This is a genomic window from Allorhizobium sp. NPDC080224, from assembly GCF_050281005.1.
GTDB lineage: Bacteria > Pseudomonadota > Alphaproteobacteria > Rhizobiales > Rhizobiaceae > Allorhizobium.
The window spans coordinates 1-55,915 of sequence record NZ_JBNNWJ010000008.1 but is presented as its reverse complement, the minus strand read 5'-3'; the positions used below and the strand labels follow the sequence as shown (position 1 = coordinate 55,915).

At 60.8% G+C, this 55,915-nt stretch carries 55 protein-coding genes and 3 pseudogenes (1 of these 58 cut by a window edge); 28 read left to right on the top strand and 30 right to left on the bottom strand.

The window, feature by feature from the left end; translation table 11 throughout:
* The 7 genes from ACQKP1_RS24325 to pyc all read left to right on the top strand — a co-directional run.
* Positions 1-691: the 3' portion of a dihydrodipicolinate synthase family protein gene (locus tag ACQKP1_RS24325; RefSeq protein WP_147180963.1), read on the top strand. The gene continues 305 nt to the left of window position 1, outside the view; 691 of the gene's 996 nt are visible here — the last part of the coding sequence; its start codon lies off the left edge, out of view; the stop codon is at positions 689-691.
* Positions 688-1,290: a 2-hydroxychromene-2-carboxylate isomerase gene (locus tag ACQKP1_RS24320; protein WP_147180964.1), complete on the top strand. Its 603-nt coding sequence runs from the start codon at positions 688-690 to the stop codon at positions 1,288-1,290. Before ACQKP1_RS24325 ends, ACQKP1_RS24320 begins: the two co-directional genes overlap by 4 nt.
* 27 nt (positions 1,291-1,317) lie before the next feature.
* A complete protein-coding gene (locus ACQKP1_RS24315) occupies positions 1,318-2,223 on the top strand; it encodes a VOC family protein (RefSeq protein WP_147180965.1) in 906 nt (301 codons plus the stop codon).
* A gap of 72 nt (positions 2,224-2,295) precedes the next feature.
* On the top strand, positions 2,296-3,501 hold the full coding sequence (locus tag ACQKP1_RS24310) for an NAD(P)/FAD-dependent oxidoreductase (RefSeq protein WP_147180966.1): 1,206 nt from the start codon (positions 2,296-2,298) through the stop codon (positions 3,499-3,501).
* Between the two features lie 60 nt (positions 3,502-3,561).
* On the top strand, positions 3,562-4,218 hold the full coding sequence (locus ACQKP1_RS24305) for an OmpW/AlkL family protein (RefSeq protein ID WP_210245759.1): 657 nt from the start codon (positions 3,562-3,564) through the stop codon (positions 4,216-4,218).
* A 52-nt stretch (positions 4,219-4,270) separates the two neighbouring features.
* Positions 4,271-4,873: a glutathione S-transferase family protein gene (locus ACQKP1_RS24300; RefSeq protein ID WP_427277327.1), complete on the top strand. Its 603-nt coding sequence runs from the start codon at positions 4,271-4,273 to the stop codon at positions 4,871-4,873.
* Positions 4,874-5,155: 282 nt separating this feature from the next.
* On the top strand, positions 5,156-8,644 hold the full coding sequence (pyc, locus tag ACQKP1_RS24295; RefSeq protein WP_427277326.1) for a pyruvate carboxylase: 3,489 nt from the start codon (positions 5,156-5,158) through the stop codon (positions 8,642-8,644).
* 111 nt (positions 8,645-8,755) lie between these two features.
* On the opposite strand, the pseudogene ACQKP1_RS24290 reads toward pyc, so the two are convergent.
* The 6 genes and pseudogenes from ACQKP1_RS24290 to ACQKP1_RS24265 all read right to left on the bottom strand — a co-directional run.
* A pseudogene (locus ACQKP1_RS24290) lies at positions 8,756-9,228 on the bottom strand (transposase); the annotation flags it as partial.
* Between the two features lie 138 nt (positions 9,229-9,366).
* Positions 9,367-9,507: a transposase gene (locus ACQKP1_RS24285; RefSeq protein WP_427277357.1), complete on the bottom strand. Its 141-nt coding sequence runs from the start codon at positions 9,505-9,507 to the stop codon at positions 9,367-9,369.
* Positions 9,450-10,346, bottom strand: a complete 897-nt coding sequence (locus ACQKP1_RS24280; RefSeq protein WP_427277325.1) for an IS5 family transposase — start codon at positions 10,344-10,346, stop codon at positions 9,450-9,452. Before ACQKP1_RS24280 ends, ACQKP1_RS24285 begins: the two co-directional genes overlap by 58 nt.
* A 394-nt stretch (positions 10,347-10,740) precedes the next feature.
* On the bottom strand, positions 10,741-14,022 hold the full coding sequence (locus ACQKP1_RS24275) for an efflux RND transporter permease subunit (RefSeq protein ID WP_147180968.1): 3,282 nt from the start codon (positions 14,020-14,022) through the stop codon (positions 10,741-10,743).
* Positions 14,019-15,098: an efflux RND transporter periplasmic adaptor subunit gene (locus ACQKP1_RS24270; RefSeq protein WP_147180969.1), complete on the bottom strand. Its 1,080-nt coding sequence runs from the start codon at positions 15,096-15,098 to the stop codon at positions 14,019-14,021. Before ACQKP1_RS24270 ends, ACQKP1_RS24275 begins: the two co-directional genes overlap by 4 nt.
* Position 15,099: 1 nt before the next feature.
* Positions 15,100-15,705, bottom strand: coding sequence for a TetR/AcrR family transcriptional regulator (locus ACQKP1_RS24265; protein WP_170253461.1), 606 nt, complete (start codon positions 15,703-15,705; stop codon positions 15,100-15,102).
* 119 nt (positions 15,706-15,824) lie between these two features.
* On the opposite strand from ACQKP1_RS24265, the gene ACQKP1_RS24260 reads away from it, so the two are divergent.
* From ACQKP1_RS24260 to ACQKP1_RS24240, 5 genes are all read left to right on the top strand, one after another.
* Complete coding sequence (locus ACQKP1_RS24260; protein ID WP_147180971.1) at positions 15,825-16,496, top strand: CerR family C-terminal domain-containing protein; 672 nt, start codon at positions 15,825-15,827, stop codon at positions 16,494-16,496.
* A gap of 74 nt (positions 16,497-16,570) precedes the next feature.
* A complete protein-coding gene (locus tag ACQKP1_RS24255) occupies positions 16,571-17,179 on the top strand; it encodes a hypothetical protein (protein ID WP_147180972.1) in 609 nt (202 codons plus the stop codon).
* Positions 17,180-17,226: 47 nt separating this feature from the next.
* On the top strand, positions 17,227-17,952 hold the full coding sequence (locus ACQKP1_RS24250; RefSeq protein WP_147180973.1) for an MbeD/MobD family mobilization/exclusion protein: 726 nt from the start codon (positions 17,227-17,229) through the stop codon (positions 17,950-17,952).
* Positions 17,953-18,019: 67 nt separating this feature from the next.
* Complete coding sequence (locus ACQKP1_RS24245) at positions 18,020-18,283, top strand: hypothetical protein (protein WP_147180875.1); 264 nt, start codon at positions 18,020-18,022, stop codon at positions 18,281-18,283.
* A 30-nt stretch (positions 18,284-18,313) separates the two neighbouring features.
* A complete protein-coding gene (locus ACQKP1_RS24240; protein WP_174033594.1) occupies positions 18,314-18,763 on the top strand; it encodes a hypothetical protein in 450 nt (149 codons plus the stop codon).
* Between the two features lie 634 nt (positions 18,764-19,397).
* Here the strand turns inward: ACQKP1_RS24240 and ACQKP1_RS24235 are convergent.
* Positions 19,398-19,856, bottom strand: coding sequence for a universal stress protein (locus ACQKP1_RS24235; RefSeq protein ID WP_147180877.1), 459 nt, complete (start codon positions 19,854-19,856; stop codon positions 19,398-19,400).
* 96 nt (positions 19,857-19,952) lie between these two features.
* Here ACQKP1_RS24235 and ACQKP1_RS24230 point away from each other — a divergent pair, with 96 nt between their 5' ends.
* The 5 genes and pseudogenes from ACQKP1_RS24230 to ACQKP1_RS24210 form a co-directional block, all read left to right on the top strand.
* The gene (locus ACQKP1_RS24230) at positions 19,953-20,408 is read left to right on the top strand and encodes a MarR family winged helix-turn-helix transcriptional regulator (RefSeq protein WP_147180878.1); all 456 of its coding nucleotides are present in this window, start codon (positions 19,953-19,955) and stop codon (positions 20,406-20,408) included.
* A complete protein-coding gene (locus ACQKP1_RS24225) occupies positions 20,401-21,561 on the top strand; it encodes an HlyD family secretion protein (protein WP_147180879.1) in 1,161 nt (386 codons plus the stop codon). Before ACQKP1_RS24230 ends, ACQKP1_RS24225 begins: the two co-directional genes overlap by 8 nt.
* Complete coding sequence (locus ACQKP1_RS24220) at positions 21,548-23,098, top strand: DHA2 family efflux MFS transporter permease subunit (RefSeq protein WP_210245758.1); 1,551 nt, start codon at positions 21,548-21,550, stop codon at positions 23,096-23,098. Before ACQKP1_RS24225 ends, ACQKP1_RS24220 begins: the two co-directional genes overlap by 14 nt.
* 141 nt (positions 23,099-23,239) lie before the next feature.
* Positions 23,240-23,644 (top strand): annotated as a pseudogene (locus ACQKP1_RS24215) (recombinase family protein); the annotation flags it as partial.
* Positions 23,645-23,716: 72 nt separating this feature from the next.
* Positions 23,717-24,461, top strand: a pseudogene (locus ACQKP1_RS24210) (IS1595 family transposase); the annotation flags it as partial.
* A gap of 110 nt (positions 24,462-24,571) precedes the next feature.
* Here the strand turns inward: ACQKP1_RS24210 and ACQKP1_RS24205 are convergent.
* Together ACQKP1_RS24205 and ACQKP1_RS24200 are read right to left on the bottom strand one after the other, a co-directional pair.
* Positions 24,572-24,931 (bottom strand): hypothetical protein, encoded by a 360-nt coding sequence (locus ACQKP1_RS24205; protein ID WP_147180881.1) that lies wholly within the window; start codon positions 24,929-24,931, stop codon positions 24,572-24,574.
* 193 nt (positions 24,932-25,124) lie between these two features.
* Positions 25,125-26,468 (bottom strand): IS1380 family transposase, encoded by a 1,344-nt coding sequence (locus ACQKP1_RS24200; RefSeq protein WP_147180882.1) that lies wholly within the window; start codon positions 26,466-26,468, stop codon positions 25,125-25,127.
* A 160-nt stretch (positions 26,469-26,628) separates the two neighbouring features.
* Between ACQKP1_RS24200 and ACQKP1_RS24195 the strand changes: the two genes are divergently transcribed.
* Positions 26,629-27,162, top strand: coding sequence for an NUDIX domain-containing protein (locus ACQKP1_RS24195; protein WP_427277324.1), 534 nt, complete (start codon positions 26,629-26,631; stop codon positions 27,160-27,162).
* A gap of 680 nt (positions 27,163-27,842) precedes the next feature.
* Here ACQKP1_RS24195 and trbI read toward each other — a convergent pair.
* Genes trbI through ACQKP1_RS24135 form a run of 12 tightly spaced genes read right to left on the bottom strand, consistent with a single transcriptional unit; the run spans position 27,843 to position 38,109 of the window.
* Positions 27,843-29,147, bottom strand: coding sequence for an IncP-type conjugal transfer protein TrbI (gene trbI, locus ACQKP1_RS24190; RefSeq protein WP_147180884.1), 1,305 nt, complete (start codon positions 29,145-29,147; stop codon positions 27,843-27,845).
* Between the two features lie 12 nt (positions 29,148-29,159).
* Positions 29,160-29,621: a conjugal transfer protein TrbH gene (gene trbH, locus ACQKP1_RS24185; RefSeq protein ID WP_147180885.1), complete on the bottom strand. Its 462-nt coding sequence runs from the start codon at positions 29,619-29,621 to the stop codon at positions 29,160-29,162.
* On the bottom strand, positions 29,621-30,466 hold the full coding sequence (trbG, locus tag ACQKP1_RS24180) for a P-type conjugative transfer protein TrbG (RefSeq protein WP_147180886.1): 846 nt from the start codon (positions 30,464-30,466) through the stop codon (positions 29,621-29,623). Before trbG ends, trbH begins: the two co-directional genes overlap by 1 nt.
* 16 nt (positions 30,467-30,482) lie before the next feature.
* On the bottom strand, positions 30,483-31,145 hold the full coding sequence (locus ACQKP1_RS24175) for a conjugal transfer protein TrbF (protein ID WP_147180887.1): 663 nt from the start codon (positions 31,143-31,145) through the stop codon (positions 30,483-30,485).
* 18 nt (positions 31,146-31,163) lie between these two features.
* Complete coding sequence (trbL, locus tag ACQKP1_RS24170; RefSeq protein WP_147180888.1) at positions 31,164-32,351, bottom strand: P-type conjugative transfer protein TrbL; 1,188 nt, start codon at positions 32,349-32,351, stop codon at positions 31,164-31,166.
* Positions 32,345-32,563 (bottom strand): entry exclusion protein TrbK, encoded by a 219-nt coding sequence (gene trbK / locus ACQKP1_RS24165; protein ID WP_147180889.1) that lies wholly within the window; start codon positions 32,561-32,563, stop codon positions 32,345-32,347. Before trbK ends, trbL begins: the two co-directional genes overlap by 7 nt.
* Positions 32,560-33,300 (bottom strand): P-type conjugative transfer protein TrbJ, encoded by a 741-nt coding sequence (gene trbJ, locus ACQKP1_RS24160; protein ID WP_235916649.1) that lies wholly within the window; start codon positions 33,298-33,300, stop codon positions 32,560-32,562. Before trbJ ends, trbK begins: the two co-directional genes overlap by 4 nt.
* 40 nt (positions 33,301-33,340) lie before the next feature.
* Positions 33,341-35,803 carry a conjugal transfer protein TrbE gene (locus ACQKP1_RS24155; RefSeq protein WP_147180891.1) on the bottom strand — a complete coding sequence of 821 codons (2,463 nt, stop codon included), beginning with the start codon at positions 35,801-35,803 and terminating at the stop codon, positions 33,341-33,343.
* A 10-nt stretch (positions 35,804-35,813) separates the two neighbouring features.
* Positions 35,814-36,113 carry a conjugal transfer protein TrbD gene (locus tag ACQKP1_RS24150; RefSeq protein ID WP_147180892.1) on the bottom strand — a complete coding sequence of 100 codons (300 nt, stop codon included), beginning with the start codon at positions 36,111-36,113 and terminating at the stop codon, positions 35,814-35,816.
* Complete coding sequence (gene trbC / locus ACQKP1_RS24145; RefSeq protein ID WP_147180893.1) at positions 36,106-36,513, bottom strand: conjugal transfer pilin TrbC; 408 nt, start codon at positions 36,511-36,513, stop codon at positions 36,106-36,108. Before trbC ends, ACQKP1_RS24150 begins: the two co-directional genes overlap by 8 nt.
* Positions 36,503-37,474 carry a P-type conjugative transfer ATPase TrbB gene (gene trbB, locus ACQKP1_RS24140; RefSeq protein WP_147180894.1) on the bottom strand — a complete coding sequence of 324 codons (972 nt, stop codon included), beginning with the start codon at positions 37,472-37,474 and terminating at the stop codon, positions 36,503-36,505. The genes trbC and trbB overlap by 11 nt, the downstream gene beginning before the upstream one ends.
* Positions 37,471-38,109, bottom strand: coding sequence for an acyl-homoserine-lactone synthase (locus tag ACQKP1_RS24135; protein ID WP_147180895.1), 639 nt, complete (start codon positions 38,107-38,109; stop codon positions 37,471-37,473). The genes trbB and ACQKP1_RS24135 overlap by 4 nt, the downstream gene beginning before the upstream one ends.
* 360 nt (positions 38,110-38,469) lie before the next feature.
* Between ACQKP1_RS24135 and repA the strand changes: the two genes are divergently transcribed.
* From repA to repC, 3 genes are all read left to right on the top strand, one after another.
* Positions 38,470-39,681, top strand: a complete 1,212-nt coding sequence (gene repA, locus ACQKP1_RS24130; protein WP_147180896.1) for a plasmid partitioning protein RepA — start codon at positions 38,470-38,472, stop codon at positions 39,679-39,681.
* A complete protein-coding gene (gene repB, locus ACQKP1_RS24125; RefSeq protein WP_147180897.1) occupies positions 39,678-40,679 on the top strand; it encodes a plasmid partitioning protein RepB in 1,002 nt (333 codons plus the stop codon). The genes repA and repB overlap by 4 nt, the downstream gene beginning before the upstream one ends.
* 225 nt (positions 40,680-40,904) lie before the next feature.
* Positions 40,905-42,224, top strand: a complete 1,320-nt coding sequence (gene repC / locus ACQKP1_RS24120) for a plasmid replication protein RepC (RefSeq protein ID WP_147180898.1) — start codon at positions 40,905-40,907, stop codon at positions 42,222-42,224.
* Between the two features lie 11 nt (positions 42,225-42,235).
* Here the strand turns inward: repC and ACQKP1_RS24115 are convergent, their stop codons facing one another.
* From ACQKP1_RS24115 to ACQKP1_RS24105, 3 genes are all read right to left on the bottom strand, one after another.
* Positions 42,236-43,135 carry a recombinase family protein gene (locus tag ACQKP1_RS24115; protein WP_147180899.1) on the bottom strand — a complete coding sequence of 300 codons (900 nt, stop codon included), beginning with the start codon at positions 43,133-43,135 and terminating at the stop codon, positions 42,236-42,238.
* 184 nt (positions 43,136-43,319) lie between these two features.
* On the bottom strand, positions 43,320-43,718 hold the full coding sequence (locus ACQKP1_RS24110) for a type II toxin-antitoxin system VapC family toxin (RefSeq protein ID WP_147180900.1): 399 nt from the start codon (positions 43,716-43,718) through the stop codon (positions 43,320-43,322).
* A complete protein-coding gene (locus ACQKP1_RS24105) occupies positions 43,715-43,966 on the bottom strand; it encodes an AbrB/MazE/SpoVT family DNA-binding domain-containing protein (RefSeq protein ID WP_147180901.1) in 252 nt (83 codons plus the stop codon). Before ACQKP1_RS24105 ends, ACQKP1_RS24110 begins: the two co-directional genes overlap by 4 nt.
* Before the next feature lie 225 nt (positions 43,967-44,191).
* Here ACQKP1_RS24105 and ACQKP1_RS24100 point away from each other — a divergent pair, with 225 nt between their 5' ends.
* The 5 genes from ACQKP1_RS24100 (at position 44,192) to ACQKP1_RS24080 (ending at position 48,353) form a co-directional block, all read left to right on the top strand.
* Positions 44,192-44,530: a hypothetical protein gene (locus ACQKP1_RS24100; protein WP_427277323.1), complete on the top strand. Its 339-nt coding sequence runs from the start codon at positions 44,192-44,194 to the stop codon at positions 44,528-44,530.
* 42 nt (positions 44,531-44,572) lie between these two features.
* Complete coding sequence (locus ACQKP1_RS24095) at positions 44,573-46,063, top strand: CHAD domain-containing protein (RefSeq protein WP_427277322.1); 1,491 nt, start codon at positions 44,573-44,575, stop codon at positions 46,061-46,063.
* A 400-nt stretch (positions 46,064-46,463) separates the two neighbouring features.
* Positions 46,464-47,561, top strand: coding sequence for an IS1595 family transposase (locus tag ACQKP1_RS24090; RefSeq protein WP_427277321.1), 1,098 nt, complete (start codon positions 46,464-46,466; stop codon positions 47,559-47,561).
* Positions 47,562-47,668: 107 nt separating this feature from the next.
* Positions 47,669-48,034: a type II toxin-antitoxin system RelE/ParE family toxin gene (locus tag ACQKP1_RS24085; RefSeq protein WP_427277320.1), complete on the top strand. Its 366-nt coding sequence runs from the start codon at positions 47,669-47,671 to the stop codon at positions 48,032-48,034.
* Positions 48,027-48,353 (top strand): helix-turn-helix domain-containing protein, encoded by a 327-nt coding sequence (locus ACQKP1_RS24080; RefSeq protein WP_085421390.1) that lies wholly within the window; start codon positions 48,027-48,029, stop codon positions 48,351-48,353. The genes ACQKP1_RS24085 and ACQKP1_RS24080 overlap by 8 nt, the downstream gene beginning before the upstream one ends.
* A gap of 27 nt (positions 48,354-48,380) precedes the next feature.
* On the opposite strand, the gene ACQKP1_RS24075 is transcribed toward ACQKP1_RS24080, so the two are convergent.
* A complete protein-coding gene (locus tag ACQKP1_RS24075) occupies positions 48,381-49,514 on the bottom strand; it encodes a site-specific integrase (protein WP_427277319.1) in 1,134 nt (377 codons plus the stop codon).
* Positions 49,515-49,637: 123 nt separating this feature from the next.
* Here ACQKP1_RS24075 and ACQKP1_RS24070 point away from each other — a divergent pair, with 123 nt between their 5' ends.
* Together ACQKP1_RS24070 and scpB are read left to right on the top strand one after the other, a co-directional pair.
* Positions 49,638-50,591 carry a DUF1403 family protein gene (locus ACQKP1_RS24070; protein WP_427277318.1) on the top strand — a complete coding sequence of 318 codons (954 nt, stop codon included), beginning with the start codon at positions 49,638-49,640 and terminating at the stop codon, positions 50,589-50,591.
* A gap of 2 nt (positions 50,592-50,593) precedes the next feature.
* On the top strand, positions 50,594-51,280 hold the full coding sequence (scpB, locus tag ACQKP1_RS24065) for an SMC-Scp complex subunit ScpB (RefSeq protein WP_427277317.1): 687 nt from the start codon (positions 50,594-50,596) through the stop codon (positions 51,278-51,280).
* Between the two features lie 61 nt (positions 51,281-51,341).
* Here the strand turns inward: scpB and ACQKP1_RS24060 are convergent, their stop codons facing one another.
* From ACQKP1_RS24060 to ACQKP1_RS24040, 5 genes are all read right to left on the bottom strand, one after another.
* Entirely contained in the window at positions 51,342-51,920 is a 579-nt protein-coding gene (locus ACQKP1_RS24060; protein ID WP_427277316.1) for a PIN domain-containing protein, read from the bottom strand.
* Positions 51,910-52,356 carry a DNA-binding protein gene (locus ACQKP1_RS24055; RefSeq protein ID WP_427277315.1) on the bottom strand — a complete coding sequence of 149 codons (447 nt, stop codon included), beginning with the start codon at positions 52,354-52,356 and terminating at the stop codon, positions 51,910-51,912. The genes ACQKP1_RS24060 and ACQKP1_RS24055 overlap by 11 nt, the downstream gene beginning before the upstream one ends.
* A gap of 141 nt (positions 52,357-52,497) precedes the next feature.
* Positions 52,498-54,003 (bottom strand): hypothetical protein, encoded by a 1,506-nt coding sequence (locus ACQKP1_RS24050; RefSeq protein WP_427277314.1) that lies wholly within the window; start codon positions 54,001-54,003, stop codon positions 52,498-52,500.
* A 334-nt stretch (positions 54,004-54,337) separates the two neighbouring features.
* The gene (locus tag ACQKP1_RS24045; protein WP_427277313.1) at positions 54,338-54,934 is read right to left on the bottom strand and encodes a mobile mystery protein B; all 597 of its coding nucleotides are present in this window, start codon (positions 54,932-54,934) and stop codon (positions 54,338-54,340) included.
* A complete protein-coding gene (locus tag ACQKP1_RS24040; RefSeq protein WP_427277312.1) occupies positions 54,931-55,392 on the bottom strand; it encodes a mobile mystery protein A in 462 nt (153 codons plus the stop codon). Before ACQKP1_RS24040 ends, ACQKP1_RS24045 begins: the two co-directional genes overlap by 4 nt.
* Positions 55,393-55,915 lie beyond the last annotated feature (523 nt).

Sequence of the window (55,915 nt, the reverse complement as noted above, 5' to 3'; positions counted from 1 at the left end):
CCGCATGACCCGCGCAGCACGCGAGATCGGTGTCGATGGCGTCATGCTGGGCCTGCCCATGTGGGTCCAGCCCGATGTGTCGACCGCGGTGCAGTTCTTCCGCGATGTGGCGGCGGCCTGCCCGGATGTGGCGATCTGCGCCTATGCCAACCCGGAGGCATTCAAGTTCGAGTTTCCCCGTGCTTTCTGGGCGCAGATCTCCGAGATCCCGCAGGTCGTCTCGGCCAAGTACATCAATACGGCCGCGCTTTATGCCGACCTGAACCTGACCAAGCGCAGGATAAGGCTGATGCCGCTTGACGTTGATTACTATGCCGCCGCACGACTCGACCCCGAGGCGTGCACGGCATTCTGGACCAGTGGTGCGGTCTGCGGTCCGGCCCCTGCGATTCAGCTGCGCGACCTAGTGGCCAAGGCCCGGAAAACCGGCGACTGGACTAGCGCGAAGGCGCTGACCGACCGGATCGGCATGACCTATCGCACGCTGTTCCCGAACGGCTCGTTCAAGGACTTCTCAGTTTACAACATCGGCATCGAAAAGGCGCGGATGGATGCGGCCGGCTGGATGACGGCCGGGCCCTGCCGCGCGCCCTATTCCCTGGTCCCCGAAGCCTATCTTGAGGGTGCGCGTGAATCTGGTCGACAATGGGCGAAACTAGCCGCCGAACTTGCGGCCGAGGGAGCGAAATGACCGCTCGCGCGCTGGATTTCTATTTCGACTTCATGAGCCCCTTTGCTTATCTGGCCTTCCAGAAAGTGCCGGGACTCTGCCGGAAATACGGGCTGGAGTTTCGTCCGCACGTGGCGAACCTTCCCCGGCTGAAACTCTTGGCCGGCAACACCGGGCCGGCCAATGTCAGCATTCCGCTGAAGATCCGCTACCTGCGCAAGGACCTTGATCGCTGGGCCACCCTTTATGATGTGCCTCTGGTCTTTCCTAAATCGCTGGCGTCCGAGACCCTGAACAAGGCGTTCCTCTTTGCGGCAGACCACGACGCAGCAGAGGCCTTCATAAAGGCTGCTTGGGCGCGCGTGTGGGGCGAGGGCGCCGACCCGGCCGACGCGGCGCTTCTGGCCGAGCTTGCTCGGCAGTTCGGATGGAGCGCCGAGGCCTTGGCGGCCTGGGTGGCATCCTCGGAAGCGGCAGACCGCTACGAGGCCGGAACGCAGGCCGCGCACGAAGCGGGTGTTTTCGGCATGCCCACGATGATCGTGGGGGATGAAATGTGGTGGGGCAACGATCGCCTTACCTTCATGGAAAAAGCGCTCCAGACGGGGCTTCAAACTTAACCGGATCTGTCCGGAGGGAGGAACAACATGGCTCTTCAAAAACTTTCCCACGCGCGGCTGCGCGTCAAGAACCTCGACGAATCGGTGCGCTTTCACACCGAAGTTCTCGGGCTGGAGGAAATCGCCCGGCAAGACGGCGTCGTGTATCTGACGTGCGGCACCGACGGGACTTTCGACGTTGCCGTTACCGAAGGCGGGACTGGCGTCATCAGCTTTGCCATTGCGGCGGATGACGAAGAAGACCTCAAGCACTACAAGAAGCGCGTGTCCGATGCCGGAGTGCAGGTGCGCGAGATGACCGCACCCGATCCGGGGGTGGAAAAAATCATCGAATTCGACCTGCCGCCGCAGAAGCAAAAGATGCAGATCGCACTGTTGGATTCCAAGGCACGGAAACACTATTACAGCCCCGCCTCGCGTGTTTGCAACCGGCTGGGCGCGCTAGCGCCGGTCGACCTCGATCACATCACTCTGCGCGTCGGGCCTGATGCGACGACGACGATCGAGTTCCTCACCAAGCACGTCGATTTCCATGCCTCCGACATCGTGGAATTCCCCGGCGGTCAAGGGCGGTTGGCTTCCTGGCTCCATGTCGGTGACTTCCATCATGATGTGGCGATGTTTGCCGGCGCGCCGCACGAAACGCTCGACCACCTTGCGTGGATGATCCCGAACATGGAGTTCATGAAGCTCATGCTCGACCAGGTCGCCCGCGGCGGGGTCATGACCGAGGCAGGACCAGGGCGCCATGGCGTCGGCTCGAACCTCTATTCCTATTTCTTCACGCCTGACGGCAACCGTTACGAGTTGTCTGGCGAGATGCCACGCTGCGTGGATCGGAAGGCTCCTCCCTTCATCTGGCGGGCGGACCAGCCGGGCATCTTCAGCTCGTGGGGGGTGCCGTTCCCCGAAAGCTTCAAGGTCGGTTCCTGAACTGGGGAAGAAGGCCGTCGACGCGGAACACATCCGCGTCGACCGACAATTGTGCGAGGGGGGAGGCTCGACATGGAGCAGGTGATAATCATCGGCGGCGGCCAGGCTGCCGCATCAGCAGCCAGGACATTGCGGGAACAAGGATTCAAGGGCGGGATCACGATCCTGTCGGAAGAGCGGTATTACCCGTACGAGAGACCTCCCTTGTCAAAGGCCGTGCTTCAGGGGGTGGCCGACGCGAACAGCACCTGCTTGCTGAGCGATGAGGCTGCGCGTAGCCAGAACATAGATGTCCGGCTCGGTCAGCGCGCCGAGGCCATCGAGCGCGATACGCGGATGGTGAAGCTCTCATCCGGCGAGAGGCTGCCCTATGACCGTCTACTGATCGCCACTGGCAGCCGCGCCCGCACGCTCGATGGAGCGTTCGCAGGCAAGAGCAATGTTTTCTACCTGCGAAGCCTCGATGATGCGGCGTCCTTGCGGGCAGCCATGGGCCCCGGAAAGCGTGTTCTGTCGATTGGCGCTGGTTGGATCGGCCTGGAAGTTGCCGCGACCGCGCGCAAGATGGGGATGCAAGCAACGGTCGTCGAACTCGCCGACCGTCTCTGCGGCCGCAGCTTGCCCAAGGACGTCGGCGCCGTGCTGGCAGAAGTACACAGGGACCACGGCACGGTTGTTCATCTGAATACCTCGATCGAAAGCGTCGGCGGGCGGGACCGGATCGAGACCGTTACCCTCTCGAATGGCGAAACGCTGTCCGTGGACATGGTCGTCGTCGGGGTCGGCGCGATCGCCAATGACGCGCTTGCCCGCGACGCCGGGCTTGAAACCGCTAATGGCGTCGTTGTGGACGAATTCCTGCGCACTTCTGACCCGAGAATTTTCGCTGCTGGCGACGTGGCAGCGCTGCGCCTCGGCGACGGCCGTCCGGTCCGCATGGAATCCTGGGCAAATGCGCAGGATCAGGCCGCTGCGGCTGCGCGAAACATGCTGGGCAAGGATGTGCCTTATGCCGTCAACACGTGGTTCTGGTCCGACCAATACGACCTCAACATCCAGATGATCGGCGATGTCCAGCCAGAGGGCGGCACCGTCCTGCTGCGGAAGGGGGAGGGCAAAGCGTTCACGCGGTTCTCGGTGGCCGACGGACGACTCGTCGGGGCCATATGCTTTGGTGTGCCACGCGACATGGCGATCGTTCGCCGCCTCATGTCGAAAGGCTATATGGTGACCGATGATGCCTTGACGACTGCCCCCGACCTTCGGAAGCTTTTGTAGGGCGAAACGCAGTCCGACGACCACAATTAAAAAAGACTTGGCACAACTGGGAGGAAACAAATGCGCCAAATCGGAATGATCACGGGACTTTGTCTTTCAATTGCGGTCGGCATCCCCGCCCTTGCGCAGGAAGCCGACCATAACGGATGGTACGTTCGCGGAGGCCCGGTTGGAATTTTCTTCAGCCCTGGTGTGGACCTATCGGTATCGGGCGCGCCGGTTCCAGGAGCTGATGTGTCAGTTGACGACAATTATTCAATGAGCTTCGACATCGGCTATCGCTTGAATGAACAGTTTTCCACCACCTTCACATTCGGTATTCCTCCGACCGCCGAGATACGTGGTTCAGGCGCCCTTTCCGGTGCCTATCTTGGGGATTTGACCTATGCTCCGGCCATACTGGCGCTCCAATATCGAATTCCGACCGGAATGCCGAAGTTCGAACCGTATATTGGCGCAGGCATCAACTATACGATCGTTCTGGACGAGAAGGGGCGCGATGTCGCGAATTTCAGCGCCGACAATGCTTGGGGTGTGGTGCTGCAAGCCGGCTTCGAGACCATGATTAACGATCGATTGGGGCTTTACGTCGATGTCAAGAAAATCTGGCTTGAAACCGACGTTGGCGGAACGCTAGGCGCAGGTGGTCCGGCAGCTGACGCAAAGGCAACGCTCAATCCACTGTTGGTCGGTACCGGGTTGATATGGCGCTTCTAGTGTACGTTTTCGGAGCTAAGTATACGACGTCCTCTCTAATTGGAGCGCTTCAATGATAGAACTATACTATATCCCAGCTGCCTGTTCGCTGGCCGCCCATATTGCTAGTCTCGAAGCTGGCCTGCCGATAAACTGCCGGATGGTTGAGATGAACCCTGCCGGTAACACGGTCGATGGTGGGGACTACACCAAAATCAACCCTCTCGGGCTGGTGCCGACCATTGTTGATGGCGACACTATGATTTCTGAAGCCGCCGTGGTTTTGCAATATATCGCAGACAAGGCTGATGGGAAGCTTGGCGATGTATCCAGCTCGGGGCGATGGAAAATGCTCGAGACGCTGAACTTTCTCGCAACCGAGGTTCACAAATCCATGGGGCCGCTGTTCCGTCCTGACCTGCCGGCCGAAGCGCGGCCCTTTTTTGAGAAACTCATCGCCAGTCGTTTGACTGCGGCTGAGAATCGCATAGGTAGCTCCGGCTATCTGGTCGGCAATAGCTTCACGGTTGCAGATGCCTATTTCTTCACGCTGCTTGGCTGGTGCAATTTCCTCAAGATGGACATGTCGCCGTGGCCAAAGCTTGGCGAATATCTGCAGCGGATCCGCAGCCGCCCTGCTGTTCAGCAAGCGCTCAAGGAAGAAGGGCTGGCCTGACTTCCCTTGACCCTGCCTCGGTGTTGCGAGGCAGGGTATGGCCCTACCCCACTAGGTTGCGTATCCGAAGAGCCAGAATGCCGTTAATGGTGCATGGGCGCCGTCCAGACCTCTCCTTCCTGCTAAATATGTTAACTGTAGTTTCGTGTTAGGCGAAGCTCTGTTGATGGCGTGGATACAATATGTACTGGTCGGTGTGCGTATTCCAACGAGACTGCTATCATCAGAAGTAGCTTAATTCGCGACGACTGTTGATTTACTCTTTGAAGTGGGGCGATCGAAATGCCAATATCCAAGATTCTTGTTGCGAACCGATCCGAAATAGCCATCCGCGTCTTTCGCGCGGCCAATGAGCTGGGATTGAAAACGGTTGCGATATGGGCGGAGGAGGACAAGCTCTCCCTGCATCGATTCAAGGCGGACGAGAGTTATCAGGTTGGACGTGGCCCTCACCTGGCCCGTGAACTCGGACCGATCGAAAGCTACCTGTCGATCGACGAGGTGATCCGTGTGGCCAAGCTTTCGGGCGCGGACGCCATTCATCCGGGCTATGGCCTCCTTTCCGAAAGTCCCGAGTTTGTCGATGCCTGCAACGATGCAGGCATTACTTTTATCGGGCCGCGCGGGGAGACCATGCGGCAGCTCGGAAACAAGGTGGCGGCGCGCAATCTTGCGATCTCTGTCGGCGTCCCTGTGGTTCCGGCGACCGCTCCGCTGCCCGATGATATGGCGGAAGTCGCCCGCATGGCCGAGGAGATCGGCTATCCGGTGATGCTCAAGGCATCCTGGGGCGGCGGCGGCCGAGGCATGCGTGCGATCCGTGACCCGAAGGACCTGGCCCGTGAAGTCACCGAGGCGAAGCGCGAAGCGATGGCAGCGTTTGGCAAGGACGAAGTCTATCTCGAAAAGCTGGTCGAGAAGGCTCGCCACGTCGAGAGCCAGATTCTCGGCGACACGCACGGCAACGTGGTCCATCTGTTCGAGCGCGACTGTTCAATCCAGCGCCGCAACCAGAAGGTCGTCGAACGCGCTCCCGCTCCCTATCTCAGCGAGGCGCAGCGACAGGAGCTCGCCTCCTACTCGCTCAAGATCGCCCAGGCCACGAACTATGTGGGCGCTGGCACCGTCGAATACCTGGTGGATGCCGACAGCGGTAAGTTCTACTTCATCGAGGTCAACCCGCGCATCCAGGTCGAGCACACGGTCACCGAAGTCGTGACCGGCATCGACATCGTCAAGGCGCAGATCCACATCCTCGACGGACACGCGATCGGAACGGCGGAATCCGGCGTTCCGGCCCAGTCCGACATCCGGTTGAACGGCCATGCGCTCCAGTGCCGCATCACCACCGAGGACCCGGAACACAACTTCATCCCGGATTACGGCCGGATCACCGCCTATCGCGGGGCGACCGGTTTCGGTATCCGCCTCGACGGCGGTACGGCTTATTCGGGAGCGGTCATCACGCGCTACTACGATCCGCTGCTCGAAAAGGTGACCGCCTGGGCGCCGACGCCGCAGGAGGCGATCCAGCGCATGGACCGTGCGCTGCGCGAGTTCCGCATCCGCGGCGTCGCGACGAACCTCACCTTCCTCGAGGCGATCATCGGGCACCCGAAGTTCCGCGACAACAGCTATACGACGCGGTTCATCGACTCGACGCCCGAGCTTTTCGCCCAGGTGAAGCGCCAGGACCGCGCAACGAAGCTGCTGACCTATCTCGCCGACGTGACCGTCAACGGGCATCCGGAAGCCAAGGGGCGTCCGCGTCCGCCGGCTGATGCGGCGGAGCCGGTGGTGCCTTACATCGATGCGCCGATCCCCGACGGGACCAAGCAGCTTCTCGACAAGCTCGGCCCGGTCAAGTTCGCCGAATGGATGCGCAACGAGACGCGCGTGCTCGTCACCGACACGACGATGCGCGACGGCCACCAGTCGCTGCTCGCGACCCGCATGCGCACCTATGACATCGCGCGCGCCGCAGGCGCCTATGCGCGGGCCCTGCCGAACCTGCTCTCGCTCGAATGCTGGGGCGGCGCGACCTTCGACGTGTCGATGCGCTTCCTGACGGAAGATCCGTGGGAGCGTCTCGCCCTCGTGCGCGAAGGGGCACCGAACCTCCTGCTGCAGATGCTGCTGCGCGGCGCAAACGGCGTCGGCTACAAGAACTATTCCGACAACGTCGTGAAATATTTCGTACGCCATGCAGCAGCCGGCGGCATCGACCTTTTCCGCGTGTTCGACTGCCTGAACTGGGTCGAGAACATGCGCGTCTCGATGGATGCCGTGGCGGAGGAGAACAAGCTCTGCGAGGCAGCCATCTGCTATACGGGTGACATCCTCAATTCCGCCCGGCCGAAATACGATCTCAAATACTACACCGCGCTGGCGGCCGACCTGGAAAAGGCCGGTGCGCATATCATCGCGGTCAAGGACATGGCCGGCCTCCTGAAGCCGGCCGCGGCGCGGATCCTCTTCAAGGCGCTGCGCGAAGCGACCAGCCTGCCGATCCATTTCCACACGCACGACACCTCGGGCATTTCGGCAGCGACCGTCCTGGCCGCCGTCGAGGCCGGCGTCGATGCGGTCGATGCTGCGATGGACAGCCTGTCGGGCAACACCTCGCAGCCGTGCCTGGGCTCGATCGTCGAGGCGCTGCGCGGTTCGGAACGCGATCCCGGCCTCGACCCCTACTGGATCCGTCGCCTGTCGTTCTACTGGGAGGCCGTGCGCAACCAGTATGCCGCCTTCGAAAGCGACCTCAAGGGGCCGGCTTCCGAAGTCTACCTGCACGAAATGCCGGGTGGCCAGTTCACCAATCTCAAGGAGCAGGCCCGTTCGCTCGGCCTCGAGACCCGCTGGCACGAAGTGGCCCAAGCCTATGCCGATGCGAACCAGATGTTCGGCGACATCGTCAAGGTGACCCCGTCCTCCAAGGTGGTCGGCGACATGGCGCTGATGATGGTCAGCCAGGATCTCACGGTCGAAGACGTCGTCGATCCGGCGAAGGACGTGTCCTTCCCGGAATCAGTCGTCTCGATGCTGCGCGGTGATCTCGGCCAGCCGCCGATCGGCTGGCCGGAAGGCCTGCAGAAGAAGGCACTGAAGGGTGAGCCGGCTTATACGGTTCGCCCCGGCTCGCTGCTCGAGGACACCGATCTTGATGCAGAGCGCAAGGCGATCGAGGAAAAGCTCAATCGCGAGATCAACGACTTCGAACTCGCCTCCTATCTCATGTACCCGAAGGTGTTCACCGACTATGCGCTGGCGGCCGATACCTATGGTCCGGTCTCGGTGCTTCCGACGCCCTACTACTTCTATGGCCTGCCGGCCGGCGAAGAGCTGTTCGTCAATCTGGAAAAGGGCAAGACGCTGGTCATCGTCAACCAGGCCATGGGGGCGACGGACGAGAAGGGCATGGTGACCGTGTTCTTCGAACTCAACGGCCAACCGCGCCGCATCAAGGTGCCGGATCGCGCCCATGGAGCCGCCGGCAGCGCCGCACGCCGCAAGGCCGATCCGTCGAATGCAGGCCATGTCGGCGCGCCGATGCCCGGCGTGATCTCGACGGTCGCGGTCGCGAACGGCCAGTCGGTCCGGGCCGGCGACGTGCTGCTGTCGATCGAGGCGATGAAGATGGAAACGGCGCTCCATGCCGACCGGGAAGGCGTGATCGCGGAAGTGTTGGTCAAGACCGGCGACCAGATCGACGCCAAGGATCTCCTGGTCGAGTACGTGTCTGTTCCAAAGAGTGGAATCTTGGCATTGTAGCTGGGTGAGTGAGTGGGCGGCTAGCCTAGTGTGGCAACTCCTCTCTTGAGATATGGAGGAAACTAGCACTACTTTGGCACGTTTGGCTTGGGAGGTTCTGTGATGAGCATCTCACAGTGGGGGCATCGTAGCGGCGGTGGCCGTGCCAAGATGTCGAGTATCGCTTTCCTGAGGGCCGGCATGCTCGGTTGTGGCGGCGGACCTGTGAGTCTTTTTTTTCCGTCCCGCGGCCTTGAGGCGGCGGGATTGGAGAAAGGCATAGGCGATCATCGTCATCAAGGCATGTCGATGTAACCCCGTCCAGGACCTGCCTTCGAAGTGGTCGAGCCCAAGCTCCTCCTTGAGTTGCTGGTGTGCCTGCTCGCAGACCCATCTCGCTTTGATCGTGGCGGCGAGCGTTTTGAGGGTGGTATCGGTCGGCAGGTTCGACACATAGTATTTTTGCTCTCCGGTCGACCGCCGCTCGCCGACGAGCCAGACTTCGTCGCCAGACATGAATTGCACACGATTGTCGAGCATCCGGTGCTTATGGCCACCGCAACCCGGACACGGCGGGCTGCGAAGATACATGTCAGCCGGCCTTTATGAGACCTGTGCGCGGGCTGTTTTTCTCGTTGAATTGGTTGAATTTTCCGATCCATCAGGACGTTTGTTCGGTGCTCGATAGGTGATTTTCAGGCCGCCTGCCATTCTCACCTGTTAGTCGCATGTGCTTGAGCACTTCAGTGGGCGACCGCCACGATGTTGAGGCATCGCTTCATGTTGTAGGTGATGGCCGTCATTCGGATTTGCAAGGCAGCTTTTGCTATGCCTCTCCAGCGCATCCGGCGCAATCCATAGGATCGTTTCCACGTTCCGAATATCTTTTCGATCCGCCCACGGATGCGGTGGATCGGCTGGTTATAGGCTTCGAGGCGCGTATCTCGGCTTCATCACGGACCCACATTCCGGTGGCAACGATGCGCGGGGTTCCACCTTTGGCTCGCACCGCCTGGCCGAAGTGATCGCCGCGATAGGCGCTATCGGCATAGACGTCACCGGGATTGTCGGGAAGCGCATCAGGGCCGGCGCGTCCATCATTGATATTGGCCGGTGTCACTGCGATTTCTTCCACGCGCGCCGTATCAGCATCGGCGCCAACATGCGCCTTGTAACCGTGAACCGCCGTTCTTCCGCGATGTTTGACCCAATGACCGTCGGCGTCGTCTTCACTGGCTGAGGCAATAATGGTCGCATCGACCAACGTCCCGGTCTTCACCTTGATCGCCTTGGCTTTCAGTTGTGCTGTGATCTCATCAAATAGGACTTTGTCTAGGCCTTGGGCGACCAGCGCCTTTCGAAACCGCACAAAGGTCGTACGTTCCGGCGTCGGCTCCGATCTGGAGAACCCGCAGAACCGCCGAAATGAACTTCTGTCATCAAGCGCTTCGGACAGCTTCACATCTGAAAGGTCGTACCAGACCGCGAGCAGCATCGCCTTGAACAGGGCGAGTGGCGGCCAAGCGGGTTCGCCCTTGGCAGCACTTGAAATCATCGCAAGACGCCGATCTGCCAGCGCCCAATCGATCACCTTCGAAAGCGCATCCAATGTCGAAGCGTTCTTGCGATCCGGCGCGAACTCAAACGCTTCCTGACCAATACGACGACGGCTCATCGCAACCTCCATCAATCGACAAAGGCATTGAATCATCAATGATTCCATACGTCTATGATTATCCGCGCACAGGTCTCATTAGTGCCCCGGCGCCAGCTAACCTTTTGCCATTTCTCGCCCGCCAACATCGCCTCGGCAGAAACCGGGGGCCGGTCAACGAGTTTCGCCCTCACAGCGATATCGTCAACAAGCCGCCGATATCGCTCATGAATGCCTCCGGCGCATCCGGTCCGCCGTGAGTGTCACCCCCGGGAAATTCCCCAGTCGGGTGATCCGGAAACGGGTCCCACGTCGACGTTCTTCAACTTAGCCAAAATCCCAGCTTCGAGCCGACAGGCCTTCTCCGGCATGCATATGAAACGATCGGCAGCAGGCTTTGTTCACGATTATGGCTTCTGGACAGCTATCGGCATACAGCTTTCACAACGGGCCTGTCTCTCTCTTATCCGGCGCGTTGAATGCGTCGCTTGGCATCGAGTTCGTAAAGGATCGGCACGACGAATACGGTGAACGCCGTGGAGACGACAGTGCCGAAGATCAGCGAGATCGCAAGACCGCCAAAGACCGGATCGGTGATCATGATCGCCGAGCCGAGGATGATGGCGAACGTGGTGAGCAGGATCGGCCGCAGGCGGACGGCCCCTGCCTGACGCACGGCGACGTCGAGCGGCATGCCGTGTTTGCGGTTGTCCTGGATGAAGTCGATGATCAGCAACGAATTGCGGATCACGACACCGGAAAGCGCGATGATGCCGACCATCGAGGTGGCGGAGAAGTCCGCGCCAACAATCCAGTGCCCCGGAAAGATGCCAATCACGCCGAGCGGCACTGAGGACATGGCGATCACCGGGATCATGAAGGAGCGATAGTAGGCGACCAGCAGGAGGTAGACGAGCAGCAGCGCGCCGCCAAGCGCGATACCCATGTCGCGATAAATATCGAGGGTCATGCGCATCTCGCCGCCCCAGAGCAACTGGTAGCCGCCGATCGTATCGGGGGCATCTTCGTGGAACCCGAGATTGCCGGTCCTGAGCGGCTTGCCATCGGGAGCAATAATGGCATCCAGACGCCTCTGCAGGTCGAGGACCGCATAAAGAGGTACGGAGTCCGACAATTCACCGCCGACAAAACTCACCCTTTCGTTGTCGCGGTGCTGGATCGGCCTGTCTGCGTTCGCCGGTACGACTCTGACCAATTCCGCCAGAGGGACAGGCTTGCCGTCGGTATTGTCGACGAAGACGCGGTCAAGGCGCTCCGGGTCCACCGCGTAGCGGCGCGGCACGTAGACCCTGACGGGGACGGGATTCCTCTCGTCAGCGAGGTGCGCGCGGCTCAGTTCGTTTCCGCCATAGATGATGGCGAGGGCCTGGGAGATCTGTGCGGTCGAGACCTTCGAAAGGGCTGCCTTCTCCTTGTCCGGCACGATCCGGTGTTCGGGGATATCTTCCGGTTCCGTATCGGAAAGATCGACCATGTCGTAGGTCACCTCGAAGGCCTTGCGGACTTTCGCGGACAGTTGCCGCAAGCCGTCCGGTTCTGGACCGTAGAGTTCGGCCAGTACTGTGGCGCGCAGCGGCGGGCCAGGCGGATCCTCGACAAGCGCCGCTTCCGCGCCGGGATAGCGCTTGCGGATTTCATCGACCTTGGGACGCAGCTCGCGAACGATGTCGATGGAGCTTTCCTTGCGGTCGTGCTTGTCAGTCAGGTTGACGCGGATCTCGGCGACCGGATTGCCTTCGCGTTCGGTGGTTCCCTTGAACAGGCCGTTGAAGTCGGCGACCCCCGCCTGCCCTATCCAGCTCTGGTAGTTGACGACGTTCCTGTCCTGAGAGAGCAGCGCACCGATCTCGCGCACGAACTTGTCGGTCTCCTCGACAGGCGTCGTCTCGGGCATCGCGACGACGATGTTGAAGGTGTTCTTGTTGTCCTTGGGCAGGAAGCCGATATTGACGCCCGCCCACGAAACCGGGCCGCCCACGCCCGACGGGCGCACGAACTGCCAGGCGCCCTGCATCACCGATCCCGTCATCAGGAGGGCGATCAGCACGGCAAAGCCGATGCGGGCGGCACGATGCTCCTGCAGCGGCGCGATCAGGCGGAGATAGAGCTTTTCCAGCCGGCCGGGCTCGCTGTGCGAGACTTCCTGCTCATGCTCGTCGGCCTCCTGCACGGCATGGCGGCTCAGCCAGCAATTGGCCGCCCAGGGCGTGACGATATAGGCGACAATGATGGATGCCAGCATGGCGATCGGCACATTGTAGGCGATTGGGTAGAAATAGTCGCCCGCCATGCCGGAGACGAGGAAAAGCGCGCTGAACACCAGCATGACGGCGAAGGTCGCAAGGTTGGTGGCGTTGCCGATCTCGTTGGTGGCGAGGACCGTCATCTTTTCCTTGGCCATCCGCGACCGCTTCGACCCGTAGTGGCGGTGAATGTTCTCGATGACGACAATCGCGGCGTCCACGAGCAGGCCCAGCGACAGAATAAGCGCGAACAGCGTCACGCGGTTGATGGTGACGCCGCCGAGCAGATCGGCCGCCAGCGTGATCGAAAAGATCAGCGGCACGGTGACCGTGACGATCAGCGCCTCACGCCAGCCGAGGAAGAAGACCAGCACGATCGCCACGGTCACCAGCGCGATGGCGAGATGCTCGATCAAAAGGTTCACGGCATCGTTGGCCTTCTCCCCGTCGTCGCGGGTGACGACGACCTGAACGTCCTTCGGCACGAAGGAGGCCTGCATCTCCTCGACGCGGTCGATGACCGCATTCGCGACGACGACGGCATTGGCCCCCTTCTTCTTCGCAATGGCGACGGTCACCGCCGGCATGTCGGACGAATCCGGGCTGGCGAAACGCGGGTCGCCCGGCCCGAAGGAAAAACGGCTGAACTGCGTAATCTCCGTCTCCGGGCCGTCCGTGACGGTCGCCACGTCGCGGACATAGACCGGCCGGCCCTCGTGTACAGCGAGGATCTGGTTGCGGACATCCTCGGCCGAAGTGAAGGATGCAGAGAGCTTGATGGCCTCGACCTTGCCGTCGCGGACGGTCGGTTGAAGCGGAACCGACAGGTTGCTCGCCTCGAAGGCAGCATAGGCCTGGCTCAGCGTCACGCCGAAGGCCTGAAGGCGATCCGGATCGAGCTCAATGGCGATTTCCCTGTCACGCCCGCCCTTGATGCCGACGACCGAAACGTTCTCGGCGCTGCGCAGGCGCTCGGCCATCCGTTCCGCGACCCGTTTCAATGCATAGTCGTCGTAGTTCGCCGAGGCCAGCGTGACGGCAAGGATCGGAACGTCGTCGGCGTCGATCGAACGGACGACTGGCGTGCCTGCATCGGTGGGCAGGCTGGACCGGCTGGCGAGGACACGATCATAGAGCTTGACGAGGGATTCTTCCTTCGACTCGCCCACCTCGAATTGCACCTGCACCATGCCGACGGAATTCTGCGCGATACCGGCGGTATGGTCTACGCCGGGCAGTTCGCTAAGAATGCCTTCGAGAGGCGTGACGATCAGGGATTCGACCTCGGCGGCGGAAGCGCCGGGAAGCGTGACCGTGACCACCGCGCCCGGCACGACGATCTGGGGGTTCTCTTCGCGCGGGGTCTGCAGGATCGCGATGACGCCCATCAGGGCCACGCCGACGATGAAGACGATGGTCAGCTTCGAGGTGATGAACGTCTGGGCTAGACGTCCGGCGATATTAAGATTGGGGGCGCTCATCGGACGGCATCCGCCGTCTTCATCCGGGCGCCGTCCGGCAGCCCGCCATCGACCTCAGCCACGATCTTCTCCCCGCCCTTCAGGCCGGACACAACCTCGACGACGCCGTTCAACTCCCGGCCCGTGCGCAGCCATCGGAACCGCGCCGTTCCGTTCTCGACGACGAAGACACCGTCCAGACCGCCCCTCTTCGTGATCGAGTCCCGGGGAACGACCGGGGCCTGATAGGTTCCCAGCCGGATATCCGCGCGGCCGAACATGCCGGGCACGAGAGCCGCATCGTCGGGCAGCAGAGCGTTGATCTCATAACGTCGCGTCACGTCGTCCCCGGAGGGAACGATCCCGCGGATACGCCCCGCGAATTCCCGGCCGCCGAGCGCGTCGATCCGGACGGCGACGGCTGTTTCCGTGCTGATGGATGCCAAGCTCTGCTCGGACAGATAGGCCTTGAACAGTAGGACCTCGTGGGATTCGACAACTAGAATGGAGGCGCCGGCCGTCGCCATCTCTCCACTTCGCCTGGCCACGGAAACGATGACGCCGTCGACGGGGCTTGTAATCGTCGCGTAGTCCTTCTGCGCTTCGGCGGCAGCGAGCGCCGACTTCGCCCTGTCGAGCGTGGTGCGGGCGATGTCCGCCCGGACCTTGGCCTTGCGCAGGGTTTCCGAGGCGACTGAGCCCGATTCAGCGAGGCCGGTGTATTTGCGAACATCCGTTTCGGCGTCGCTCAGATCTTCTTCGGCGGCGATAACGAGCGCACGGGCCTGCCGGATGGCTTCGTCGATATCGGTCGGATCGATCCGCACAAGCAGGTCGCCCCGTTTCACGCGCTGTCCCTCGCGCACGTCGAGTTGCTCGATGAATCCGACAACACGTGACGACACCTCCACACGCCCGTCCGAGATCACGGAACCGGGAACGGTGTAGTTGATCGGAATATCTTTCAGTTCGACGGTATCGACGGTTGCGTCGACGGGATCTGCTGCCTTTGAATTCTGTTCGGCGCCGTGGTCATCACAGCCGGATAGCAGAAGCAGCACCGCAAGGATTGAAGCGGTATGGAGGGAACGGGACATTTCAGGCGTCCTTGGCAGGGGGGGTCTTGAAACTCTCGCGAAGAGCCGCGAGAACATGGCGTATGATCACATCCGGATCGAGATGATCGGAGCGTCCGCCGGGCAGGTGCCGGACGATCGCGCCGAGCTGTACATGCCCCAGCACGACTCCGATGATCGAGACGGCCGCCAGGAAATCGTCGTCGCCGTCGCGAATCCTTGCCCGTGCCAGCGACCGGACGAGCGCGAAGGGGCGTTCGAGAACCGTCTTCGACAAATATTCCAGACGCCCGGCGTCTCCATCGGTCAGTTCCCGGATCAGCAGCCGGAAGAAGATTCGGTCATCAACTAGGAGATGCGCGAACCAGCGGACAAAGGTTTCGAGCCTTTTGTCAGCATCCCGGCTGGTGTCCAGCAGGGCCTCCAACGACGCTGCCTTATGCGTGAACACATGCGCAAGTGCTTCCTGGATCAGTTCGCCCTTACCCTTGAAGTGGTGATAGAGATTGGCCGGAGTCACACCGACCTCGCTCGCCACATCACGCATGGAAACGGCGCTGTAGCCGAGATCGGCGTAGAGACGGGCGGCAGCCTCGACGATCGCGGTTCTTGTGTCGGTGGCTTGCATGGCTGCCCTCGCAAATAACTTAACGTTCGTTAAAGCGATGTAGAGAGGGATTTGACCCATGTCAATTGAAAGTTCGTTCGATTGAACTATATTGAATTTATGAATGAGGAGTAGGGTTCATGACGGTCAAATCAGCCGAATCCAGCGGACACGAGGCCAGGAGCGCCAAGACGCGCTCGCTGCTTATCGCGTCGGCGATCGAGGTGATCGGCGCCGTCGGCTATGAGGGTGCCAGCACGCGCGCCCTGGCCAAGGCAGCGAACACGACCATGTCGGCCATTCGCTATCATTTCGGGGGGAAGAAGGAGCTTTATCTCGCGGCGGCACGGATGATCGCCGATTATGCCGCAAGTCGCTTCAAAGAGACGGGCGCGATCCTGGAAACCGATGATCCTGCCGAAAAGGTCATCCGTTTCGAAGAAGCCCTCACCAATCTTCTGCGCATCATTCTCGAAGATGCCGAGCCGCATTCGTGGACCTCGTTCGTCGCGCGCTGCACCTACGATAATGACGAGGCCTTCTCACTGATTTACGACCGGGCGATTGCCCCCTTGGTGGAGCACCTAGTCCGAGCCGCGAGCGACTTTTCCGGACGCAGCCCCGGCGACGAGGCACTCAGGCTGCGCATCAGCGCGATCGTGACCGCCATCGTCAGCTTCAGGTTCCTGCGCGGCATCATGCTGCGCAGCATGGATTGGAAACGGATGCAACCCGACTGCATCGGCCAGATCGAGGACATGGTCCGCGATCTCTGCCGAAGTGATTTCCTGGCTGTCCGGCTTCCCCAATGACGCTCCGGGGAGTGAACGGAACCTGCCCCGAACAGTCAGACAATCTCCTCTTTGAACAGAAAAGGAAACACCCGATGAGCGATCAATCCCATACGCACCAAGCCGTCGCCTGGGCAAAACAGCGTCTCGATGATGTGGACGCGATCATTTCCGAAATCGAGAAGACATCGGACTCGCTGAAGGACACGGCACGCAAGGAAGCCGATGCCGCGCTCGCCCGGCTCAAGGCTTCCCGCGGCACAATCCAGAAGATCTACGACGATCTGCGCACTGAAGCGCAAGCGGTGAAGGGCAGCGTCGAAGATATCCAGGATGCGCTGGAGGCCGAGTGGATCGAGGTCGAATCCGCCTTCCAGACCTATCTGTCGGCGGTGAGGGATCAGGCCGAAACGGTCCGTGAGGTCGTCGTTGCTCGGGCAAAAGCCCAGCGGCGGTCCTGGGAAGCGTCCCTGACGGCTTTGCGCCAGCAGGCGGTAGATGCCGTCGATACGGCGCGCGGGGAGTTCGACGCCGCGATTAAGCGGCTGTCGGACGAAGCGGAAAAATTCCAGGCGAGAATCGGTGAGGCCAAGGATGCCGGCGACGAGTCCTGGAAGGCCGTCAAGGGGGGGCTTGCGGATGCACGGGCCGTTCACGACCGCACGATCCAGAAGATCAAGGACGCCTTCTCGAAACTGCTTTGATCGTACGCATCGGCGATCTCCACAACAGAAAACCAGGGAGAACCGACATGAAACTCCGCTTATCCGCAACTGGTCTGGCCCTCGTTGCCCAGACCGCGCTGTTTTCGGCTCCGGCCGTCCTCGCGCAGGAGACCCCCACGCAGACTGCTCTTGCCTCTCAGGACGACCCCTCGCTTGCCAGGCAAGCACTGGAATGGTCGCAGGATCAGCTTGCCGAGCTTGATGCGACCATTGCTGTCCTCGAGAAGGAAGCCGCAAAACTTCAGGACGTGGCTCGTACAAGGGCCGAGGAGGCGCTGAAGACGCTTCGCGACCGGCGCGACGCCTACAGGATCCAGGCCGAGGAGTCCGTGGCCAACGCCAGGACCTGGACGGACGCGCAGGTGGCCGAGGCGCGCAAGTCGCTCGACGACAACTGGGTCGCATTCCAGACCACGCGCGACGAATATCTCGAAACGGCCAAGGCGGATCTCGCGACCCGCCGGGCGGTATTGGAAGCCGAATTGGAGGCGCGCCGGAAGGCTTGGCAGACAGCGCTCGACGAACTGCGCGCCGATGCGGAAAAACTCGCTGCCGATCAGCGGGCTTCGATCGATGCCCGTATCGCTGCCCTGAACGCCCAAGTGGACGAGGCGAGCGCCCGCATCGCACGCCTCCAGGATGCTTCCGCCGAGGCATGGGAGAAGACGAAGCAGGGCTATGCGGATACGCAAAAAGTCTTCCTCGACACCTATGCCTCGATCCGCAAATCCATAAGGGACGCGACGAAGTAGTCCCTATGCGCCGGAGGCGACGGTCCGCCCCAATCCCGCCTCCGGCGCAGATTCAAGGAGAAGGCGAATGAACCTGATGAGCGAAATCCTGGCTTTGCGCTCGGAAATCGAAGCCCATGCCCGCAAGGTACCGTCCGACGACAGAAGCGAAGATGAGCCGCCGGCAGGCAATGTCACGGAACCGCACGACGTCGAAACCTTGCTGAAGCTGGTGAACGAAACTGTCGATGAGTTTGCCGGTGAACTGGACAGGTTTCCCCGGCTGACAGCGCTTGTCGCGCTCGGTGTCGGCCTTGCCGCCGGCGTCGTCATCAGCCGCCGTTTCCGCTAGCCGTTTTCCGCCTCGCCCGAAAGGTCAACCATGTCCACTCTCAGTTCCGCAAAACTCTACGGCCGCGTGGCGCTGCTGCGCCGCCAGGTTCTTCTCAGGCAAATCATCCGGCGCGCCATCGCCGGCGCGCTCGCGGTTGCTGCCTTCGTCGTTACCGCCGGGCTTGCGACCTATGCCCTGTTCCTCGCGATCAGGGTTCCGCTCGGCGACCTCGGTGCTGCGATGGCAATCGCCGGAATTTATCTCGTCGCAGCGCTGATCCTCCTCGCCTACTCGTTGCGAGAACCGCGTTCGCCGGAATTGCAGGCGCTCGAGGACATGGAGGCGGCAGCATTGGAAACAATCGCGGCGGAAACGCAAGGCATGGTGCAGATGGCCACTGCCGCGGGCCACCGTATCGAGAACCTCGGCAGCAGCCTTTCGCTCGGCATCGGCATCCTGTCGGCCCTGCGCCGGCTGCTTTCATCTCGTAAGGCCTGATCGGGCAGATGCGCGCACGTCTCACATATCGCGGCATGGGGCCGTTGTGGCCTGGATTCGCAACACATTCACCGGTGTCCCGGACACGCCAGGAGTGGCCTTGAGGCGGCCGGGAAGCTGGACATCCCGCGTCAGAGTGTCCGGGCTTTTCCGGAGCCGGACAATGCTGAAAAAATGGTCCCGGCTTGCGATGCAAATTGCAATACCAGTCATCCTTCTCGCCGCCCTGCTCGGAGGGCCGCTGCTCATCCTCATATTGCAACACCAGGGACGATGACAGGGACTCTCATCCAGCCCCGCGCAATTCGTCCCGCCGGCTATGGCCATCGACCCTGCACATCGTCCTGAATGAACGGTTTGGGAGAGGTTATCACCCCATCGATGAAGAGCAAGCGGCGGCAAGCCACTGGAATAGTTCGATACCGCAGATCGACGACAAAGCAATCATCCGAAGACCGCGCTGCTCTCGCGCGCGTTGTTGAGGTTCCGTGGGCATTTCTGCAATAGTACCCGCTAGGGGACATCGAAAGCGCTTGGATTGAAGCGATTGATGGTCGGCAAATTCGTGCAAGTAGCAGACACGGCAGTGGTCTGGACATACTGTTACGGAAGCGATGCGCTGGGTTCAAAGCCCTTAGGTCTTTGGAAAAAGGTCCTTATCCTCCACGACCTTTTGCGCCAACAGCAGGCTGCATCCAAGGCTGTCGCTCAGCTCGGCAGCAACGGACCGGCTCAGCCAACGAGTCCAGAACCCGTGACGGTGGTGTCCGACAACGACGAGATCCGCCCCTGTCTCAGCGGCCACCTTACTGATGCTGGCCACAGGATCGCCAAACTGCATCCGAATGCGGGGGGCTAGTCCCATGGCTGTGAGCCTTTGTCGCCCCTCGTCCAGGATCGACCGCAATTCATCTTGCTGATAGCTCAACACGCTGGCATCGGCCGCCTGCGCCAACGCATTTCCCGATACGGTTTCAACGACAGCCAAAAGGGTCACCCCGGCGCCCGTGATTTGGGCCAAACGCGCCCCTTCACGGAGTGCCAACCGTCCTTCGCGTGATCCGTCGTAGCAGAGGAGGATGTTTGTGTACATCGGCGACTCCTGTCCTCGAAATGGTGCTTGCCAGATAATTTGCTCTACATTAATTAGGTGACTAGTTATTTTCAAGCTACCTTGTAGTGAGGATCGATGGCTGGTGCCCCGGATCTGAATGAGTCCTTCACCCGTTCACTGGCGACGGTGTTGCGCCAGTGGACGAGGCATGTCGATCTACAGTTTCGTGAACTCGGCTTGTCACAGGCTCGCTGGAGAGTGCTTTTTGAACTCTCCAGACGTCAGGATGTGACGCAGATTGAATTGGCTCATTCGCTCGGGATCGAAGGGGCCACCTTGGTGCGTCTGCTGGACAGGCTGGAGGCCGACGGCCTTGTGGAGCGACATCCGTGTGAAGACGACCGACGGGCCAAGAGGCTTCACCTGACCGACGGCACCAAGCCACTGATCGACAAAATGAAGAAGATTGCAGCTGCCAGCCGGGCTGAACTCCTCGCGGAAGTGTCACCCGACGACCTGCGAACCGCCACACGGGTCCTGAGCCAGATCGAGACCCGGCTTGAACTGTTGAGAAGTGACCAGAATGGATAATATGAAGGCGAATAGTCCTAATATTGGCAATACTCCCTCCGAAAGGGCAGAAGATTTCTCCCCACCCAGGCGCAGCCGGGTGAAATGGCTCAAACTGCTTATTATCGGGGTTCTGGTCGGAGGCACCATCTGGTTGAGCGCACCTTGGCTACGGGCGCGGTTCACGCAAATCCACATCGATGACGCCCGGATCGCGGCCAACATCGTGACGGTATCAAGCGAGGTCGCCGGACGTGTGACGGCCTTACCGGTCGTTGTCGGCGATTCTGTCAACGCGGGCGATATGCTCGCCACCATCGATCGGGAGTCCTCCGAACCCCAGCTTTCGGCGGTTCTTTCGAAGCTTGATGCAACAGACGCACAACTGGCTGAGATTAGAACGCGCAAGATGATGCTTGAGAAGCAACTTGCTGCACGTCGTGAAGCCGCGGCAGCCAGCATTGCGGCTGCCAATGCGAACCATGAAGCAGCATTGGCCGCTTTCAGGAACGCACAGAGTCGACACGACCGGGTGACCAAACTGGCTGGTCAAAACGTCTCCTCGCAGCAAAATCTCGAAGATGCCCGTGCGACGCTTGACGCAGCCGTGCAACAGGAACGTGCGGCCGCCGCCGCGATCGAGAGCGCAAGAGCCGATCTGGCCATTGTTGAGGCGGACGCAGCGCAGATGGATGTGTTGGACTCCCAGGTCGCTTCGGTACTGGCCGGACGGACAGGAACTGAGGCGGAGCGCAGTCTCAAGGAGATCGACCTTGCAAACCGCACGATCAGCGCGGCCTTCCCCGGTATTGTCGATGCCACTTTCGTTGATGTCGGCGAATATGTGACACCGGGAACGCGGCTGGTCATGTATCACGCCCCTGATGAGGTATGGATCGATGCCAACGTTAAGGAGACCAGTTTCGGCAGCATCCAGATGGGGTCGAAGGCCCGCATTACCGTCGATGCCTTCCCTGGCCGGGAATTCGCAGGTGAGGTGACCGCAATGGGCGGCGCAGCGACCAGCCAACTCGCGCTTCTGCCAAGCCCCAATCCCTCGGGTAACTTCACAAAAGTCACCCAGCGCCTGCCGCTCCGGATCTCCATCAATCCCGACGGGGTGCAACTGCGTCCCGGCATGATGGTCGAAGTCTATGTCGATGTCGCAGATTGACCGCTATTTCGAGCACCACGGCCCTGCCTACAAATGGTATGCGACCGGGACGATCATGGTTGCGACCATTTCCGTGGTGCTGTCCACCACGATCGTGAATGTCGCTATTCCTGCTGTCATGGGTGCATTCGGGATCAGCTCGGTTCAGGCGCAATGGATTTCGACCGGCTTTCTGGCAGCCATGACGGCGACGATGCTCCTTGCGGATTGGGCGGATCGTGCGTTTGGCATGCGGCTGACCATGAACGTGTCGATGGCGATCTTTCTTTTCGGTTCGGTTGTCGGGGGATTTGCGCCGAATGAAACGATCCTAACCCTTGCACGCGTCGTGCAGGGCGCGGCGGCCGGCATCGTGCAGCCCCTGGCGATGATCATGCTGTTCAAGGTTTTCCCGCCCGACAAACGCGGAGCCGCAATGGGAATTTACGGCGTGGGCGTCGTTCTTGCCCCGGCGCTCGGACCTTGGATCGGCGGCGTGCTTATGGACGCGTTCAACTGGCGGTTCGTCTTTTATCTGGGCCTGCCCTTTGCGGGCATTGCCATACTTCTTTCGAACCTCTTTCTTCCCGGCCGGGAGGAAAAAGGCCCCTTGCCGGCGTTCGATTTCGTTGGAGTTGCCATCCTCTCCGTCTTTCTCGCTGTCCTGCTGAGCACGCTGTCGAGCGCGCAGCGTCTGGGATGGGATTCCAATACGATTTTGCTTGGGTTCGTCGTTTCGATAGTGGCCGCTTTGGCTTTCATCGGATGGGAAATGCACACGAAAAAGCCCATGCTGGACATGCGGCTCTTCGCCAATTTCGCCTTTTCCTCCGCCTCCCTTGTCTCCTTCATCATGGGAGCCGGCCTCTTCGGCTCGACATACCTCCTGCCGGTTTTCGTGCAGCAAATACAAGGAATGACCCCGACCCAGGCCGGCCTTCTGCTGATGCCGTCAGGGTTTGCCATGCTCTTTGTCTTCCCGATTGCTGGCCGTTTGTCCGACAGGATGGCGCCTGCGATCATGATCGCTGTCGGTATGGCAATCTTTGCCTGGTCCTCGTGGCTCATGTCCGCATCGGATGTGAACACAGCCTTCTGGACCCTGGCATGGTGGACTGTAATCTCGCGCGTCGGATTGGGCCTTGTGTTCCCGGCGATCTCGTCCGGTTCGCTGAAAGTCCTGCCGCGCCATCTTCTCGGGCAGGGATCGGGGGCGGTGAACTTCATCCGGCAGCTCGGTGGCGCCTTCGGTGTGAACCTGCTGACAGTGTTTATCGAGCGGCGAACGATCATGCACGCGGATGCGTTCGCAGCGACGCAGACCAGCGACAATTCTACCACCATGGAGTTTCTTCGCGAGGTGGCCGGTCTGGTGCGGGCATCCGGGCTGCCGGAGAACCAGCTCTTGCCTACTGCGGCCTCTTTTCTGGGGCAGAGCGTGGTGGCTCAGGCAACGAATGCCGCATTCCAGGACGGCTTCCTTGTTGTTTTCGGGATATTCCTTCTCGCATTGTTACCTACCTGGTTCATGTGGCGCGCCAGATCGCCTGCGTCATAGGTCCCACAACGGAAAACAGATGATTTCCGCGTAGCGGTTCGGCTGGTGGAAATCGATAGGAAGAGCCGGCGACTTTTTACGCGACAAACGCTGTCGGAATGTGAGACTGTGCGGCAAATCCCAATTTGAGGTTTGTCGTGCATGTTGATTGGCTACATGCGGGTATCGAGCAGTGATGAGCGGCAGTCGGTTGCCTTGCAGCGCGATGCCCTGCTCGCGGCCGGGGTCGATCAGCGTCACCTGCATCAAGATCGCGCTTCGGGCGCACGCGACGATCGGCCGGGGCTGAAGGCTTGCCTTGCAGAATTGTGCGAAGGTGACGTGCTGGTTGTTTGGAAGCTCGACCGTCTGGACCGGTCACTCTCCCACCTGATTCGGATCGTTGAGGATCTGAAGACACGCGGGGTCGCCTTCCGCTCGTTGACGGAAGCAATCGATACGACGAATTCGCACGGCGCATTCCTGTTCAACCTGTTTGGTACGCTTGCCGAATACGAGAGAGTGCTGATCACGGAGCGGGTCAACGCTGGTCTGGCGGCGGCACGCCGGCGCGGTCGCAAGGGGTCGGAACAAGATCCGCGCAAAATCGTACGCGACCTTTATCAACTCCTCGGTACGTTGGCGGAGATCCTTGGGGTGAGCCGACCGACCGCCTGGCGGATAGGTCATGCGTTGCGGCTTATGGGGGCGCGGGAGACCATGTTGGCCGGCACAGTGGAGATCGACCACTTCCATCGCGGCGGCAGGCCGAGAAAGCGGCCAGATGAACCGCCGCCGGGACGCGGCCGCAAAGGTCAGGCAAACACGGATACAACGCCGGTCCTCGGGATGGTGCAACGACCGGCGGACGCCGCACTTGGCACACCTGCTGGCGATGCGCGCGCCGCGGTCGTCACCGGTCTCTCATTGCGGGCGGCAGAGCGTGCTATCGAAGCGCAGATCGACCCGGATGCGCGATTGATGAGCGATGAAGCGAAGGCATTCATGGCGATCGGTGAAAGCTTTGCAGATCATGAGACGGTGAACCATTCCAGTCGCGAGTATGTTCGCGATGCGGTTCACGTCAATTCGGTGGAAGGCTTCAATTCCCGGATCCGCCGCACCATCGCCGGCGTGTTTCATCACATCAGTCCGCAGCACGTCGATCTCTATTTCCACGAGATGGGCTTTCGCTGGTCCCAGCGTGTCGTTGATGGTCAGGCTGTTCGCAAGACCCGCAGTGGTCGCCAAGCCATCAAGACCATTTGGTCGCGTGTGCCGCCGGCACTGCAATTGATGCAGGTCTTCCGTTTCGCCACCGGACGCCAGATGCGCAGATGGCGGCATCACCATCAAATCGGCCGTCGCTGCATTGGGTCGATAAAGGCCTCGTACGCTAAGGTCGAGCGACCATGAACGTCATCACGGACCAGTGATGATGCCCATCAGCTTTCTGCGAATTGGCGAGCCCATCGACCAGAGCTGCGAATTCGCCTACGCGGCGGTTAGGTTAGGCGCGGCCGGCGATGCAAGCACTGATGCATCTGGTTCTTTCTTCACACGCTTCCGCGACGGAACAGGTCCAGGATGTTCGTTTTCTCCATCGTCCTGTTCCAAATCGCCGCGACCGATTTCGTCGATGCGGTGCTTGATCGCAAGGGCGAAGATTGTGTTCAGTACATGACGATCGGTCACATCCGGATCGGTCAAAGCCAGCATGGCCGCGCGAACAATCTTCTTGCTCGACGCCTTCCGGCAGCGTTGAACGACAAACTCATACAGCGCCTTGTCGGATAGCCCTTCCGTCGCCCCATCAACGAGAGCGTGGTAGATCTTCTTGCGTTTTTCACTCATCGGATTCCACCTTCTTTTCCTCTGGAAGGATAGTCACTAACCCGTCCTATTCATGAGGGTGATTGGGCGGATGGCGCGCATTGCGGCGGCGCAGATGGTTGCGGCGTCTATTTCACCGCGGCTTGGGCTGGACTTGTTGAACGCGCTGGAGGGTCAAGGTGTCGGGCTCAGCGGGGCTTCACTGCCCCGGCGCTCATGGTGGTGCCGGCTGCAGGGCGATGGCGATTGCGCGGAACAAGCTGGCTTCGGGACAGGCGGCGGCGAAGGCCAGCCGGATGCGCGAGACGGTTTCGCTGACGCGGGCGCCGAGCTTGAGGAGCCTGAGGCGCAAAGTGGCGAACTCGGCTTTGCTGAGCTGATGTGTTTTCGGCACTGCGTCGCGCAGCGTGAGCATGAGCCAATAAGCGGCGGTATGCAGGACGAGACGAACCTGATTGGCGATCGGTGATCGGCAGGAGGTGCGGTCGGAGGCGAGCTGGCTCTTGTGCATCTTGATCAGATTTTCGGCCTGGCCGCGGGCGCAGTAGACCACGTCGTAGATGTGCTCGGCCGAGCCGTTGGCGAGGTTGGTGACGACGAAGCGGATGTCGAGGCCCATCGTCGTGGCCTCGATGCGGGCGCACACGTGGCGTTTCGCCTTCCAGGATTTCGCCTTGTATTGGGTTTCGGTATAGCCGCGCAGCGCCGGCTTGTGTTCGAGCGCGCGGCGGGTGCGGATGTCATCGGCGGTTTCATCGACGAGCCGCCTCAAAACCGTATTGCCGGCGAGCCCGAAGACGTAGTCGACGCCGTTGCCCTCGCACCATTGCATGACTTCGGCCCGGCCATAGTGGCCGTCGCCGCGGATCAGGATGCCGGTGGTCGGCCAGCGGGCGCGGATGCGCCGGACAAGGCGACGCAGATGGCCGCGGATCTCCTTGCCCGTCGGCGTCTTTCCCGGACGCAGGATCATGGCGACGGGGCGGCCGGTGGCGGCGTCGTAGATGTGGATCGGCAGGAAGCAGCGCTCGTCGTAATGAGCGTTGAAGAGCGAGAGCTGCTGATGGCCGTGCACGACGTCGAGCGTGTCGTCGATGTCGAGCGTGATGCTTTTGGGCGGCGAAGCATAGCTCGATAGCCACAGATCGACCAGCACCCCGCCCAGGCGGATGACGGTCCTGAGGTCCGGCAGGTTCTCCAATCGCGAGCAGGTCGGCTGCGAGCACAGGTCCGTTCCACTGTCGGGCAGCCGCCCGCAGGCGAGCTTGAAGGCCGGATCGGTGCGCAGTCGGTCGAGATCATTGGCATCTTCATAGCCACAGGCGATGGCGAAGATGCGGGCACGCAGGATATCGGCCATCGCATGCGTCACCCGCTGTGGATCACGCGGATCGTGGATCGCCGCGGCAAGCCGGTCGGCCAGCTGTAGGCGCCGCTCGGCCGCCGCCAACAACATGACGCCACCATCCGAGCTGATGCGTCCGCCGTCGAACGCGGCTCGGATCTTCTTGCGTCCAACGGCTGGAAATGAGAACGGCAGCAACATATCGTCGGTCATGGCGGGTGTGGCTCGCGAGATGTGGTCGAAAGGAGTGGCTCAGACAACCGAATCCTACGCCAAATCAATCGCTTAAGCTACATCCGCCAACCCTTCAGACCTGTCATCGTGCATAAGACGGGCTAAACTGTCATAAACAAGATCGCAGATAACCGGGAGAGTGGCAACGTCTCCGGGCGCCTTTCAATACAGCGTGGAAGCAACGATGAGAGCTGCGTATAGCGTTGGTAGCACAGGGATCGAACAGGGGTCGCCGCTGGCAATTGCACAAGCCGGGGCAATCTGTTTGCGCATGGGAGATCGACCAGACGAGGACGAAATCGCCCTTGTTGCCAGCCGCACCAATGGTACCTGGGGCATTCCGAAGGGACATGTCGAACTCGGCGAGAGTCTTCGGCAGGCTGCCGAACGCGAAGCTTTTGAAGAGGCGGGCGCAAAGGGCGTCACTTTAGAACCGGCGATAGGCCAGTTCTCGTATTACAAGGAAGGACGCCTGTTGCGGTATAGCGTCTCCGTCCATCTCCTGTTTGTCCAAACGATCGCGCCCTATTTTCCGGAGAATAATGAGAGGCAAATAAAATGGGTTCCGCTGACGGGCGCTGCCCGTGAAGTGGCGAACCGCGAACTCAGCCGGATCATCGCTTCGGTGAGGACCCATCCGCTCTATGAAGAGCACGCCGGGCGAGACCTGTAGGAACGATTTTGGACTGCTCCTGTTTCGACGCAATATACGGCCAATGGCCGGGCACTTCGGTCTATGACTTTCTGCCAATCGCTTCGCCCCTTTCTTCTCCTGCATTATCCAGAAGTCCGAGGGCGAAGCGCCCTACATGTTCGACGGACTTGTTTGTCTATACGAAGTATAAACCGCCAGGACGGGCCCTGAAGCATACCGCCTCTCGTCGCTGCGCAAACCACCTGTGTCCGAAACGACACCCGCTGCATAGCGGCATCTGTCCCGCTCCACCTTCAGCGCCTCCGTGACCGGATAGAACATCCCCCTCGCCTTCCGCCGCCGCTCGACGGGGCGGCCGACGAGACCATTGAGGGGCGCCCCAGTAGAACCGGTCCGGCCGGTCCAGGTCCAGGCCGGCGAAGTTCGCGGACGAGTGGAAGAACGCAGCAAAGCAGGCCAGTTAGTCGACCGGCCATATTGGTCGGGATGGATCTCCTCGCCGGCAGCACCGGCGACACTCGTGACCTGCGTGCCTTCGATCCTGGGACGCCTTCGTCTCGCGATGCAGCATCATTGGCACGCGAGAAGGTACAGCCTCGAATAGCTGGGTACATTCCGGCTCCTTCGCATTGGTCTTGTAGGAGCGATCGACGACGGTATAGGTCGCCTTGACGATCGCATTGCTTGCTGTCAGTTGCCTAGTTTCGGTACGCCCCTGGAAACACGATGTCCTGATCCACGAGGACGTTGAACTTATATCCCGGCCTCATTTCAAGCGTCGGCTGGACGTTGAGATTCCGGCTGATGGTTTGCTCGGCGACGCGGCCGAAGCTCTCCGCGAAATTCCGCCTTGCCGCATCAGAAGCCGTCTCCTGCGTGGCGAGCGTCGAGCTTTCCGGCAGCGACGCATCGATCCCGGTCCCGATCAGCGCGATCAGTGCGGCCGAGCCGAACGTTCTCCAATAGTGGTTGTTCACCTTGTCGTGGAATCCGGCATAGCCCTGAGCATCGGTGCCGGCCATGCCGCCGATCTGGAGCGTTGAGCCGTTCGGGAAAATGAGGTCCGTCCAGACAACGAGAACGCGGCTTTGCCCGAACGACACCTTGCTGTCATAGCGGCCGAATAGTTTCGCCCCTTGCGGGATCAGAAGCCGGTGGCCCGTGGCGCTATCATAGACGTTCTGGCCGACTTGAGCGGTAATACGCCCGGGAAGGTCCGAATTGATGCCGGTTATCATCGTCGCCGGGATGACCGAACCGCGCTTCAGCTCATAGAGGGACTGCTGCGGCACGACGCGGTTCGGCAGATATCCCAGGTCCTTGAGATCGGCGTTGAAGAAATCCTCCTTGGACTTCTGGCCATTCTGGTCGACATTCTGCTCCGCGAGCCCTGCCCGCAGAGCCGCGGCATAAAGGTCCGGCATCGTTGCGGTTGCCGTTGGCGATGCCGTGGACGTATCAGCCGGCGTTTGGTCGCTGGTTTTGGCGCTCGCCTCCAGTTTGCTGCGGTCGATGGCAAGCGGCGCGTCATAGGCCGCGTCGTTGGCCTGCAGCCGCGCCATTCTCTGGCGCTGCCGCTCGCGCAGATATTGCTCTTGTTGCTCACGCTGCAGACGCGCACGCCAAACCGTATCTGGCTCCAGTACCTGCGTTTTTTGTTCCTCCCTTGCCGGCTGCGCCGTAAAGGGATTCGGTGCCTTGTCTTCTTTTTTCTCGACCGGCGTCGGCTGGAACGCAACCCGCTGCTCGGTGTCGCCAATAATGCCATCGCTGATACCGCGCTTGATCTGATCGGCGAAAGTCGAGGCAGGCGTTCCGGTGTTGGTTTCCAGGCCGGGGTCCTGTTTGAAAAAGAGCCCGCGTGAGGTGAGCCCGTAAAAGATCACCCCGAGAAAGGCGATCACCAGCACGATCACGATGATGATCGGCAGGCGGTTGATCCGGCGCATGCCGGATTGGGCCTCCTCGTTCGTGGCCCCGCCAAGCTTGAGAGATTGTATCATCGTTTTCTCCCCTCACCCGCGCTTGAGCAGCGAGAGCGCGCTTGCCGGCGTCGCGCCACTCGCGGTCACAGTGTAGGCGCGTCCGAGTTCGACAGTGCTGGTCGACAGTCGGGCCAGCACCTGCCCCTCGAACGGCATGACCATATAGGCGAGCGGGATGACGCTCTTGCCGCCATCTGTCTTCTGGTCTGTCACGACGGCATAGCCCCACCCCTTGAGGGCGGCCTCGAGCGCTTGGCCGTAGGGAGAGGCATCGGGTTTGAGGGCTATCGTCGCCTTGCCGGGCCCGATCTGCTCGGCGAGACGGCTGACCATGTCGCCGGCGACCGCGCCTGCGGCCGCACCGGATATCTCCGGCGGCGCCTTGCTGGCGACAAGAGCATCGGTCTCAAGCGACTGGCAACCGGAAAGGAGGAGGACGACGAAACCGGCGGTAGCGAGCCGACGTGTGATGGGCGTGGCTGAAGCTTTCATCACCGCCCTCCCCGCTTGATCGTCACCTTCTCCTGCTTCCAGCCGACGCCGGATACGAGAACGGCGCGGTCGACATTGTAGTCGACGATCATCATGTCGTTCTTCATGCGGTAATTGACGATCCGGTTCTGGCCACCGGAAACGACGAACAGCACCGGCGCATCCTGGCCCGAGATCGTGCGTGGGAACTGGATGTAGGTCTTCTGGCCGTCGCTATAGACGCGTGTCGGCCGCCAGCCGGCGCGGCCGGAGATCGCGTAGGAGAAACTGAGCTGCTCGGCGGTCACGTTGGCGCCCGGGATCGTGCTTGCCTCTAGCCTGGCGTTGATGTCGGCGAGCTTGGCTGACACATCCTCCGGATATTCAAAGCCGACGCGCGCCATATATTGGGTGGGATGGGATTTGAGCTGGATATGATAGGTGCGTCGCGAGGTCGTCACCACCATCGAGGTGATAAGGCCCGGCTCGGACGGCTTGACGATCAGATGGATCGCCTGCCCGCCGGCGGCCCCGGAAGTCGCGGGCTCGACCTTCCACCGCACGGTGTCGCCGACGAGCACGTCGCGCACCACCTCGCCGGGCTGCAGCTCGATATCGCAGACCTGCAGCGGCGAGCAGACGACGGAAGGCTGCACCTCGCCATAGAGGAAGACGACCTTGCCGTCATCGCCCCTGGTCACCAGGCCGCGGGTGCCGCGCCACTTGCCGGAGATGTCGATGCCCTTTCGTTCGTTTGCGGAAACATCTTGAGCCCACGCATGCGATGCGAGAGCGGTTCCTGCGATCAAGCTGCATGCCAAGGTAAGGACCAACTTGGCGCGGTAGGGTAGTATGCTCGTATTCATGTCGTGGCCATGCCTTTCAAAGCTGTGCAGTCCAGTCGAAGTCCTTGAGGTAAAGGCCGATCGGGTTGAGGCGGATCACGCCCTCGTCCTGAGGCGGGGTCAGCGTCACGGTGGCGATGCCGCGGAACCGACGAAGAGCGGTCTCCTTGCCCTTCCGGTCGCGTTCGAACTCGGTCCAGTCGATCTGATAGGACTGGTTGGACAGTGCCACGATGTTGTTGACCTCGATGGCGACAGTCGCGCTCTTCGCCTTCTCGAACGGCGAACTTGTTCTGAACCATGCATTGACCTTCTCGGTCGCCGGGTCCGAAGTCCTGAGCAGCGCGTATGTGCGGTCGATATACTGCTTCTGGACCACAGCATCCGGTGTGACCGATCGGAAGTTCGAGACGAAGCCGCCAAGGGTGGCGCGCACCACTCTGGCGTCGGCATATTCGATCTGTTGCGGGAAGCCGGCGGTCGCCGCCGTGCCGAGCTTGTCGACTTCGACAATATAGGGAACGAGCTTGACTTGCGTGCTCTGATAAAGCGCATAGGAAAAGCCGACGACCGCCATGACCATGCCGGTGATGCCGACGATGCGCCATGCGGCGGCTGCCTTCACATAAGAGCCGTAGCGTTCGTTCCATTCATTTCTAGCGGCAATGTAGGGATTGCCGGGCGGTGTTCGTCCAGACATGCGAGGCTCAGCTTTCGATTATGTATTGTCTTTGAGGGGTGGTGGTGTCGCCGCCTTGCCGGGATTGCGCGTCTGGTCGAGCTTGGCGTTGGCGAGGCCGAGCAACGAGCCCGCGTAGGCGCCGGGTGAGGCGATCGCTTTTTCCTTCGCCGCGGAGCCTGCCGCCCACCCGGCATTGCCGATGCTGGACGCCATGCCGCGCAATGCAGCACCGGCGATGGATGACCCCCCTGCCCTGGCGGCGCTTGCGGTCTCGGCTCCCGCTCTCGCCGCACTGGCGCCGAGGAACGCGCCGCCGGCGGCAAAGGTCGCCGTCTGTCCGCCGTGGCGGATCGCTTCCATGCCGCCCGAAACCGAAGCACCCTGCACCACGCCCTGGATGATCGGCGGTACATACATGGCGATGACGAAGACGACCACGGAGATGCCGGCGATCGCCAGCGTCGTGATGAACTGGTCAGTGTCGGCGGAGGGTGCCTCCGCGAGCCCCAACAGGATGTCGGAGCCGATTTTCGAGATCATTACCAGCGCCATCAGCTTCATGCCGACACTGAAGGCGTAGACCAGATAACGGATCGCGAAGTCCTTCGTGTAGGAGGAACCGCCGAGGCCGAGCATGATCATGCCGGCGAGCAGGCCAATATACATTTCCACCATCACTGCGACGAAGATCGCGGCGACAAGGCTGAAGGCAACGACCACGACGACCATGGCGAAGACCGCGGCAATCGCCAGAGCGTTGTCCTCCCAAAGCCCGAACTTCGCCTGCTCCGACATTTTGGACGCGACGCGGATACCGGCGTCGAAGATATTGGCCGGCGAGGCGGACCCGCCGCCGGCGCCGATCTGATAGAGGCTGTCGACGATCGCCTTGCCAAGCGCCGGGCCGCGGTCGAGAATAAAGGCGAACAGCCCGATGAACAGGATGCGGCGGACGAGTTCGGCGAACCAGGCGTCAAGCGAGGCGGCATTGATCGCAAGCCATACGGCGGCAATGCCGATCTCGATTCCCGCCAGGATCCAGAACAGCGACCGCGCCGCATTGGTGATGGTCGTTTCCCATCCCTTGGCCGCGGTGACGACCTGATTCTCCAGTGTGGTGAGCACGGCTCCCTGCTGCGCAAGGGCCGGCGCGCTCGCCAGCAGAACCATGCCGATTGCGATGAAGATGAGCTCTAGTTTCCGTGAGGGGCGAACGATCACCATCTCGGCTTCATCTCCTGGCCGCCGCGGATGTTGCGCTCCGGATCGCCGCTGAAGAATTTCTCCTGGTGCTCGCGGCGTGCGGCGTCGGATGCCGGATGCATAGATCCTGCTCCTGAAGCCGCGGGGCGCGGCTGCATCAGCATCCAGCTCACGCCGGCACCGACAACGACAATTCCCGCCAGTGCAACGGCGATGATCAGACGCGGGCTCACCAGCGCGGCTCCATCGTCTGACCGCCGCGGATACCGTGCTCCGGCGCGTTGAAGAACTTTTCGCGCCGGGCCTGCGCAAGGTCTTTTTGCGCCTGTTCCGACTGATACCAGGTGCCCATCATGGTCATCTGCTGCGAGACCAACCCGCGCAGCTTCTGAATTTGCGCCACCTCTTGTGACGCGATCTCATGACCCACCTGCAAAGCTTTCATCTGGCCGTCGGCACTTTCCGACATCGAGCGCAACGACGACATGGTGGATTCCTCGCTGGAAAACTGCTCGGCCGTCAGGTTTGCGGCTTTCAGCGTGCCGGCGATCGTGTCGCGGTTCGTGTCAGACCAGCTCTGATAGGTCGTCGAAAAACTCGCCTCATCAGGCAGGTTGCTTTTCATCTCGGCATAGCTCTGGAACCGCTGCTGAAGCTGGTCGTCGATATTGCCCATCGAAAACGCGATGCCCTGCCCTTGCCCGACGATGCTCTGCAGCCTGTTGAGATCGCTTTCGACCTGGCCCCAGACGTGCTCCGGCAATTGCGCGGTGTTCTGCAGCATGTTTTCGTAGATCCTCAACTGGTTCTGGATCTGCTCGGCCAACTGGTTGATCTGGGTGATCTGGTTGTTCACCTGCTCGGCCGATTTGCCCACAAGCGAGACGAGTTCGGCATTGTTGGCGAGCTGTGTGAACTCTGTCGCCTCGCCGGTCACGCCGCCAGCCATGCCCGTTTCAGGCAGCGCCATTGCTACCACGACCACAAGAACGCCAGCGATGCAGCGGCGATCAGGCGCGTAAATACGATTCCGCATGAGCAATCCCTCTCTGTTGCAGCCAGTGAAGCGGCCATTTGTCGCCGTGTTCGGACCGAAGCGTCCGAATGCGTTTCAGATCCTCCTTGCCGGATGCCCCGACGAAGGAGAGCGCGACAGGCCCGAGCGCCATGTCGAAGAGGCGGCGGCCGTCGGGCGACGCGACGTAATATTCCCGCTTCGGAAGAGCCGTCGCGACGATCTCGATCTGCCGTTGGTTGAAGCCGATCCGCTCGTAGAACTCCCGCGTGCCAGGCTCCCGCGCCGCCCCATTCGGCAGGCAGATTTTTGTCGGGCAGCTCTCCTTCAGCACATCGATGATGCCGGAACGCTCCGCGTCTGAGATCGATTGGGTGGCGAGCACCACCGCACAATTGGCCTTGCGCAGCACCTTCAGCCATTCTCGGATCTTGTCGCGGAACAGCGGATGGCCGAGCATCAGCCAGGCTTCGTCGAGAATGATGAGGCTTGGGTTCCCGGTGAGTCGCTTCTCGACACGGCGGAACAGATAGGTGAGGACCGGCACGAGATTGCGCTCGCCCATGTTCATCAGCTCTTCCACTTCGAAGCACTGGAAGGCGCCGAGCGTCAGCCCGTCCTCTTCCGCGTCGAGAAGCTGACCCATCGGTCCGTCGACCGTGTAGTGATGGAGCGCATCCTTGATTTCGCGCATCTGCACGCCGCTCACGAAGTCCGACAGCGATCGCCCACGGGACTCCGCCATCAGAGCGATCTGCCGCGAGATGGCGTTGCGATGATCCGGGGTCACCGTGACACCCTGCAAAGCCACAAGCGTTTCCAGCCACTCTGCCGCCCAGGCGCGATCGCCGTCGCTCGAGAGTTCCGCCAGCGGGCAGAAGGCCAGCCGCGGTGACGTCCCCTCCCCGTCTATCGTCGCGTCGCCGCCAATCTCGTAGTGGTCGCCGCCAACGGCCAAGGTCAACGGCAGCATCGACCGTCCCTTATCAAAGGCGAAGATCTGCGCGTCCCTGTAACGGCGGAACTGCGCCGCGATCAGCGAAAGAAGCGTCGACTTGCCGGACCCGGTCGGGCCGAAGACCAACGTATGGCCAACGTCGTCGACATGGAGGTTCAGCCGGAACGGAGTCGAGCCGCTTGCGACCTGCATGAGCGGTGGCGAACCGGGCGGGTAAAACGGGCAAGGCGCTGTCGGACTTCCCGACCAGACGGAATTGAGCGGCACGAGATCGGCGAGATTGCGGGTATTGATCAGCGGCTCGCGGATATTGGCGTAGGAGACACCCGGCAGGCTGCCGAGAAAGGCATCCGTTGCATTGAGCGTCTCGATCCGAGCGCCAAAACCTTCCGCCTGGATCAGCCGGCGGATTGCCTCGCATTTTTCCTGCAGGCGTGGTTGCTCGTCGAAGAGGACGATGACCGGCGTGTAGTAGCCATAGGCGACGAGTTGGGAGGCCGCTTGCGCGATGGCATCCTCGGTTTCCGCCACCATCATCATCGCGTCCTGGTCGAGCGAACGACTTTGCGTCTGGAAGAGCTGATCGAAGAACGGCCGCACCTTTTGCTGCCATTTCTTGCGCGTGCGCTCGAGCCTCGCCCGCGCTTCCTGTTCATCGAGAAAGACGAAGCGGCTCGACCAGCGATAGGTCAGTGGCATGAGGTCGAGCGCGTTGAGAATTCCTGGCCAGCTCTCCGCCGGCAGGCCGTCGATCGCCACGACGCCAAGGAAGCGGTTTTCGACAGTCGGCGTCAGGCCATGCTGCAGTTCGGCCGTGACCAGCCAGTCGAGATACATCGGGATTTCGGGGAGGCGAATTGGATGGTTTTCGCCCGTGATGCAGAAGCGGATGAATTGGAAGAGTTCGTCGTATCGCGCGATCCGAAAGCCGCCGCGGTCCTCCGTCTCCTGCGTCAGCATCCGGCGGACGGAGACGACATTGGCGAGATACTGTTCGACCTCGCGGATAGATGTGCGGAAGGCGTCGAGTGCGCTGTCGGCATAGGTCGTGGAGCGACTGCCGGCATCCGAATAGACGTATCGCGTCAGCCCCGAACGCCGACGCTCCGGCGGCCGCCATGTCAGGATCAGAGCCTGCCGGCTTTCGAAATGCCCGCTCTCCCGCTCGAAATGTGCCCGTCGCTCGGCGTCGATCGCGCGCGTGACGGGATCCGGGAAGTGGCAGTCCGCTTCGGCCGGATAGTCGGTCGTCGGAACGCGTGCTGCCTCGACCTGGATCATCCAGCCGGAGCCGAGGCGTGCCAGGATTGCGTTGATCTGGCGGCTGATCTCGTTGCGCTCGGCGTCGGTCGAACTCTCGCTATCCGGACCGGCAAAATACCAGCCGGCTATGAGGCTACCGTCCTTCAGGAGCATGATGCCGTTGTCGACGAGAGCGGCATAAGGAACGAGATCGGCAAACGAAGGGCCGGAATGCCGGAAAGGCTTCAAAGCTACCATTGCGCCGCCCTCAATAGCGCCGCCAGGGCGTCGATGTGGCCCTGTACAAGGATTTGTATGAGACATGCCGGAGGTAAACGCGGCGCATCAGGGGATCGGCTTTCGCCATCATTCGAAGGGCGGCGACGGCGACGAGCCAGAGCGCCACTCCGAAAATCGCTGCATACCAGGTAAGGACGACGAAGATCAGAATGACGGCCGCCAGCCCGCTCAGCAGCACAAGTTCCCGATCCGCGCCCATCAGCAGATTGGGCCGCGACAGTGCGCGATGGATGCGCGAGCGAATGAGAGCGGAGCCGGACTCAGCCATGAGCCCCCTCCCCTTGCCTCTGCGCGAACCCAACCTGCTTTGTCAGACTGTCGCGCATCTGTGGCTCGAGGCTGCTGATCGTCGCACCGGTTGCTCCGAACAGGCCGACGATCTGGGTTGCACCCAGCAGAACGCCGCCGACGAGTGCGATGTAGCAAAGCCGTCTGGCAAAGTCGTTGAGCTCACCGCCGAAGATCAGCATCCCGCCCGCGATCGCGACGGCAGCGAGCGCAATGAAGCCGGCGACAGGACCCGTGATCGATTGCTGGATCTGTTGCAGCGGCGACTCCCAGGGCAGGCCGCCGCCACCCGATGATGCAAGTGCCGGCGGGGCCATGGCGATCAATGCCAGCAGAGCAACCGCGCCGCCGGCCACTGCGTGATGATGCTTACGCTGCATGACTATCCTCATCGATCTGGGCATAGTGTTCAGTCTGGTACGTCGAGCCCTTGAAGCCTTCGACATGGATCACGTCGCGGACACGCCGGCCGCGGCCGGTCCGCTCGATGGAGACGACGAGGTCGACGGCTTCGCCGATCACCTCGCGCATGGGCTGCTGGCTGGCTTCCGCCGTGAGCTGTTCGAGGCGACGCAAGGCGGACATCGCCGTGTTGGAATGCACGGTCGTGACACCGCCGGGGTGGCCGGTGTTCCACGCTTTGAGTAGTGTGAGGGCGGCGCCGTCGCGGACTTCGCCGACAATGATCCTGTCCGGACGCAAACGCATGGTGCTCTTAAGGAGTCGTGCCATGTCGACGCTGTCGCTCGTATGGAGAGAGACCGCGTTTTCGGCCGCGCATTGGATCTCGGCGGTATCCTCCAGGATCACCATACGATCCTCCGGCGCGGTCTCGACGATCTCCGCGATGACGGAGTTCGCGAGCGTCGTCTTGCCGGAACCTGTGCCGCCCGAGATGACGATGTTCATGCGTGACGAGATCGCGCTCCTGATGACCGAGGCCTGCGCTTCGGTCATCACCTTGTTCTTCACATAGTCGTCGAGTGGAATGAGGCGCGACGCGCGACGGCGGATCGTGAAGGTCGGCGCAGAGACCACCGGGGGAAGAAGACCCTCGAACCGGTGGCCGCCGATCGGCAGCTCCCCGGATATGATCGGCTGCTCGTGGTCGGCCTCGGACTGAAGCGAATGGGCGACACTGCCGATGACGACTTCCGCCGCGGCCCGGGTCATTCCTCCGGCCGGAGCTACGCCATGGCCAAGTCGCTCGATGAACAGCCGTCCGTCAGGGTTCAGCATGATCTCGACAACGCTCGCATCGTCGAGGGCGACGCAGAGTTCGTCTCCGAGGGCATCCTGCAGCTTGCGGACCAGGCGGGGATGGGAGCGGAGCTGGGTCACGCCGCACTCCTGATCGAAGCGGTGTCGCTTCGTGTGATCGCCGAATGGTAGCCTGCCGGGCAGACACGCTCGAAGCTCGCGTGGTCAGCCGGAAGGCTTCCGGCTACCGCCATCGTGTTGCCGATCGCGGCAGGTTCGCCGAGCCGCTTCATCGGCCATCCGGCGCGGTTCAGGATGCGTTCGAAGCGAAGGTCTGTGGCGGTGACGATTTCGGTGTAGCCGTTCGCTATCGACCACTCGATGATGCCCGCGAACATCGTGAGCGTCGCCAGATGCAACTGGCCCCCTCCCCTGCCAGCTTCAAGGGAAGTATCGACGCAGAAGCGTGAGCTCTCGACCATCCCTGGGTGCGCATCAAGCGAGCCGTTGGCCAGCAGTCCGGGAAAGGTTTGATCGAGCATGGTCGGACCGGACGCAGGAAGTAGGCGGGCGCAGCCGGCGATCCGGTCGGTCGCGTCGACTGCCAGGACATAGGTCGGACTGACCTCGTCATACTGATCTCGCTCCTCGCCGGCTGAGATCGTCACGTCCCAGCCCAGACGTGATCCAAAGACGGTCGCGCGAAGGCGGCGCATCTGTGTGAGTAAGCTGGAATGCCTCTGGTAGAGGTCGGGAGAGACGGCAAGTATGCGCATGATCCACTCCATGAGAATCGAACTGCGCATACCAAGACCATCACGACTCACGTGTGGCTATGTGCAGATTTGCACCTCAGTGATTCTGCAGAATCAGCATCTATTGCGGCGGAGGAGATCAATGAATGTGTGGATGAGATATGCAGATCTGCATTTCGGGCCCGGCCCGGCTAGCCTCGCCAATGGCGCTAAGATGCTGGTTCATATAGGTAAATATGCGTTATGAGAGTATTTGGTTCAGACGCATTAACCTTTCGTTAACCTTAAACCGCTGGACGCGTGGCTGGAATCATGCGTTATCCTTGACGGCAAAAGGGCATTAGATCGGCCATTGGCCGTCAGGAAGGTCTAGTAGCAACAATGTCGAATCTAGCTAGAGCACAGATCAGTGAGGATCCGGCCGACAAGATCATTCGTCACGCGAGGACCCTGTCAGGCGAATTGCAAGCGCGGCGCGAGCAAATGTATCCACCCAACGCGCAGAAACAGCTTCGGTACTTCCTCACGAATGAAGTCTCCAAGCTCACGAACATTCCAGAGTCGACGCTGCGGACTATGTCAATAGAGGGTAAGGGTCCTGTCCCGGCGCGACTTGAGAACAACCATCGTGCCTACACTTTAGAACAGATCAATGAGCTACGCGAGATATTCGCAGAGGCTCGGCCATCCGACGCCCGCAGATTCTTACCGCGCCGACGGAGTGGCGAGCACTTGCAGGTGTTGGCTGTCGCAAATTTCAAAGGGGGTAGCGCGAAAACAACAACGAGTGCGCACCTTGCGCACTATCTCGCGCTGCACGGCTTCAGGGTTTTAGCCATTGACCTGGATCCGCAAGCATCTCTTTCAGCTATGTTTGGCGCGCAGCCAGAAATGGATGTCGGCGACAATGAGACGATTTATGGAGCGTTGCGGTACGACGGAGACCGTCGGGCGATGCGCGACATCATTCGGCCAACATACTTCTCCGGGATTGATCTAATTCCCGGCAATATTGAGGTTATGGAATACGAGCACGAAACGCCGCGGGCTCTTGCCGATCGACGAATTGGAACCGGCGAAATCTTCTTTGAGCGCCTTCGGCTTGCAATCGCCGAGGTGGAAAACGATTACGATATCGTAGTGCTGGATACCCCCCCTTCCCTCGGCTTCCTCACGCTTGGGGCAATCTATGCGGCCACCGGGCTTATCGTTACCGTGCATCCCGCAATGCTGGACGTGATGTCGATGAGCCAGTTTCTATTGATGATGGGGGACCTGATCGGTGTCATTCGAGATGCCGGCGCAAAGATGCAACAGGACTTCCTTCGCTATCTCGTTACTCGTCACGATCCTAACGACCAGTCACAAGTGCACGTCGTCGGAATGATGCGCAGCCTGTTCGGGGATGACGTACTGACACCGACCGCCGTGGAAAGCAGCGCGGTTGAGACTGCGGGTCTAGCGAAGCGGACGCTCTATGAACTCGAACCGGGGAACATTGGCGCTAACACTGTTAAGCGGGCGCGGGAATCGATTGACGCTGTCAATCAACGAATTGTCGAGCTGATCGAGCGAAGCTGGGGTAGGCCATGAGCAAGCAAACGGGCCGAAAATCGATCCTCGCAAGCTTCGCGTCTTACACGCCACAGCAAAATGAGGCAGAGGCCCCGAACGCCGCAGGCGAGGCGACGACATCGTCGTCGCGTGTTGCAGGGGTGATTGGGGCCACGCAGCGCACGCTTGCAGAGTTGCGGGAAGAGAGAGATGAACTCAAGGCGCTCGTCGCGGCCAGCGGCGAGGTGGAGCTTGATCCGGAAACGGTCGATCCCTCGCCTTTTCCTGACCGCCTAAATGACGACGACGATGCGGAATTCGAAGCGTTCAAGGCGCTTATTGCCTCTGAAGGGCAGGTAATGCCCATCCTGGTGCGGCGGCATCCCGCAGATCCGGCTCGATATCAGGTGAGCTATGGTCACCGGCGACTGCGTGCCGCGCGGGAGCTGGGGCTGAAGGTTAGAGCGAAGATCGAAAGTCTCGACGACCGTCAACTCGTTATTGCCCAAGGCATAGAGAATTCTGCGCGCCAAGACCTTAGCTGGGCAGAGAAGGCACTATTCGTCACTGGAATGGACTCCGCTGGTGTAAAGGCACGCGATATCCGGGCGGCTCTGGCGGTTGATGATCCCGAACTGGCGAGGTTCAGATCGGTTTGCCGAGCCGTGCCGGAAGATGTGATGAGGGCAATCGGGCGAGCACCGAAAGCTGGGCGTACACGCTGGACCGCATTGGCAAAATCCTGCTCGGATGGAGATGCTATCGCCCGAGTTCGAGAAACCTTGGCAGCTGCCAAGGTTTCAAAATCCGATGATCGGTTTGTTCTGGCATTGAACGCCGCTGCTGCAAAGACGCGCAGAAAGGCGGAAACGGTGACGGTCGCAGATGATAGCGGCCGCAAGCTTGGAATAGCCAGCTTCAAGCCGACGGAAGTAAAGATAACATTCAATCCGTCCGTTGCGCCCGGGTTTGCCGACTTCATGCAGAGCGAATTGCCTGCGCTGGTGGAGCGGTACAAAACGACACGAGATTCATAAACCTTGGCAGCTGCCAAGGTTTAATGCGTTGCCGATCCGCCCGATCGGTGTGGAAAGAGGAGCGGAAGCGAAGAAAGGTAAAAAGAAAGGCCCCCGAGCGGCGAACCATCCGAGAGCCTTGTTCCTTGTAGCAAAGAGACAATAGCCCTCTCTGATTCGGCTGTCAAATCCGAACATCGTTGACTGCGGTGCATTTCGTTTTGCCCCTCGCTCAAAGGCGAAGGTATGAGAGAGACTATTGTAGCGACGCCCTTTGGGCGGCGGCCGATGACGCTTAGCCAGATTTCTAGGCAGATGGCAGCGAAAGCGATCAAGCCGGACACCGCGGCCCACAAATGGCACGTGTTCAAGGATATCCGAGAGGCGCGGGAACTTATTGGCGCTACAGATCGTGGGCTGGCGATCCTCAACGCGCTGCTCACCTTCCATCCGGAAACAACCCTTGCAGGCGACGCTGAGCTTGTCGTCTGGCCGTCGAACGAGCAGCTTATGGCGCGGGCGAACGGCATGCCGGCAACGACGCTACGCCGACATCTCGCAGTGCTGGTCGACTGCGGTCTTATCATCCGCCGCGACAGCCCCAACGGGAAGCGCTTCGCCCGCAAGGGTAGGAGCGGAGAGATTGAGCAGGCTTATGGCTTCGACCTCTCCCCGATCGTCGCCCGCGCGGAAGAGTTTAAGGATCTGGCTGAGGCTGTTCGGGACGAGAAGAAGGCTTTCCGGGTCGCCAAGGAGCAATTGACTCTCCTGCGTCGGGATATTGTCAAGCTTATCGACGTTGGCATTGAGGAGCGTGTTCCCGGCAACTGGGGCAGGGTGCAGCAGAGCTATCAGGCTATCGTCGGCCGCCTTCCGCGGTCTGCACCCAGACAGACCGTCGAGGAGGTTTGCATGGACCTCCATGGGTTATGCTCGGAAATTCGAGACGTATTGGAATCTTTTGCAAAAACACAGAATCTGGACGCCAATGAGTCCCATTTCGGACGTCACATACAGAATTCAAATCCAGACTCTATATCTGAATCTGAATACAGCTTTGGAAAAGAAGATGAAGCGGGCGGCAACGCTGCCGAAACCGACAACGTGCGGAGCCTGCCGAGGCGGGATCTACCATTGGGGATCGTGCTGGATGCCTGCCCGGAAATCCGCGAGCTGGCGCAAGGAGGGGTAATCCGGCACTGGCGCGACTTGCTGGCCGCGGCGGAGGTCGCCCGGCCGATGCTGGGGATCAGCCCGAGCGCCTGGCGGGAAGCTTGCGAGGTCATCGGCGAGCAGCATGCCGCGATTACGCTGGCCGGGATCTACCAGAGGGCCGGCCAGATCAACAACGCCGGTGGCTATTTGCGCAGCCTGACAGACCGCGCCAGAGATGGGAAGTTCTCGACCTGGCCGATGGTCATGGCCTTGCTTCGGGCTAAGCTTGATGCGCAGAAGGCGGCGGACACCCTGGATAGGGGCCGATCGAATGATGCGGCCGAAGCCGGAGATCGGCTGCAGGTGTCGGATTCGCTGTTGAAGAGCCTGCAGAGGCCGAAATCGCGATGAAGGCCGTGCGGCTATCCGGTGCTGGAAATCAGTCCCGATCGGCGGGCACGGTCGATCAGGTTCTTCACGGAAGAGGGCGACCATTTCGAGCCACCGCGCGGGGTTCGCTCGTGCAACCTTTCGAGCTGCCCCGCGATTTCGCGCAGCGTCAGGTCCGGGTTCGACGAATGAATGCCGGCGACCAGCGTCATCAACCGATCCTCGGGCAGACGGGGAGGGGACTTGCGAAGCAGAGCCGGATCGGCCATGCGCTGCGCGACCATCCACTTCACGGCGCGACGAAGGCGTTCCGGCGTCCAGTCGAGGCCGCGCTGCTTGAGCACTCGGGCGATGTCGTCCCAGGTATGATCCGGTCGCATGCGCCGAACCGTTGGAAGCCATTGGTTGGCGGAAGCCTGGATGCGATCGCCGTAAGCCGCTTTCTGCACCGCGGTCATTTTGGCCAGCGCCTCGGGGCGCTTTTCCCGGATGCCGGGGTTGCCGGGCAGCCGGCCCTTCGCTTTTGCGGCCTTGATGCCTGCCTTGGTTCGCTCGGAGATCAGCGCGCGTTCGAGCTGCGCCACGGCGCCGAGCACCTGGAGCGAAAACATTCCCTGCGGCGTGGCCGTATCGATCGGATCGCGCAGCGAACGAAAATGCGCATTCTTCGCCGTCAGATCCTCGATTACTTCGAGCAGATGGCTGACGGAGCGCGCGAGACGGTCGAGCCGCACGACCACGAGCGTGTCGCCGGCGCTGATCTCTCGTAGCAGCTTGGCAAGGGCAGGACGCGCCCGCGATGCGCCGGAACCGTGCTCTTGGACGATGACGTCACAGCCGGCCGAGCGGAGCTCGATCTCCTGAGCCTCTGTCGCCTGCTCTTCAGTGGAGACTCGTGCGTAGCCGATAAGCTGGCCCCTCACCTGTTTCATGCCGGTCTCGTTTGAAGATCGAGCAGACCCGATATGACGACGTGAGCGACATTTCGCGAAAACGTGTCAATGAAATCGAAAAATGGCGACATATTCCCCTCGGCGCGTGCTCTGTAGGATAGGCAGGCCTGAGCTTCCGTTGAACCAGCTTCGCAAAGCTCTCTAAGCCGGAATATCTGGTCGTTCAGGACACGAGCCGCGCTGCTTGTCCTTGTTCCGTCAACAGTTCGACGGCCTGCTTATCAAACGAGACAAACGTTTCGCCGCCCAGCCAATTGCCCTCATAGGCCATGATACCATCCGCAAAATCACCGCCGGCTTCGAGGATGGCAAGCCCGGCTTCAACCGCAGGACGGTTCATGACGACATTGCCTGCATCCAGCAAGTCGCGAATTGTTACGGCTACATCTGCTTTTGGCAGCTTGGCGCCGCGGCGCAGTATCCAAACGAGTTCGCATAGGCAGGGCAAGGAAACCGCGATCAGTGATGCCTCTTTCAGCAGTTTGCTGGCAGTCTCCGCTTGCTTTGCATCGTCCTGCAAAACGGCGCGAACCAGGACATTCGTATCGACGGAGATTTTCATTCGTCTCCCGCCCAACCAGAAGCGGCAATCTCGTTCATTTCTTCGATCGTCAGCGGCTTTTTGACCTTACCAGCATGCCGGCCGATGAAATTATCAATGGTCCCGGTTGGCCGGGCCGCCTTTACCCGAAGCTCACCCCCCGGGAGCTTGTCGAAGTCGATCCGTTCTCCGGGCTTGATGCCCAGATGCTGCAGGAGATCCCGCTTCAGCGTGACCTGCCCTTTCATTGTTACGGCTAGTGACGTCATTGGAAGTTCCTTACGTTGAGATTGCTCCACATTGTAATTGAAATGTTCATTACCATCAAGCTGAATCGGGATGGTTTTCCAATTATAGAAGATACGGATAACTGATCGGTTGTGTACGTCTCTAGGGCACCATCAGAGCGTCTGGGCGGCAATCCCCTGCAAGGCGCGCTCTTGTTTGTGACAGTTTCATGACGGATAGTCTGCGTCCCGAAGAAGGAGATCGATATGGGTGAAAAGCGCAGGAAGGTGTACGAGGCACTGCTCGAGGGCGCGACGCAAGGGCACTCCGACAGGAATCTCTATGATTTCGTCCAGCAGCGCTGCCCTAAAACCTCCAGCAAGAAGATCGTGCGCGCTTCGCTTCTCGCACTGACCGATCCCGATCTCAAGGATGGGAACATTCTCAGCACGATTTACGCATTGGCGATCAAGCATCGCCTCGATCAGGTGCGCAGCGATGAGATCGATCGTGAAGACGACGACGATCCGACGGAACTGGCACCCTCTATGTCGGACAACCGCAGCCAGGTGAAATCAAAGCCCGCCGAAGACTTGTCGGTATGAGCGCCACGGTCGCTATTGTTTATGACGGTTTGATGACGGACCATGCGGTCCCTTACGTCTGCCGGGAAGGCTGAGGACATCATGCAGGAAACGGAACTGAAGCTCGAGCTTTCACGTTCAGGCGCGGCGGCGCTGCTGAAGAAGAATCCGTTCGAATCCCCGCCGACGATCCTGCAACAGAAGTCGATCTATTTCGACACCCCCAAATGGGACCTCTTCAAGCGCGGTGTGTCGCTTCGCATCCGGCAGTCCGGAAACGAGCGGATACAGACCGTCAAAACCGGCGATGGGAACGCAGCCGGCGCGTTTGCACGCGAGGAATGGGAACAACCCGTCACCGGCGATGGACCGGTTCTTGACGATCCGCAAATCCGAGCTCTGCTCGCCGGGGCGGGCCCCGACCTCGCGCCGATGTTCGCGGTACACGTCAAGCGCCATCGCTGGAACGTGACGGAAGGCGATGCCACGGTCGAAGTCGTCGTGGATTTTGGAAATGTAGTTGCAGCCGATCGCGAGGCGCCGCTGTGCGAGGTCGAGTTCGAAAGCAAGGCGGGCTCGCCAGCGGCGCTCTTTGCGCTCGCCCGCGAAGTCGACCGGACGACCCCCGTCCATCTCGGCGTGCTGAGCAAAGCGGAACGGGGCTATCGCCTGCTCGGACCGGCATCCGGTGCAGTCAAGTCAAGCACGACGCCGCTGACGCCGGACATGACTGCGGCGGCGGCATTCGAGCGCATCGCCGCGGCGTGTCTCAGGCAATTTCGCCTCAACGAAATCGCGCTTGGCTGGTCCCGCGACGCGGAGGTCCTGCACCAGGCCCGCGTTGCGCTTCGACGACTGCGGGCGCTCTTCTCGATCAGCAAGCCTTTGTTCCAGGACAGCCGCTTCGACCATCTGCGCGAGGAGTTGCGCTGGCTCGCCGGCGAGACCGGCGATGCGCGCGATATCGACGTGATGATCGACCGGGCGAGGGGGGAGGAACTCTCGGACCGTCTGCAGGGGCCCCGCGACGCCGCCTACGGAGCGCTCGAATCGGCGCTTTCGTCCGCCCGCGCCCGTTCCCTGATGATCGATGCTGCGGAATGGATCTCCACTGAAGGCTGGCAAAGTGACCGATCCGGTGAAGCACTGTGGGAAGCCCCCGCGAAGGAGTTCGCCTCCACTGTGTTCGACGAGCTCTGGAAGAAAGTGGCAAAAGGCGGCCGCAACCTCATCGACGCCGACGACGAGACCCGCCATAAAGTGCGCATAGCCGCCAAGAAACTACGCTATGCCGCAGAGTTCTTCGCACCGCTTTACACCGGTAAGACCGAAGCGAAACGCCATCGACGTTTCGTCACAGCGATGGAGAGCCTTCAGGACCAACTTGGCAGCCTGAACGATCTCGCCACCACGCCCGATATGCTGGCGGCGCTTGGACTTTCCGACGTGGCAGGTGCGGCGGACCTCTTCCGTGCGGACGACAAGGAAAAGCTTCTGCACGACGCGGCGGAAGCGCACGACACGTTTGTCGACACGAAGCGCTTCTGGCGTTGAGGCGCTGCGGCCCATCGGACATCTGTCTCGCGCAGCAGGGGAGGGCCTTCAAAGCCCGGATGCTTTGGTGAGGTTGACGCGGAAGCGATCGCGCAGGCGCTGATATTTGCGGGTCGCGGCGCTGGCGTGACCGAGCCGCTTCTGCACGTAGCGTTCGTGCAACCTTTCAAACTGGGTCGCGATTTCCCACAGCGTCAGGTCTGTGGTTCGACGAGTGGATGCCGGCGACCAACGTCATCAATCGATCGGTTGCTGACGTCTCCCGAGCAAACGCCACCACTATGGGGTCAGAACAAGATTTGTTCCCCCAGACACGCCGCCTTTATCAACCAAAGACAGTGAAATTCTTGAAACCCAGTACCTTTCATGCGATTCTTTGGCCAGTGTTAAGGAGGCTATTATGCCCGAACCGATACTGGCTGCACTTTCCACCATTCGAACCGTCGACGATATGACTGCTGCTTTTCGAGACGAGGCGCACTGCCGCCGTTTGCTGGAAAGAATGGTCTGGCCAGGTGGCAGGGTATGTCCTGCCTGCGGCTACAAGCGTTCGACCGCCATAGCGGGCCGTGACATGGGAAAATGCCGGGCGCGACCAGGTCTTTACCAGTGCTCCAGCGGTGATTGCCGGTTTCAGTTTACGGTGACGACCCACACGCCATTGCATGCCACGAAGCTTCCTTTGCGCACGTGGCTGAAAGCGATGTGGCTGTTGCTGCAGTCGGACAAGGGCTTGTCTTCGGTTCGATTGGCCGAAGCACTCGGGGTGAGCCAACCCACGGCCTGGCGGATCGGTCACGCGTTGCGCCTCATGGTAGCGCGCGAGCACATGCTCGACGGTACGATCGAAGTCGATCACTTCTATCTGGGTGGTCGACCTGACCGCCACGCTGACGATCAACCGCCCGGACGAGGCCGCAAGGGGCAGGTAAAAACGCAGAAAACACCGGCCCTGGCAATTGTGCAGAGGCCCGCGGACCTCACGCCCGGCTCCCCGGCAGGCGATGCCCGCGCCGTCGTTGTTGCGGGCCTTTCCTTGAAAGCCGCCGTGGGCGTTATGGCCCCGCAAGTCGAGCTTCGAGCGCATCTGATGAGCGATGAAGCCAAGGCATTTGTTGCCATAGGCGAAAGCTTCGCAGCGCATGAGACGGTCAATCATTCAAACGGTGAATATGTTCGCGATGCCGTCCACGTCAATTCCGCCGAAGGGTTCAATGCCCGTGTTCGCCGAACCATCGCAGGCGTTTTCCATCATATCAGCCCGCAACTCGCCGATCTGTATTTCCATGAAATCGGCTTCCGCTGGTCTCAGCGTGTCGTGACTGGTCAGGCCTTACGGAAAAGCCGGAGCGGTAAGGAGAGTATGAAAGTCCTGTGGTCACGCGTGCCGCCCGCACTCCAGTTATTGCAAGTCTTCCGAACTGCAACAGGCCGTCAGATGCGACGAAGCCAGGATGGCGGTATTACCATTAAATCCGCAGTTGCTGTCTTTGGTTGATAAAGGCGACGTGTCTGGCGGAACAAATCTTGTTCCGCCCCCACTATTGTCCTGAGAGGAGACGTGGACTATATATCCCAAAGTATCTATATCAATCAGGATATGAAATGACGGAATGGAAGGTCGAATTTCATGACCGCTTCAAAGGCGAGATCACAGACCTTCCAGCCGATGTTCGGGTCGAGTTACTCGCGCATTTGGTGCTGCTTCGCGAGAAGGGCTTTCGGCTGGGACGACCTGAGGTCGACACGCTCGAAGGCTCCAAACACGCGAACATGAAAGAGCTTCGCGTCAAGGTCTTGAAGGTGCAATGGCGGTTCGCCTTTGCCTTCGATCCGGAGCGAAAGGCTGTGGTTCTCTGCGGTGGTGCGAAGAGCGGTGTGAGCCAGAAGCTCTTCTACAAACGGCTGATCGATCTGGCGGACAAACGGTACGACGAGCATTTGAGTGAGTTGGAGAAGAGACATGGATGATCTCGATAAGCTGATACAGACGCTGCCTGAGGATGAACAGCGCGCCGTTGCGAAGCGTGCCGACGAACTCGTCACGGCGCACAATCTGCGGGAATTGCGGGCACTTGCGGGACGGACGCAGGAAGACGTGTCTGCCGGTACCGGTTTCAAGCAGACCAACGTCTCAAGACTGGAGAAGCGCGCCGACATGAAGCTGTCGACGCTTCGCGATTATGTCGAGTCCCTCGGCGGGACATTGAAAATCGTCGCGGATGTCGCGGGCAAGAAGGTCGATCTTTCGAGCATAGCAGAGCGCTCCCGCCACGGTTCCAAGGCCTGAGCGAGCCACCGGTAGGGGAGGGTGTGCTTACAGCCCGGCCGCCTTCGTTAGGTTGACCCTGAACCGGTCGCGCCGGCGCTGGTATTTTCGGGTCATTTCAGCGGAGGCATGGCCGAGCTGCTTCTGCACGTAACGCTCATCGACCTCGGCCGACGAGGCGAGTCCGGCCCGCAGCGAGTGCCCGGCAAACTTTTGGCCCCTCTCGCTTTCGGAAAGGTCGCCGCGTACACCCGCCGCCAGCGCTGTCTTCTTGACGAGGCGCGCCACTTCCTGATTGTTGAGCCGGTCCGGCCCGACATTCTTGCCCTGGCCGGTGACGCGGCGGAAGAGGGGACCTTTGGCGAGCTTGGCGAACTTGATCCAGGTTTCCAGCGCCGCAACAGGGCACGTGGTCTCCGACGAGCCACGGCCGATCTCCACCTCGCGCCAGCCGGTCTTGCCACGCAATGTGAGCAGCGCCCCCTTGTCCAAAATTTCGACCCAGCCCGAAGAATCTTCCGTCTGGTCGCGGCCGAGATCGAGGCCGGTGATTTCGGAGCGGCGTAGGCCGCCGGCAAAGCCAACCAGCAGCATCGCCCGGTCGCGCAGACCGCGCAGGGAGCCCCGGTCGAGCGTTTCCAGCATGGCGATCAGGTCTTCCGGCAGGATGGCTTCCTTTTGCCGCGGCGGGGCGGCATGCTTGTTGCGGATGCCGGCCATCACCGTGGCAATGGCGCGGTCTTTTCGATCGAGCCGCATGCCACGCTGGGCGGCGTTCCAGCCGATGGCGGCGAGGCGCCGTTCGATTGTCGACACGGTGTTGGGTTTCATGCCGCGCTCGGCGGTCCCCGACGCGCAGGCGGTGATATAGAGGCCGACGACTTGCGGTTCCGGGGGGAGGGGAGACAGGTTTTGCCGCCGGCACCAGGCGGTAAAATGCTTCCAGTCGGAGGCATAGGCACGACGGGTGTTGGCGGATGAGGCGGCCTCGACATAGGTGCGGGCGCGGTCGGTGAGATCTTGCAGATGCGCCGGCGGGCCGGCATTTGCTTCCGGAAGAGGGGAGGGGACCTTGGCCGACACCTCGGCCGCGGAAACATCGGCGGAAACCGCCGTGCTGTCAGACGGTGCTGAGTGTTCCTGAGGGTGATTTTCGCTGTTTTCGTCGATGATTTGGGCCATTTCTCTATATTGAGCAAAACGAACGATAATGCAAACTTATCAGTCATTATTTTACGCAGACAAGCCGTGCGGTTACAATTGAAATATATGGCATAAACTGCACGATCCATTTAAGCTGGCGGCATGGATTCGCTCGCCAGCCTCGCTGTTTCGACCGCCTTGCCACCAGCCCAGTTGCCGGGCTGGGCCCTTCCGCGCGGCCGTGAGCCGACCGAGGCAGACGCCGCCTTTGCTGCCGGTACCGCTTTGAAATCGCTCGATGATCTCGTCCGGTCTCAGCCCGCCTGGACCGGCTGCTGGCGCTCCCGCCAGGCGCTGAAATGCGCCGCTGTCGCCGTCCGCCTGATCGGCCGGAACGAGGACGAGGGCGCGCTGCGCGACGCCGTTCTGCTGACGGCAGCCGGTGACGATCCTGGCCCGGCCGGCAGGGTGTTTTTGACCTACAAAAGGTTGGCCGCCCGAAAACCCGGCTTTTCCACCAAGGCCGTGGCCGAACTGGCCGATTTTCTGGGGCTGGCCTGGGACGACCGGCTCGCCGCCGCCGTCGGCCATGCCGACGCCGCCCTGCAGTCCGGCCGGCCGGCGCCGTTTGCAGCGGCGGAGCTGGTGACGGCGATTGTTGCCGATCGCCCGGATGCGGAGGTGCTGGCCTGGGCGCTCGCCGACATGCTGATCGCCGGGATGCTGAAATGGGACCGGCCCGTGCCGCTCATGATGGCGGAGCGTTACGGCCCGGCCTTCCGGACGCTCGGGGGCAGGGGGCGCGTGCGTCCCGGCGAGCCGGCTTTTCCGCGCGCCGTCTGCCTCGTCCTGGTCGACGGTGCCAGCGCAACGATACGCTCCGCATCGGAAATCGCCCGCCGGGCCGACCAGCTTCTCGCAGTCGCGCCGAAGCTCCGCACCAAGGGCGCCGGCGCCGTCATCTCGCGACTTCTCGAGGAGGATGCGGTGCCTGCCACAGCCCCTGGCAGCAATCTGTCGCGCTGGGCCGCGACCCGGCTGTTCGAACGGCTGGAAGGGTTTGGCGCCGCGCGCGAGCTGTCCGGACGATCGTCGTTTCGGATTTACGGGCTGTGACGATGACCGGAACGAGCCCAGCGAAGTCCAAACGAAGAACGCAACCAAGTGTGGGAGACGAGCGTCTCTTCGATCGGGAGCTGGAGGACCTGCCGCCCGAGCTGCGCTGGCGCGAATGGATGCTGCGCGTCGAGGCGGTGATTTTTGCCTCCGCCGAGCCGGTGACGCGCGAGACGCTGGCGCGGGTCGTGGGCCGGGACTGCAGCATCGACCTGCTGATCGACGATCTCCAGGAGGAACTGCGCGACCGGCCCTACGAACTGGTGTCGGTCGCCGGCGGCTGGCAGCATCGAACCCGCGTCCGTTTTGCCGAGACCATCCGCGCCTCGACCGCGCCGACGCGCGGAGGGGCTGCGGCGCTGTCCGAGTTCGAGGCGGTGGTGCTGATGGCGGTGGGATATTTCCAGCCGGTGACGCGCGGTGAACTGTCAAGGATCTTCGGCAAGGAGGTTAGCCGCGACACGATTGGTGCCCTGCGTGGCGCGGGATTTATTTCGTCGGGACCACGCAGCCCAACTCCCGGTGCGCCGTACACCTATGTCACGACGAAGCACTTCCTCTCCGCCTTCGCAATGGAAACGCTACGCGATCTCCCCGACATTGAAGCGCTCGAGGACGCCGGATTGCTCAGTCGGCCGGCCGTTCAGAATGAGCCGCTTTCGCCCGAGGCGGACGTTGATGGGGAGTAAGGTTGCCGCCTGATGTGTGCAGGGTATTTCGGTCGTCGTGCTCTGTTTGGATCTTACTGGCTCAGTTCAGCGTGGCGATGTTGCGGCGCAGCAGGTCGGAAAACTTCTTCAACCCGCTTTGCTGAAGCGCGTCGACGAAGGCTTCAACCAATGGCGTTGTTTTGCGCAGATTGAGCCGCGCATGTTTGACACTGGAGATCAGCGCATCGGGAAAGGCCGCATGGAGATCGGTCAGGAAATCATCCGGCGACTGGCTGATTACGCCGTAGGGGAGGAGGTCTGGTGCTGGGAAATCCTTCAGGTTCCAGGTGACGATGACAGAGGCTTTCCCGGCGATGGCGGCGGCGAGCACGTGCCGATCGTCCGGGTCAGGTAGTTCGAGCCCTGCGACCAACGGGCGATAGTTCGTCACGTCCGCCTCCGGCAGGACGGCCTTCATCCTGTCCCGCGTGGCAATCAGACGCTGTATTGGTAAGGCAGGCGTGTTGGCGGCCAGATTGCGCATCCACTCGTCATGGATGTCATCAGTCCAGCGCGCCTCGACGAGACCGTCAAAGGCGCACTGGATCAGGACGTTGCGCAGATGAAAGGGATAGAGGACGCAGGCATCATAGACCGCGACGGGCGGCTTAGAGGCCATGGGTCTCGATCAGGTCCTCTGTGTCCTCAGTAAGCGCTTCCATCGCCGCCTGGCGGGCGTCGAGCCTGGATTTCAATGCGAGCACGTCTTTCAGGAGGGCGCGGCGGTGTTTACCCACGTAGCGAAATGGCAGATCACCCCGGTCCATGCGTAGGACGACGAGGGGACGGGAGATGCCGAGAATCGCCGACGCCTCGGTCGGACTCAGTTCCTGGTCTTCGGCCAACACGGCGACGCGCTCGCCGCGCAGCATATGCGCCAAAAGCGCTTCCACTGCCGCGGCAGCCGAAGGCGGTATCGAGAGTGTCTGTTCCTTGCCACCTGCATGACGAACATGAAGCTCCAGCCTGTCGCCCGCGACCAGTTTCGGCAAGGGCGAAGCTTTCTTCCGATCTCGATCCGACAATCCGGCGAAATGAACGATCTGGCTGGTCATGGCGATATCTCCTTGATCGCCAATATAGTGTGTTGGGTCTATATCTGCAATAACTGAAAATCTGAGAACGATGCTGTGCAGGCGGCGACGCGGTTGCCAGATAGGCACGGGCACCTGCTGCCCGCTGCGCTGTGACCCACTTCAGCCGATGGCCTCAATCAGTTCGCTGGTGTCAAAACTCAAAAGAAATTGGGCATATGATGACGTGAAGAGATCGGAGACATAGTCTGCGATTTCGACATCCACCATGTCTGAATCATCTTCGCCGCGCCTCACCGCATACTTGCGCGATTTCGTCGTCGCGAACAGAAACAGCGTGTGGAAATAGATCGTGCTCACATATCGCCGCTCGGCGAGCTCGATCGCATCGGCAGACCGGTTGCCGCTTTTGAAATCACGCAGAATGCCGCTGTCTAGGTTAATGTAGATTCGCGAGAGCTTGTCTTCCTCGACAAAGGGATGAACGACGACGTCGAAATCCATCTCCAGACCGGTCAAGGCCAGCTCGTCCCAGGATTTGGTATTGTTGGCGCCGTCTCGAGAGCAGAGAACGAGATCAGGAATTCCGAGCGGCGGGGCTGGTTCAGGCTGCGGCTCGACAGTTTTACGTTCAGGGTCGGTCAACTGGACCAGCACCGTTTCGACAAGATCGCCTACGGGGCTGGATAAACTTGCGCGAATCTCGATCGTGTCCCCGACATTCATTTGGCTCGACGCCTTCAATCCGATCTTGATCGTGCCATCCGCAGGGTTTGACCGGCGAAGATCCAGGAGATCGCCCTGCTGCGACGGCGCGGCCAGCGGGCCACCCGTACCAGCACTCTGGCCTTGCTGCAGAACCGAGAGCTTGAGGTCGCCGGGATCGTCACTTCGATCGAAATATTCGTTCTCGACATCCGCCGCGAAGGAGATCGTCCGCGTCCCGCCCATCGGCAGCCTGAAGAGCTTGATATCTCCCTGCTTGCCATCACCGCCCCTGACCTGGAATGTCGAAGGATAGCGCTTGGGATCGAAGGGGGTGGTCTCCCGCGGTTCGCGCTTCGGCCGCTCCTCGTCGTGGCGCTCCTTCTTCGGCGCCTCGCCTGGCTTTTGCACCGACAACTGGAAGGTCTGTTGGAGGATCTTCGTCAACGCGTCGTTCATCGGCAGGTTGCGGGTCAGATCGCGCAGCATCTGACCCGCATCTTCACTGCCGACCATCAGGCTCGCCTTTCGCCGCTTGGCAATGTCCTTCAACTCGCCGGTCGACAAAAGCTCCCGCAAATGACGTCTCAACGCTTCAGCCGTCTCGCTGGCTTTCAAGCGATCGCGCGATGCCATAAAGAGTTCGTTGCGTACTTCCAGATGCAGGTTGGTGCAATCGACGTGAATGAGAAGATAATCCTTGAGAAGCGGCATCTTCAGACTGCGGGTGACGAACTCGGATGTATAATGCCCCTGCACCTGACCGTTCAGTGAAAAGAGAACGGTCATGTTGTTCTTGAAATACTCGCGCTGGATATATTGTTTGGTTTCTTTGACCGTCTCCCGCGACAACGCCTTGAAGACATAGGTGGTAACGTTCATCTCGCCGAATTCGGCCGTCGACGAAATCTCGGAGAATTTGGCCTCGATGGTCTCCTTGTCGGCCTCCAGACGCCGCTTCAAGCCGTAGACCGCTGTTATCGGCGCGCGGTTGTCGGGGTAGCGCTCATTGTTGTCGACCGTCAGAAACGGCAGGGCGGGCTCGAAAAGATATTCGTTCAGGCTGACGTTCAGGTCACGCGAGATGATCGACCGCGCACCTTCCGGCAGTCGATACGAGTATAGCAGGCTGCGACAGCTGCGGTGTGTGTCCTGCCGATAAGCTCACGATGTGAGCCGAGATTTTCTGCGCCATCGCTTTCTGTAGGCGGGTGCAAAGGCGGCTGAGTAATGAGCGGTGCTCTGGTTCGCTTCCTATCAAGGCGATGAAACAGATGGAAACTGGGAATTTTTGTGCTCAGCTGCGCGCGAATTCCAGAAGCGGGGCGATGTTATGATCGTCCGCAGCGCGTAATGCGGCGACGTAGCGTGCTCGCAATTCGCCAACGTTGGCCAGACTGCCACCGCCCCAGGTAAAAGGAGCACCGCCAAGCCGCTCGATCAGGAGGTCGGCCGCGAGACGTGCGTGGCGCCCGTTCCCGTTTGGAAACGGGTGGATGGCGACGAGGCGATGATGGAATCTGATTGCTATCTCATCCGGCGGAAAGGTCTTGTGTTCAATCCAATAACGGATGTCGCTCAATAAGCTCGCGAGCTCCATTCCAATACGATAAGCCTGAACGCCGATGTTGCGCTCCGTCGCCCGAAGCGTGCCGGCCCATTGCCAGACGTCACCGAACATCCGCTTGTGCAGGGTCCGCATGAAGTCTTCGCTGAGCATCCGTTCGAGCGGCAAGCGCCGCCGGCCACGCGCCCAGGCCGCACCCTCGACGATGTTTTCCTCTTCCGCCTCGTTGAGGTCGTGGCGGTGAGTGATCCAGGTCTGGAGCAAGCCCTCTCGTTCCTGCGGCTCAAGCGGCGTCGCGTCTTCAGGTTCCTGGAAAAGATCTGTCATGCTTCGTTCCAGAGATCGCGCTCAGCGAGCCTGTCGCGGATGTATGCCTGGACACGAGATTCGAAATCCGCATTGTCCGTGCCCTGGGCTTCCAAACGCATCGTGTGCGCGACGCGCTGGAGTTCGCGTATTGCAATCTTGCGCGCCCGCGCCTCGACAACGGCTTGAAGCGAACTGTTTGGGACGAGGGCATAGACGAGCGTGCAATCTAGTGCCTCGGCGGCGCGGCGCAGGGTATTGAGTTGGATCGTTCCGGCTGCTTCCGACTTTTCGATTGATTCAACGGTTTGAGGCCGGACTCCAATGCGCGTGCCGAGCTGCGCACCTGTCATACCGAGAGCATCGCGTAGCGCTCGTATCCATCCCTTCGGGGGTGCCCTAAACCGATCAATTGGTTGGAGCGCCTGAAGTCTTTCGTCAAGCCGTCCCCGTGCTCTTTTGCGAGTGTCACTTTTCATTTTTCAGCCTGCAAACTGATCTTACATTAGATGTATCAGCTTAGGGACTGATCCTCAACCGCTTTCTATCAGCCTGTAGGCTGCACATGCTTGTTGCGACAGCAGGCTGTAGTCTGATTTCTATCCATAAGTATCAGTCCTTAGCCTGATCCGTGATCTCGAGAAAGCCAGTGGGACGCTCCACGATTGTGGCCCCAGCGCGCATTTTTGTTTTGTTCCCGTTGAACACCCGATGGGGTGTGGCGGAAAGAAGCAGGGGCGAAGCTGCAGCCGTGGCGCAGGCGAAGACCTGTGCCGGAACACCTGTCGGCCCGCCGAAGCAGACCAATCCCGCTCTTTATCGATGGCGTCCTGGACCAGGTCCGGATCTCCGTCGATCAACCCGTTGAGGGTCCGCTAGCCAGCTGCGGCCGCCGGGCTTCGCCTCAGCGGTGATCGCGACCGTCCCCGGTCCTTCGAGGAGCCATCGAGCGGGATCGGCCCGCTCCGGACGGAGGTTTCTCACATGGCACAGGATCTTGCA

Bases quoted from the DNA above. Each gene is read 5' to 3' on its own strand.
- ACQKP1_RS24260 (WP_147180971.1), top strand. From the start codon at position 15,825: ATGACGGTCAAATCAGCCGAATCCAGCGGACACGAGGCCAGGAGCGCC.
- trbJ (WP_235916649.1), bottom strand. From the start codon at position 33,300: ATGGCGCTGCCTGAAACGGGCATGGCTGGCGGCGTGACCGGCGAGGCG.
- trbG (WP_147180886.1), bottom strand. From the start codon at position 30,466: ATGAATACGAGCATACTACCCTACCGCGCCAAGTTGGTCCTTACCTTG.
- ACQKP1_RS24070 (WP_427277318.1), top strand. From the start codon at position 49,638: ATGGATTCGCTCGCCAGCCTCGCTGTTTCGACCGCCTTGCCACCAGCC.
- ACQKP1_RS24090 (WP_427277321.1), top strand. From the start codon at position 46,464: ATGCCCGAACCGATACTGGCTGCACTTTCCACCATTCGAACCGTCGAC.
- ACQKP1_RS24155 (WP_147180891.1), bottom strand. From the start codon at position 35,803: ATGGTAGCTTTGAAGCCTTTCCGGCATTCCGGCCCTTCGTTTGCCGAT.
- ACQKP1_RS24055 (WP_427277315.1), bottom strand. From the start codon at position 52,356: ATGACCAGCCAGATCGTTCATTTCGCCGGATTGTCGGATCGAGATCGG.
- ACQKP1_RS24275 (WP_147180968.1), bottom strand. From the start codon at position 14,022: ATGAGCGCCCCCAATCTTAATATCGCCGGACGTCTAGCCCAGACGTTC.
- ACQKP1_RS24075 (WP_427277319.1), bottom strand. From the start codon at position 49,514: ATGGCCCAAATCATCGACGAAAACAGCGAAAATCACCCTCAGGAACAC.
- ACQKP1_RS24175 (WP_147180887.1), bottom strand. From the start codon at position 31,145: ATGTCTGGACGAACACCGCCCGGCAATCCCTACATTGCCGCTAGAAAT.
- ACQKP1_RS24080 (WP_085421390.1), top strand. From the start codon at position 48,027: ATGGATGATCTCGATAAGCTGATACAGACGCTGCCTGAGGATGAACAG.
- ACQKP1_RS24135 (WP_147180895.1), bottom strand. From the start codon at position 38,109: ATGCGCATACTTGCCGTCTCTCCCGACCTCTACCAGAGGCATTCCAGC.
- ACQKP1_RS24085 (WP_427277320.1), top strand. From the start codon at position 47,669: ATGACGGAATGGAAGGTCGAATTTCATGACCGCTTCAAAGGCGAGATC.
- ACQKP1_RS24315 (WP_147180965.1), top strand. From the start codon at position 1,318: ATGGCTCTTCAAAAACTTTCCCACGCGCGGCTGCGCGTCAAGAACCTC.
- trbC (WP_147180893.1), bottom strand. From the start codon at position 36,513: ATGCAGCGTAAGCATCATCACGCAGTGGCCGGCGGCGCGGTTGCTCTG.
- ACQKP1_RS24200 (WP_147180882.1), bottom strand. From the start codon at position 26,468: ATGACCGACGATATGTTGCTGCCGTTCTCATTTCCAGCCGTTGGACGC.
- ACQKP1_RS24110 (WP_147180900.1), bottom strand. From the start codon at position 43,718: ATGAAAATCTCCGTCGATACGAATGTCCTGGTTCGCGCCGTTTTGCAG.
- repC (WP_147180898.1), top strand. From the start codon at position 40,905: ATGAGAGAGACTATTGTAGCGACGCCCTTTGGGCGGCGGCCGATGACG.
- ACQKP1_RS24205 (WP_147180881.1), bottom strand. From the start codon at position 24,931: ATGAGTGAAAAACGCAAGAAGATCTACCACGCTCTCGTTGATGGGGCG.
- ACQKP1_RS24250 (WP_147180973.1), top strand. From the start codon at position 17,227: ATGAAACTCCGCTTATCCGCAACTGGTCTGGCCCTCGTTGCCCAGACC.
- ACQKP1_RS24230 (WP_147180878.1), top strand. From the start codon at position 19,953: ATGGCTGGTGCCCCGGATCTGAATGAGTCCTTCACCCGTTCACTGGCG.
- ACQKP1_RS24320 (WP_147180964.1), top strand. From the start codon at position 688: ATGACCGCTCGCGCGCTGGATTTCTATTTCGACTTCATGAGCCCCTTT.
- ACQKP1_RS24270 (WP_147180969.1), bottom strand. From the start codon at position 15,098: ATGTCCCGTTCCCTCCATACCGCTTCAATCCTTGCGGTGCTGCTTCTG.
- ACQKP1_RS24105 (WP_147180901.1), bottom strand. From the start codon at position 43,966: ATGACGTCACTAGCCGTAACAATGAAAGGGCAGGTCACGCTGAAGCGG.
- repB (WP_147180897.1), top strand. From the start codon at position 39,678: ATGAGCAAGCAAACGGGCCGAAAATCGATCCTCGCAAGCTTCGCGTCT.
- trbI (WP_147180884.1), bottom strand. From the start codon at position 29,147: ATGATACAATCTCTCAAGCTTGGCGGGGCCACGAACGAGGAGGCCCAA.
- ACQKP1_RS24300 (WP_427277327.1), top strand. From the start codon at position 4,271: ATGATAGAACTATACTATATCCCAGCTGCCTGTTCGCTGGCCGCCCAT.
- ACQKP1_RS24240 (WP_174033594.1), top strand. From the start codon at position 18,314: ATGTCCACTCTCAGTTCCGCAAAACTCTACGGCCGCGTGGCGCTGCTG.
- ACQKP1_RS24305 (WP_210245759.1), top strand. From the start codon at position 3,562: ATGCGCCAAATCGGAATGATCACGGGACTTTGTCTTTCAATTGCGGTC.
- ACQKP1_RS24235 (WP_147180877.1), bottom strand. From the start codon at position 19,856: ATGTACACAAACATCCTCCTCTGCTACGACGGATCACGCGAAGGACGG.
- ACQKP1_RS24100 (WP_427277323.1), top strand. From the start codon at position 44,192: ATGGGTGAAAAGCGCAGGAAGGTGTACGAGGCACTGCTCGAGGGCGCG.
- ACQKP1_RS24095 (WP_427277322.1), top strand. From the start codon at position 44,573: ATGCGGTCCCTTACGTCTGCCGGGAAGGCTGAGGACATCATGCAGGAA.
- ACQKP1_RS24060 (WP_427277316.1), bottom strand. From the start codon at position 51,920: ATGGCCTCTAAGCCGCCCGTCGCGGTCTATGATGCCTGCGTCCTCTAT.
- ACQKP1_RS24280 (WP_427277325.1), bottom strand. From the start codon at position 10,346: ATGGAATCATTGATGATTCAATGCCTTTGTCGATTGATGGAGGTTGCG.
- ACQKP1_RS24115 (WP_147180899.1), bottom strand. From the start codon at position 43,135: ATGAAACAGGTGAGGGGCCAGCTTATCGGCTACGCACGAGTCTCCACT.
- trbH (WP_147180885.1), bottom strand. From the start codon at position 29,621: ATGAAAGCTTCAGCCACGCCCATCACACGTCGGCTCGCTACCGCCGGT.
- ACQKP1_RS24150 (WP_147180892.1), bottom strand. From the start codon at position 36,113: ATGGCTGAGTCCGGCTCCGCTCTCATTCGCTCGCGCATCCATCGCGCA.
- repA (WP_147180896.1), top strand. From the start codon at position 38,470: ATGTCGAATCTAGCTAGAGCACAGATCAGTGAGGATCCGGCCGACAAG.
- pyc (WP_427277326.1), top strand. From the start codon at position 5,156: ATGCCAATATCCAAGATTCTTGTTGCGAACCGATCCGAAATAGCCATC.
- ACQKP1_RS24310 (WP_147180966.1), top strand. From the start codon at position 2,296: ATGGAGCAGGTGATAATCATCGGCGGCGGCCAGGCTGCCGCATCAGCA.
- ACQKP1_RS24265 (WP_170253461.1), bottom strand. From the start codon at position 15,705: ATGCAAGCCACCGACACAAGAACCGCGATCGTCGAGGCTGCCGCCCGT.
- ACQKP1_RS24245 (WP_147180875.1), top strand. From the start codon at position 18,020: ATGAACCTGATGAGCGAAATCCTGGCTTTGCGCTCGGAAATCGAAGCC.
- ACQKP1_RS24040 (WP_427277312.1), bottom strand. From the start codon at position 55,392: ATGAAAAGTGACACTCGCAAAAGAGCACGGGGACGGCTTGACGAAAGA.
- trbL (WP_147180888.1), bottom strand. From the start codon at position 32,351: ATGGTGATCGTTCGCCCCTCACGGAAACTAGAGCTCATCTTCATCGCA.
- ACQKP1_RS24045 (WP_427277313.1), bottom strand. From the start codon at position 54,934: ATGACAGATCTTTTCCAGGAACCTGAAGACGCGACGCCGCTTGAGCCG.
- ACQKP1_RS24255 (WP_147180972.1), top strand. From the start codon at position 16,571: ATGAGCGATCAATCCCATACGCACCAAGCCGTCGCCTGGGCAAAACAG.
- ACQKP1_RS24225 (WP_147180879.1), top strand. From the start codon at position 20,401: ATGGATAATATGAAGGCGAATAGTCCTAATATTGGCAATACTCCCTCC.
- scpB (WP_427277317.1), top strand. From the start codon at position 50,594: ATGACCGGAACGAGCCCAGCGAAGTCCAAACGAAGAACGCAACCAAGT.
- ACQKP1_RS24220 (WP_210245758.1), top strand. From the start codon at position 21,548: ATGTCGCAGATTGACCGCTATTTCGAGCACCACGGCCCTGCCTACAAA.